The following is a 56,511-nucleotide window of genomic DNA, read 5'->3' on the forward strand; positions in this document are numbered from 1 at the left end:
CGTGGCGGCGACGTCGCCGCGCCAGTCGCCCGTCGCCCCCGTGGCCTCGCCGCGGACCGCGATGGAGGCGACCGAGATGCCGAGTTCGAGGCCGATCAGGTGATAGGGCTTGTAGGTCGCGGCGAACCGGCCGCTCGCATCGGTCTTGAGGCCGTACTGCGCGAAGCAGTCGCGCACGTAGGCGCTCGGCGCCTCGAACACCGCGTAGACGCCCCAGCGCAGGTCCCGGAAGACCGGCCGCCCGTCCCGCTCCACCGACGAGACCACCTCGACGGTGCCGCGCTCGGTGAGGAGGCCGCCATCCGCCGCGGGCTTCAGGACGCTCGGCAGGTCGTCGACGCCGCAGGGCGGGAAGGCGAGGCCGTCGCGCGGCGGGGTGAGCCCGCAGGCATTGGCCACGGCGGCCATCTCCAGCGCCGACTTGGTGCCGTCGAGGAAGGAGTTGAACATCTGCGGGTTGAAGTCGTCGCCGGCGACCTGGCTCTCGCTGAAGCCGTAATGGCCCCAGACCGTGTCGGGCGTGGAAGCGTGGTAGGCCGGGAGGTACTTGGTGCCCTTGCCGGCGCAGATCACCTCCAGCCCGATGGTGCGGGCCCAGTCGACCAGCTCGGCGATGAGCGCCGGCTGGTCGCCCGAGGCCATGGAGTAGATCACCCCGGCCTCCGCCGCCCGGCGCGCCAGCAGCGGCCCGGCCAGCACGTCGGCCTCGACGTTGACCATGACGATGTGCTTGCCGTGCGCGAAGGCCTTCAGCGCGTGGCGGATGCCGGCGGCCGGGCTGCCGGTGGCGTCGATGACGATGTCCACGAACGGGCTCGCGATCATCGCGTCGGCATCCTCGGTCACGAGGGTCGTGCCGCCGCGCGCGGCCTCCTCCAGCCCCCGCGCGGCGAACCGGGAATCGTCCCAGCCGACCCGGCGCAGCGATTCGCGCGCCCGATCGGGCGACAGATCGGCCACCGCGACGAGGTGGATGCCGGGCGTGCGCGGCGCCTGCGACAGGTACATCGAGCCGAACTTGCCGGCGCCGATCAGGCCGACCCGGACGGGCCGGCCCGCGTCGGCGCGCCGCTGCAGCTTGACGGAAAGGGACATGGGGCGTTCTCTCCCTGGGTGGCGCGCGGTCGGGATCGGGCCCCGCCGCGCTCGCCGCGTCGTTGGGCGGGGACCTAGCGCGGTTCCCGATGCCGATGAGGCCTGCAGCATGAAAAGGCGGCGGGTCTGTTCGGGCGACGCCCCGCCCCTCTCCCGTGCGGGAGCGGGGCGGGGCGAGGGATCGGGTCTCTCCGCCTCGGGCCGCCTCGGGCCGCCTCAGGCCACCACGGCCCGGCTCTCCGCCTCAACGTCGAGGAGCCAGCGCCGGAAGGCTTGGATCTTCTCCAGGGCCCCGTCGCGGTCGCGGTAGCAGATGAAGTGGAGGTCGCGGGTCAGGCTCGCGGTCCGATCGCCGCCGAGGCGCACCAGCTGCCCGGCGGCCAGCTCGTCCCGGGCGAACCGCAGGGTCTCCAGCGCCACGCCGAGCCCCTGGACGGCCGCCGAGATCACCAGCGAGCCCCGGTCGAAGGCCGCGCCCGCCGCCCCGCCCGGGACCGGCAGGCCGTTATGGGCGAACCAGTCCGGCCAGCGGACGGGGCTGAACGACGAGTCGAGCCGCGCGAACGGCCCGATCGTTCCGGCCGCGTCCGGCTGCGCGGCCCGGGCGACCTCCGGCGTGCACAGGGCTGCGATCTCCTCCGGGCCGAGGGACTCGACGGTCAGGCCGGGCCCGCCCGGCGGCCGGCCGTAGGCGATCAGGATGTCGATCGCCTCGTCCCGCCCGAGATCCACCGGGTCGGCGCTGGTGGAGAGGCGGATGGCGATGCCGGGATGCGCCTCCACGAAGGCGGGGAGCCGCGGCCCGAGCCACTTCGCCGCGAAGCTCGGCGTGCAGTGCACGGCCAGCGACGTGGGCGACGGCGGGCCGAGATCGGCGCAGACAGCCTCGATATCGTCGAAGGCGCTCGAGAGCCCCGCCAGCAGGCGCTGGCCGTCGGCGGTGAGGAGCGCCTGGCGGTTCGCCCTGCGGAACAGGGCGCGCCCGAACCAGCGCTCCAGCGCCCGGATCTGGTGGCTGACCGCCGAGGGCGTGAGGTGGAGCTCCGCGCTGGCGCGGGCGAAGCTGCCCAGGCGCGCGGCCGCCTCGAAGGCCCGCAGGGCGGAGAAGCTCGGGATCCGGCGCATGCGCAATCCGTGAATTGATTTCATGGAAAGCGTGAAAAATCGTCGTTTGTCAACGCGCGGATCCGGCAGGATAGTGCCGGCCGCGGTACGACGGGCGGCCCGGTCCGTACCCCGAGGAGAGGACACGCCATGCTCGACGATCACGCCCACGACGCGGCCGTCGCCCTCGACCTGCCGAACGACGATGCCGGCCGCAGGCGGACCTCGATCTACCAGCCCGAGCAGGCCGGCCTGATCTTCCCGGAGATCCCGGACTTCGCCAGCCACGCCGAGGCGCGGGACTACCGCAAGAAGCACCTCGTGGCCGCCTGCCGCGCCTTCGCGATGCACGGCTTCGACTACGGCTTCGCCGGCCACCTGACGATCCGCGACCCGGAGCGTCCGGAGCTGTACTGGACCAACCCGATGTGCGTGCACTTCTCGCAGGTGCGGATGTCGAACCTGATCCTGGCCGACCACACGGGCCGGGTGGTCGAGGGGCGCCACGCCATCAACCGCGCGGGCTTCGTCCTCCACGCCGCCGTGCACGAGGCGTATCCGGAGGTCATGGCGATGTGCCACGCGCACACGACCTACGGCACCGCGTGGTGCGCCACCGGCCGGCCGCTGGACATGATCAGTCAGGACGCAGCGGCCTTCTACAACAGCCACGCGGTGATCGGCGCCTCGGCGGGCGCCGTGGCGGTGGAGAAGGAGAGCGGCCTGTCGGTCGCCCAGCAGATCGGCCGCAACCGCGGCGTGCTGCACCAGAACCACGGCCTGCTGACGTGCTCGCAGCACAGCATCGACGACGCCGCCTTCTGGTTCATCGCCCTGGAACGGGCCTGCCAGCAGCAGCTCCTGGTCGAGGCCTCCGGCATCAAGCCGCAGCTCCTCTCGGAGAAGACCGCCCGCTACAGCCGCGAGCACGTCGGCAGCGACTATATCGGCTGGCTACACTTCCAGACGCTGTACAACCAGATCGCCGAGACCCAGCCCGACATGTTCGCCTGAGACCAGGGTCGCCCGGCCGCTACGGGCCGGAGCGGTCCGCCGGCCCCCGCCGCCCCTCGTAGCGGGCGCGCGGCCGGATCAGCGTCTCCTGGCGGCCCTGCTCCATGGCGTGCGCGGCCCAGCCGAGGCTCCGGCCGAGCAGGAAGATCGTGAACGGCGCGCTTCGCGGCAGGCTCGCCGTCCGGACGAGCGCCGTCAGCGCGAAGTCGATGTTCGGCCGCGCCCCCGTCGCCTCCTCGGCGCAGTCCCGGACGGCGTCCAGCAGGGTGTCGGCGGGCAGGACCGCGCCCAGGGCCGCGGCGCGGACGTCGCCGTCCGGGTAGAGCGGGTGGCCGAAGCCCGGCAGCGCGCCGCTCCGATCCAGGCAGGCGCGCACGGCCGCCCTCGGGCCCGTCNGACGTCGGCGGCCCGGTACTGGCTGTGGCGCCCGTCCGGCGCCCGCCGCGCCTCGATCAGCCCGCGGCTGACATAAGCGTAGAGCGTCTGGGCCCGGATCCCGAGGGTGTCGAGGGCTTCGGCGCGGTCCAGCCAGTCCGTCATGTTGATCGGATGTATCAAGATTGATCGATCCGTCGATGGCCGGCAGCCTGCGCGAAGCAATCGAGGGCCGCGACCATGCGCGAACGACACGCCGACCACGACGCACTGGCATCGATCCTCGCGGAGGCGCTGGCGGCCCTGGCGCTGCCGCCCGAGGTCGGGGACCGGCTGACGGTCACGGGCACCGGGACCCTGCCCGCCTGCTTCCCGGTCACCGCGCTGGCGACGGCGTCGATCGCCGCCGCCGGCCTCGCCGTCTCCGAACTCCTCGGCCTGTCCGGACCCGCGCCCGCCGTCACGGTCGACCGGCACCTGGCCTCGGCGTGGTTCGGCACCTCGGTGCGGCCGCGGGGCTGGACGTTGCCGGCCGCCTGGGACCCGATCGCCGGCGACTACAGGGCGGCGGATGACTGGATCCGGCTGCACACCAACGCACCCCGTCACCGCGCCGCCGCCCTGGCGGTTCTCGGCTGTCCGGGCGAGCGGGAGGCGGTGGCGGCCGCCGTGGCCCGCTTTTCGGCCGAGGAGCTGGAAGGGGCGATCCTGCGCGCCGGCGGCTGCGCCGCGGCGATGCGCGACCCCGACGCGTGGGAGGGCCTGGACCAGGGCCGGGCGGTCCGGGCCGAGCCCCTCGTGGCGCTCGCGGAACGGCCCGTCCGGCTCCCTGCGCCGTGGCGCCCGGACCCGGCCCGTCCCCTCGCGGGGATCCGGGTCCTCGACCTGACCCGCATCCTGGCGGGACCGGTGGCCACGCGCGTCCTGGCCGGCCTCGGGGCCGAGGTCCTGCGGATAGACCCGCCCGGCTGGGACGAGCCGTCCCTGGCGCCCGACGTCACCCTGGGCAAGGTCTGCACGCGGCTCGACCTCCGGCAGGCCGCCGACCGCCGGCATTTCGAGACCCTGCTCGCCGAGGCCGACATCCTCGTGCACGGGTACCGCCCCGACGCCCTGGAGCGGCTCGGCTACGGCGCGGCGCGGCGCGGCGCGCTCAACCCGGACCTAATCGACGTCGCGCTCTGCGCCTACGGCTGGACCGGACCCTGGGCCGGACGGCGCGGCTTCGACAGCCTCGTCCAGATGGCGACGGGCATCGCGGCGGCCGGACAGCGATGGAAACAGGCCGACCGGCCGGTGCCGCTGCCCGTCCAGGCGCTCGACCACGCCACCGGCTACCTGATGGCGGCGGCGTGCGTGCGAGGCCTGATCGCCCGGCAGCGTGACGGGCACGCCGTCACCGCGCGGCTCTCCCTGGCCCGGACCGCGCGCCTGCTCACGGACCATCCCGGCAGCGCGCCGGGGCCCGCCTTCGGCGGATATCGGGACGCGGATTACGCCCCGGAGATCGAGGACACGGCGTGGGGACCTGCCCTCCGCCTGCACGCGCCCGTGCGGATCGCGGGTGCGCCGCTGCGGTGGGATCGCCCGGCCCGCGATCTCGGCGCGACGGAGGCCGCACAAGTCAGACATTTCGGCAGCGCGCGCTGGTCCGGCTCGACGGCCTCTCCGGGAAGCAGAAGTGCTATAAATTGACCAATCGCGGATATGTTTTTGCAGCCTACGCGTGGCGGAACGCTTGACACCGATCTATGTTATCTGGCAATTCGCATTCATGATCTGTAATGCGTTTTGTCGGCGTTTTGAATACTAGGTTTAGAGTATGATTCAATAGTCAGTTATCTTAAAATCGGCACGTATCGACAGAACACCGAAAATAATACCACCGTTTACGTCAAAGCGCACCCGGTTCGCCGAACCCGTCTCGCACTGAGCCAGACGATCCGACACCGAGAAGGATGACGATGAACGAGTCTGCCCCGGGCCACCCCATCCTGCGCGACGTACCGATCGGCATCGCCGCCACCGGGATGCGGCGCGAGACGGACTCGATGGGCGGGATCGACGTGCCGGCGGACCGCTACTGGGGCGCGCAGACCCAGCGCTCGCTCCAGCACTTCTCGATCGGCGACGATCGCATGCCCAAGCGGGTCTACCACGCCTACGGCTACGTCAAGAAGGCCGCCGCCCTGGTCAACGCCGCCGCCGGCCGCCTGGAGGATTGGCGCGCGGGGGCCATCGTCCAGGCCGCCGACGAGACGATCGCGGGCAAGCTCGACGCGCACTATCCGCTCTACGTCTGGCAGACCGGCTCCGGCACCCAGTCCAACATGAACGTCAACGAGGTGCTGTCGAACCGCGCGATCCAGCTCCTCGGCGGTGCGCTCGGCTCCAAGAGCCCGGTCCACCCGAACGACCACGTCAACATGGGCCAGTCGTCGAACGACACCTTCCCGACCGCGATGCACGTCGCCACGGTGCTCGAACTCGACGAGGTCCTGCTCCCCAAGGCGCGGGCGCTGGCCGACGCGATCGACGCCAAGGCCCAGGCCTGGATGGACGTGGTCAAGACCGGCCGGACCCACCTGCAGGACGCGACGCCGCTGACGGTCGGCCAGGAATGGTCGGGCTACGTGGCGCAGATGCGCGACGCGCTGGCCCTCGTCGAGGCGTCGCGCACCGGGCTGTACAAGCTGGCGGCCGGCGGCACCGCGGTCGGCACCGGCCTCAACGCGCCGGAGGGGTTCAGCGCGGAGATCGCCGCCAAGATCGCCGATCTCACCTGCAAGCCGTTCGTCACGGCGCCCAACAAGTTCGCCGCGCAGGGGTCGCTGGACGCCATGGTCGCCGCCATGGCGGCGGTGCGCGGGCTCGCGGTCGCGCTGATGAAGATCGCCAACGACATGCGCTGGCTCGCCTCGGGGCCGCGCTGCGGCCTCGGCGAGCTGCTGCTGCCGGCCAACGAGCCGGGCTCCTCGATCATGCCCGGCAAGGTCAACCCGACCCAGTGCGAGGCCCTGGTGATGGTCTGCATCCAGGTGATCGGCGAGGACAACACGGTCGCCTTCGCGGGTTCGCAGGGCAACTTCGAGCTCAACGCGATGCGCCCGATCATCATCAACAACACGCTGCACGCGATCCGCGTGCTGGGCGACGCCTGCGAGAAGTTCCGGACCTACTCGGTCGCGGGCACGGAGCTCAACCGGACGCGGATCGACGAGACGGTGAACCAGTCGCTGATGCTGGTCACGGCCCTGTCGCCGGTGATCGGCTACGACCTCGCCTCCAAGATCGCCCACCGCGCCAACGACGCGGGCACGACCCTGCGCGAGGCCGCCCTGGCCGAGGGCGTTCCGGCCGAGCGCTTCGACGCGGTGTGCGATCCCAGGACCATGATCGGCCATGGGCTGGCCGGCGCCTGAAACCCGCCGGGACCGTCCGTCCGGACCCCTCAGCTGAGCGAGACACCATGAGCACGAAGGTCGCCGATCTGTTCGTCCGTGCGCTGGCGCAGGCCGGCGTGAAGCGCATCTACGGCGTGGTCGGCGATAGCCTCAACGGCCTGACCGAGGCCCTGCGCCAGGACGGCTCGATCGCCTGGATCCACACGCGCCACGAGGAGAGCGCCGCCTTCGCGGCCGGCGCCGAGGCGCACCTGACCGGCGCGCTCGCGGTCTGCGCCGGATCCTGCGGACCGGGGAACCTGCACCTGATCAACGGCCTGTTCGACGCGCACCGCTCCCGCGTGCCGGTGCTGGCCATCGCGGCCCAGATCCCCTCGGCGGAGATCGGCCGGGGCTACTTCCAGGAGACGCACCCGCAGAACCTGTTCCAGGAATGCAGTCACTACTGCGAGCTGGTCTCCTCGCCGGCCCAGCTGCCCGGCGTGATCGAGACCGCGATGCGCGTCGCCATCGCCGAGCGCGGGGTCGCCGTGGTGGTGATCCCCGGCGATGTCGGCCTCATGGCCATGCCGGGGAACGCGCCCGAGCTCTCGACCGCATTGGTGCCGCCCCCGCCCGTGGTGCGCCCGCGCGACGCCGACCTCGACGCGCTCGCGGGGATGCTCAACGCGGCCGGGCGCGTGACCCTGTTCTGCGGCCGCGGCTGCGCCGGCGCCCACGGGGAGCTGCTGCAGCTCGCCGAGGCGCTGAAGGCGCCGGTCGTCCACGCGCTCGGCGGCAAGGAGCACGTCGAGTGGGACAATCCCTACGACGTCGGCATGACCGGCCTGATCGGTTTCTCGTCGGGCTACCGGGCGATGCTGGACTGCGACACCCTGCTGCTGCTCGGCACCGGCTTCCCCTACCGCCAGTTCTACCCGGATGACGCCAAGGTCGCGCAGGTCGACCTGCGGGCCGAGAGCCTCGGGCGCCACTGCCGGATCGATCTCGGCCTGATCGGCGACGTCGGGGAGACGATCGCGGCGCTGCTGCCGCGGCTGCAGGCGAAGACCGACCGGGCGCATCTCGACGACAGCCTCGCCCATTACCGCAAGGCTCGCGCCGGGCTCGACGCGCTGGCGGTCGGCAAGCCGGGCGGCAAGATCCACCCGCAATACGTCGCCCAGACGCTCAGCGAGGCGGCCTCCGAGGACGCGGTCTTCACCTTCGACGTCGGCACGCCGACGATCTGGGCGGCGCGCTACCTCGCCATGAACGGCAAGCGCAGGCTGATCGGCTCGCTGAACCACGGCTCGATGGCCAACGCACTGCCGCAGGCGATCGGCGCGCAGGCGGCCTATCCCGGGCGGCAGATCATCTCGTTCTCCGGCGACGGCGGCTTCGCCATGCTGATGGGCGACCTGCTGACCCTCAACCAGCACAAGCTGCCGGTGAAGATCGTGGTGCTGAACAACGGCACGCTGGGCTTCGTCGAGATGGAGATGAAGGCCGCGGGCTTCCTCGAGACCGGCGTCGAGCTGGTGAACCCGGACTTCGCCGCCATGGCGAGCGGGGCCGGCATCTTCGCCCGGCGCGTCGAGGATCCGGCCGCGCTGCCGGGCGCGATGGCCGAGATGCTCGCCCATGACGGCCCCGCACTGCTCGACGTCGTCTCGGCCCGACAGGAGCTGTCGATGCCGCCGAAGGTCGGCCTCGAGCAGGTGACGGGCTTCGGGATGTGGCTCGCCCGCGCGGTGATCGACGGGCGCGGCACCGAGATCATCGACCTCGCCAAGACCAACCTCTGGCGCTGAGGCGCCCTTCCGAAGCCGGAGCTCTGCCCGATGATCCGCTGCGTACGCATCTGGACCGGTGACGACGACAATTCCTACTTCGAGGAAGGCGTCATCGACCTGCCCCACGGCGAGCGCGGCGACATCCTCAGCGGGACGACCGACGTGGTCTCGATCTCCTTCCGGGAGACGCAGGCCGGCGGCACCTACGCGTGGCACGCGGCGCCGACCCGGCAGTTCGTCATCACCCTGCGCGGCACCCTCGACTTCCAGACGAGGGCCGGCGCGCACTTCACCATCCGCCCCGGCGACATCCTCATCGCCGAGGACACGGCCGGCTCCGGCCATTCCTGGCGCCTCGTCGACGACGAGCCCTGGTGCAGGGCCTACGTGATCCTCGCCCCCGGCGCCGAGGCCAAGCTCCCCTTCGTCCCGAACAAGACCGCCTGAGGAGGGGCCCGATGGCCGACATGAGCTACGACGACGATCCCGACGTGGTGCTGATCGGCGCCGGGATCATGAGCGCGACCTTCGGCACGATGCTGAAGGAGCTGGAGCCGTCGCTGCAAATCGCGATGTTCGAGACGCTCCACGACTGCGCGCAGGAGAGCTCGCAGGGCTGGAACAACGCCGGCACCGGCCACGCGGCCAATTGCGAGCTGAACTACACGCCCCAGCGGCCCGACGGCAGCGTCGACATCGCCAAGGCCCTGGAGGTCAACACCGAGTTCGACATCTCGCGCCAGCTCTGGGCGCATCTGGTGAAGAAGGGCGCGATCCCGGATCCCCGCGCCTTCATCCATCCCTGCCCACACATGAGCTTCGTCTGGGGGGCCGAGAACGTCGCCTTCCTCAAGGCGCGCTACGCCGCGATGTCGGCCCACCATTGCTACCACGGCATGGAGTACAGCGAGGACCCGGAGGTCATCGCCGGCTGGGCGCCGCTGATCGTCGAGGGCCGCGATCCCGGCGAGCCGATCGCCGCCACCCGGATCGTCACCGGGACGGACGTCGATTACGGCGCCCTGACGCACCTGCTGGTCGGGCAGCTCGCGGCGCAGCCCGGCTTCGCCGTCCACTACAACCGCAAGGTCGTCGCCCTCGACCGGGTCGACGACGGCCGCTGGGCCGTGACCGTCGAGGACACCTACGACGCCACGCGCCAGACCGTCACGGCCAAGTTCGTGTTCATCGGCGCGGGCGGCGGCTCGCTGCCGCTGCTGCAGGCCTCGAAGATCCCGGAGGGGCGCGGCTACGGCGGCTTCCCGGTCTCGGGGATCTGGCTGCGCTGCGACGTCGACGCGGTCAGCGCGCGCCACCACGCCAAGGTCTACGGCAAGGCGGCCTCGGGCTCGCCGCCGATGTCGGTGCCCCACCTCGACACGCGCATCATCGGCGGCAAGCGCTCGCTGCTGTTCGGGCCCTACGCGGGCTTCTCGTCGCGGTTCCTCAAGCACGGGTCGCTCACCGACCTGTTCACCGCGCTGACGCCGCACAACGTCGTGCCGCTGCTCGACGTCGCCAAGGACAACGTCGCGCTCACCGAGTACCTCGTGGGCCAGGTGCTCCAGAGCTCCGACCACCAGTTCGCGACCCTGAAGCGATTCTTTCCCAAGGCGCTGAAGCAGGACTGGACGTCGGCGGTCGCCGGCCAGCGGGTGCAGACGATCAAGCCGACCGGCAAGATGAACCCGCTGGAGGAGGGCTACCTGGAATTCGGCACCGAGCTGGTGGCTGCGGCCGACAACTCGATCTGCGCGCTGCTCGGCGCCTCGCCCGGCGCCTCGACGGCGGCCTTCATCGCGGTCGAGGTCCTCGAGAAGTGCTTCGCCGACCGGTTGACGCCGGACGCCTGGCTGCCCCGCCTCAAGGCCGTGATCCCGACCTACGGCATCGACCTCAAGCGGGACGCCGAGGCCTGCCGCCGCAGCCGGGCCGAGACGGCGCCGGTCCTGAGGATCGACAACATCTGACAGCTTCGCGAGGCGCGGTTCCCCGCGCCCCGCCGGCGGACATCTGAGGGTGCGACGCGCCCGCCCCGGGGCGGCGGACCGGCGGGATTCGGCCGGAGAGAGGAACGATGGACATCTCCGCCCTGATGCTCTCGCGCATCCAGTTCGCCTTCACGGTCTCGTTCCACATCATCTTCCCGGCCTTCACGGTCGGACTGGCGGCCTGGCTCGCCTTCCTCCAGGCGCGGGCGATGATCTCGGGCGAGCCGGTCTACGACCGCCTGTTCGACTTCTGGCTCAAGATCTTCGCGGTCGCCTTCGGGCTCGGCGTCGTCTCGGGCATCGTCATGGCGTTCCAGTTCGGGACCAACTGGAGCGAACTCGCCCGCCGCACCGGCCCGATCCAGGGTCCGCTCCTCGGCTACGAGAGCTTCACGGCCTTCGCGCTGGAAGCCTCGTTCTTCGGCGTACTGATGTTCGGCCGCGCCCGGGTGCCGCGCTGGTTCTACCTGTTCGCCTGCCTGATGGTCTGCCTCGGCACCAGCCTGTCGTCGTTCTGGATCCTCGTGAACAACTCGTGGATGCAGTACCCGACTGGGTTCGCCCTGCGCCCGGACGGCGTGTTCGTGCCGACCGACTGGGGGGCGATCATCTTCAACGGGGTCGTCTGGGTCCGCTTCCCCCACATGGTCCTGGCCGCCTACGTCACCACCAGCTTCTGCGTGGCGGCGACGGGGGCGTGGTCCATGCTGCGGGGCCGGGACCGCGCCGAGGCCCGCGCCATGGTGCGGATGGGGCTCGGCCTCGCCGCGATCCTCGTGCCGCTGCAGCTGTTCTTCGGCCACCTCACCGGCGACTACGTGGTCCGGCACCAGCCCTCGAAGATCGCCGCGATCGAGGGCCACTGGGAGAGCCAGGCGCCGGCCGGCGAGATCCTGTTCGCCTGGCCCGACGAGGCGCAGGAGAAGAACCACTTCGTCATCGCCCTGCCGGCCCCCGCCGGCAGCCTGATCGACGACGGCACCCTCACCGGCAAGGTGATCGGCATCAAGGACATCCCCAAGGCCGACCGGCCGCCGGTGCTGATCCCGTTCTTCGCCTTCCGCATCATGGTCGGCTGCGGGCTGCTGATGCTGGCGCTGGCCTGGGGCGGCATGGCCTTCTACGCCACCGGCCGACTGGAACGGGCGCGCTGGCTGCAATGGGCGATCTTCCTGTCCTTCCCGCTGGGCTTCGTCGCGACGCTGACCGGGTGGTTCACGGCCGAGGTCGGGCGCCAGCCCTGGACGGTCTACGGCCAGCTGCGCACCGCCGACGCGGCGACGCCGTTTTTGACCTCCCCGCAGGTGGCGACCTCGCTCGCCGTGTTCGGCGCGGTCTACGCGCTGATCTTCGCGGCGGGCACCGTCTACATCTACCGCATGCTCAAGGCCGGCATCCTGCCGACCCCGGCCCATGCCGGCAGTGCGGCCAACCCCAAGCGGCCGCTCGCAGTGCCGGGCAACAGTCCCGGCACCCCCAGCAGCAATCCGGCGGAGTGAGCGGCCGTGATCGAATTCTGGGCCGCCGCCCTCGCCCTCACCCTGATGCTCTACGTGCTGCTCGACGGGTTCGACCTCGGCGTCGGCATGCTGTTCGGGATCGCCCCGGACGAGACGGCGCGCCGGCACATGATGCGGGCGATCGCCCCGGTCTGGGACGGCAACGAGACCTGGCTGGTGCTCGCCGCCACGATCCTGTTCGGCGCCTTCCCGACGGTCTACGCGCTGCTGCTCTCGGCCTTCTACCTGCCGCTCCTCCTGATGCTCGCCGCCCTGATCCTGCGCGGCGTCGCCTTCGAGTTCCGCTACAAGTCCCGGCGGCTGCGGCGGGTCTGGGACGCGGGCTTCGTCGGCGGCTCCTACTGTGCGGCCTTCGTGCAGGGCGTGACGGTCGGGGCGCTGGTGCAGGAACTGCCGGTGCGCGACGGGCTCTACGCCGGCGGGGCGTTCACGTGGCTCACGCCGTTCTCGCTGCTCTGCGGGCTCGGCCTGTGCCTCGGCTACGCGCTGCTCGGCGCCGCGTGGCTGTGCGGCAAGACCGAGTCCGACGTGCGCGACCTCGGCTTCCGGCTGCTGCCGCGGCTCCTGTTCGGGGTGCTGGTCTTCCTCGGCGCGGCCTTCGCGTACGCGCTGGCGATGAACCTGCGGGTGCTCCACCGCTGGCTCGAGCGGCCCGAGATGCTGGTCCTGCCCCTCGTGGGGGCCGCGGCCTGCGCGGGCCTCCTCTACGCGGTGCGGCGCCGGAACGACGCCCTGCCCTTCCCGCTGGTGGCGCTGATCTTCGCCGCCGCCTTCGCCACGCTCGCGGCCTCGTTCCTGCCCTACATGGTGCCGTTCAGCGTGACGGTGACCGAGGCGGCGGCGCCGGAGGCGAGCCTGTCCTTCCTGTTCTGGGGCGCCGGGATCGTGGTCCTGCCGATCACCCTGATCTACACCCTGGTGGTCTACCGGGTGTTCAAGGGGAAGGTCGACGTCGCCGAGCACTATGAGTGAGCCCGCGACCGGCCTCCCGGCCCCGCCCCGGCCGCTGAGGCCGCGCCGTGGCCGGTGAGGTCGCGCTCGACGACGACGCGCCGGGGCTCCTCCGGCGCGCCGCCGCGTGGTGGCCGCGCGAGGCCGCCGAGGCCGTGCGCATCGCCCTCACCGCGATCGCGGCGATCTGGCTCGCCATGTGGCTCGAGTTGGCGCTGCCGCACTGGGCCGGCTGGACGGTCATCTCGNCGGACGCCTACCTCAACAGCCCGTTCCACACGGTCCACGAGACCGGCGAGTGGCTGATCCTCGACCTGTCGAAGACCCCGGACGACGCCTACGCGATCGTCCCGGACCTGAAGGCCGGCGGTTACACCCACTACGTGGTGGCGCCCCTGTTCTTCACGAACGGCACGCAGAACGGCATCACCTTCGCCACGCGGGCCCCCGAGGGGTTCCGGGACGACGACATCCTCCGGCGCGCCGCCGCGTGGTGGCCGCGCGAGGCCGCCGAGGCCGTGCGCATCGCCCTCACCGCGATCGCGGCGATCTGGCTCGCCATGTGGCTCGAGTTGGCGCTGCCGCACTGGGCCGGCTGGACGGTCATCTCGGTCACGCTCGCCACCCGCGCGGCCTCCCTGCGCAAGAGCCTGTGGCGGGCCGGCAGCACGCTGGTGGGCGTCACGGTCGCGATGGTGCTGGTGGCCAATTTCGCCCAGGCGACCCTGGCCTTCGACCTCGCGCTGGCCCTCTGGATGGGCCTGCTCACCGCGGCCTCCAGCGTCGAGAGCGGCCAGCGCGCCTACGGCTTCGCCTCGATGGGCTTCACCGTGCCGATCATCGCGCTGGCCGACGTGCAGAACCCGGAGGCCGTGTTCCAGATCGGCGTCGACCGCTGCTCGACGATCCTGCTGGGGATCGGCTGCGCCTACGCGTCGAACGTGTTCGTGGCGCCGGGCGTCCCCGCCGTCAGCCGCGTGCTGGCGGGACGGCTCGAGGCGGCCGCCGAGGCCTGCGACGCCTGGATGGCCGCCCTGCGGCGGGGCGAGCGGCCCGGCCCGATGCCGATCGCCGCCGTCATGACCCTGGGCGAGGAGGTCACCGACACGTTCACCGAGCAGCCCTCCCTCCGCTCCGGCGGCCGCGGCATCCGCAACGCCGCCCCCCGGCTGCGGCGGGTGCTCGCCGCGGGCCTGCTGCGGGCGCTGCTGCCGGACAGGCCGGGCTCGCCCGAAGGCAATCCCGCTCGGATCAGGCGAGGTCCGCCACGATCGCCCGCGCCACCGCGCGGGGGTCGGCGGCGCCGGTGATCGGGCGTCCGACCACCACGTGGTCGATCCCGGCCCGGCGGGAGACGGACGACCGGGAGGGCCGCCGCGTCGGCCGGGCGGTCTGGGCGCGGCTCGCCGCGTCCCGTCCGGCGGGGCCGGAGACGGCGCCGGATCCCTTGCGCGATCTCGCCGACCGGGCGACCCTGCCGCTCCAGGCGGAGCGCATCGGGGCGCTGGCCGCCCTCGTGTCGGATCTCGACCGCGCGGGCTGGCCGAACCTCGATCCGGGAGGGCGGGCGTGATCGGCGTGGTCGGGTTGCGGGCGGTCGACGTGCTGGGGCTCTACATCGAGCCCGCGGTGATCTGCCTGCTCGCCGCCCTGGTGATCACCTGGGGCCTGCGCTGGATCCTGGACCGGATCGGCATCAACCACCTCGTCTGGAACCGCGCCCTGTTCGACTTCAGCCTCCTGACCGCCGTGACGGCGCTGCTGATCCTGTCCCTGCGCGTCCAGGGCCCGTGAGATGGCCCCGAACCCGCGACCGTCGCTGCGCGACTGGCAGCCGCCGCCCGCCTACAACGTCGCCGCCACCCTGCTGGCGCTGGCGGCGGCCGTGGGCCTCGCCTATCTCGCCTTCCTCTACTACGCCTACACGCCCTGGACCCGGGACGGGCGCGTGCGCGTCTACACCGTGCAGGTGGCCCCCGAGGTCTCCGGGACGGTGGTGGCGGTCCGGGTCCGCGACAACCAGTTCGTCCGCAAGGGCGACGTGCTGTTCACGATCGACCCCGGCACGTTCAGGAACGCCGTGACCCAAGCCGAGGGCGCCCTCGCCAGCGCCCGGGCGCGAGCCGGGTACCTCGCGGGGATCGCGCAGCGCACCGCCGATCTCGACGACCTCGCCACCACGCCGCAGCAGAAGCAGACGACCAGCGGTCAGGCGCAGGCCGCCCAGGCCGACGTGGTCCAGGCGGAGGGCGCGCTGGCGCAGGCGCGGCTCAACCTGGAGCGCACGACCCTGCGGGCGACCGTGAACGGCTGGGTCACCAACCTGCTGTTGCAGGAAGGCGGGTTCGCCGCCACGGGGCAGCCGGCGCTGACGCTGGTCAACGGCGACAGCTTCTGGATCGAGGGCTATTTCGAGGAGACGCAGCTCCCGCGCATCGGCGCGGGCGACGCCGCGCGCGTGTCGCTGATGGCGTGGCCGGACCGTCCGATCCGAGGGCGCGTCACCGGCCTCGGCCGCGGGATCAGCGTCGCCGACGCCGCCCCGGGCGTCCAGGGGCTGCCGACGGTCAACCCGATCTTCACCTGGGTCCGGCTGGCGCAGCGGGTGCCGATCCGGATCGACCTCGACGACGTGCCCTGCCCGATCGTGCTGGCGGCCGGGATGTGGGGTGCCGGCCGGTCACGAAAAGGGACGATCCGGCGAGCCGGAATCATCCCCGGCACCGCGCGAAAACCTTGCGCCCACCTTCGCGCCTGGGTCGTAGACGGCCCGAACGGGAACGGTTGCTTAACCTGAATCCGTCTTCATTGGCGCATCAAGTTGCGTCAGGCAAACGGGTGCGTCGACGCCTGCCGGGCGCGCTCCGGCTGGCCGAGCCCGACATGGGCCACGGCGAGCGCCCGCAGGGCGACGGCCAAGCGCCGGTTCTGCGCCAGCGCCCGCNGCCAGCGCTGCGTCGGGACGCCGGTCGTCGAGTCGCGGCGCTGACCGATCGCGCCGTGCCGGCCGGGAGAACCGGGGCGGCTCGCCGCGTTAGACCGGCAGGCGCGCCGACGCGCGGCGGCCGCGATCGCGACGAGGATCCGATGGACTACAGGCAGTTCGGACGCTCAGGCCTCACCGTACCGGTGCTCAGCTTCGGCACCGGCACCTTCGGCGGCACGAACGAATTCTTCCAGCGCTGGGGGCAGACGGACGTCGCCGAGGCGACCCGCATGGTCGATCTCTGCCTCGAGTCCGGCGTCAACTTCTTCGACACGGCCGACATCTACTCGGGCGGCGCCTCGGAGGAGATCCTGGGGCAGGCCCTCAAGGGCAAGCGCGACCGGGCGCTGATCTCCACCAAGGCGACCTTCCGGTTCAACGACGAGCTGAACCAGGTCGGCTCCTCGCGCTACCACCTGGTCCGCGCCTGCGAGGCCAGTCTGAGGCGGCTCGGCACCGACCATATCGACGTCTACTTCATGCACGGCTTCGACGCGCTCACCCCCGTGGACGAGACGCTGCGGGCGCTGGACGACCTCACCCGCGCGGGCAAGATCGGCTATATCGGCGCGTCTAACTTCTCGGGCTGGCAGCTCATGAAGGCGCTCGCGACCTCCGAGCGCCACGGGCTCGCCCGCTACGTCGCCTACCAGGGCTACTACTCCCTGATCGGCCGCCACTACGAGTGGGAGCTGATGCCGCTCGGCCTCGACCAGGGCGTCGGTCTGATGGTCTGGAGCCCGCTGGGCTGGGGCCGCCTCACTGGCAAGATCCGCCGCGGACAGGCCAACCAGAGCGGCCGCATCGCCGCCGGCGGTGCCGAGGGCGGGCCGCCGGTCTCCGACGACTACCTGTTCGGCGTGGTCGACGCCCTCGATGCCGTGGCGGCCGAGACGGGCAAGACGGTGGCGCAGGTCGCGCTCAACTGGCTGCTGACCCGACCGACCGTGTGCAACATCGTGGTCGGCGCCCGCAACGAGGAGCAGCTGAAGCAGAATCTCGGCGCCCTCGGCTGGACACTGACGGCCGAGCAGGTCGCCCGCCTCGACGCGGCGAGCCAGGAGACGCCGATCTACCCGTACTGGCACCAGCGCGGCTTCGACGAGCGCAACCCCAAGCCGACCCCCTGGTAGGCCGTCGCCCCGGCCGGGACGATCGGGCGATTTTTCGGAAACGATGCGTTTCGATCGTTTCTGTTCCAACCCGGTCGCTCCCGGTCCAGGATGCCTGCGGACGGGGGACCGCCCCCCCGCGCGAAGGAGCAAGGCGATGAGCTGGCACAGTGCCGAGGACCCGATCCCGGGCGACCATTTCAGCTGCGACGCGATCCAGACCCTGATCGTGCCCCGCTCGCGCGATCTCGGCTCCTTCGCGGTGCGCCGGGCGCTGCCCTCCACCGAGTGCCGGATGGTCGGGCCGTTCATCTTCTTCGACCAGATGGGCCCCTCGGAGTTCCTGCTCGGGCAGGGCATGGACGTGCGGCCGCACCCGCATATCGGCCTCTCCACCGTCACCTACCTGTTCGACGGCGAGATCATGCACCGCGACAGCCTCGGCACGGAGATGCCGATCCGGCCGGGCGAGCTGAACTGGATGACCGCCGGCCGCGGCATCACCCACTCGGAGCGCACCGCCCCGACGCTGCGTCAGACCGGCTCCCGCCTGTTCGGCATCCAGAGCTGGGTCGCGCTGACGGACCGGGACGAGGAGAACGCCCCCGCCTTCGAGCACTACGACGCCGCCGCGCTGCCGGTCCTCACCGGCGAGGGGAAGACCGTCCGGCTGATCGCCGGCGAGGCCTTCGGGGCGCGCTCGCCGGTCCGGACATCGAGCCCGATGGTCTACGCCGACGTGGCGCTCGAGGCCGGCGCCGTGCTGCCCCTCGATCCGACCTACGACGAGCGGGCGCTCTACACGGTCGCGGGCGCCATCGAGATCGCCGGCGACGGGTTCGGCCCCGGCCAGCTGCTGGTGTTCCGGCCCGGCGACCGCATCAGCGTGCGCGCCACGGAATCGGCCCGGTTCATGGTGCTGGGCGGCGAGCCGATGGACGGCCCACGCCACCTGTGGTGGAACTTCGTCTCGTCCCGGCCCGAGCGGATCGCGCAGGCCAAGGAGGATTGGCGGCAGGGCCGGTTCGACACCGTGCCGAACGACGCCGAGTTCATCCCGCTGCCGGAAGACCCGCAGCCCGTCCGCTATCCCTGAGGCGTCGCGCGGGTATCGCCGCGGCAACGCAACCCTAGCGCGAACATTAAGGAGTTGTTAACCATTTTCCGTCGGTGTGAGGCGGACGCCGATGCCTCACCGGAGGCTTGCGCTGCACCCTGTCGGCAGGACGCGTGATGGAACAGACGAAGCACTCCAAGGCCGAGGCGCTGGACCAGATCGATGTCGTCGCGCGCGACGCCCGCGAGCCGACGACCCGGATCCGCACCGGCAACCTCGTCCTGCTCGCCGCGGACGAGCGCGTCTCGGCGCAGGGGCGCAACCAGGCCCCGTCGCCGGTCGAGCGGTGGCCCGACCTGCTGGAGCGGGTGCAGGGCGCGGCGCGCTACATCCGGGACGTCGAGGACCGGGCGCAGGAGCAGGAGACGCATGTCCAGGAGCTGCTGCGGCAGGTGCGCGCCGACATGGACGCGGCCCGCGCCCAGGTGCTGGCGGCCGAGCGGGAAACCCACGAGGTCCACGCGCAGGCGATCAAGCTGATCCAGGCCGCCGAGGACCGGGCCGCGGCCGCCGAGGAGCGGGCCGCGGCGGCGGAGCAGATGCTCCAGCGCATCGCCGAGACGATCGACGCGGAGTTCGTGATGCAGCCGGGCGGCCAGGCGCCCGGACAGGCGGACAGCACCCAGGACGCCCGCAACCGGGCCTGCGCGACGCGGGCGGCCTCGTGACCGGCGCGGGTCAGGCGGAGTCGCCACGGCGATGAACGCGGCGTTCTGGGCCCAGCTCGACGCCCGCATCGCTCGCGCGCGCGGAGAACCCGCGGAGCCCGCCTCGGCACGCGCCGGCGACCTCCGGACGACCGATGCGCCGCCCACGGCGGAGGCTCGCGAAGCGCTTCGCGAACCCGACCCGGATCGCCCGGCGCGGCCGGTGGCGGACTGGAGCCAGATCCTCGACACACTGTCGGCCGCGAGCGCCGCGGCCCAGGCGCAGGATCAGCGCCTGCGCCAGCAATCGACCACCTGCGAGACGCTGGCCGCGGATCTGGAGGCCGCCCAGCGGGAGATCCAGGCCCTGCGGGCGCTCCTGGAGGAGACGCGGGCGCAGGCGGCGCGGCAGGTCCACGATCGCGAGACCGAGGCCGACCGCCGCGTCCGGGACGCTGAGGCGCGCGCCGAGGCCGCGACCCTGCGGGCGTCGGCGGCCGAGGACTGGCTGAAGCGGATCGAGCAGGCCAGCCGGGACCACGGCACGCGGCCGCCTGAGGCCGGGACCGCCAGCCGCGCGGAGGCCGGTCGGATCAGGCGGCGCGCTCGCTCGGCACGCCGAGGCCGATCGAGCGCGCCAGCACCGACCGCCGCTCGGCGTATTCCTTGGCGACCATCGGGTAGTCCGCCGGGAGGCAGTAGCGCTCGCGATAGCTCTGCGGGTGCAGGCCGTGGGCGGTGAGGTGGCGCTTGAGCGTCTTGTAGCGGCGCCCGTCGATGAAGCTCACGATGCCGTCGGGCCGGATCGAGTTGCGGATCTGCGCAGCGGTGGGCCGGTCGCGCGGCGCGTCCAGATCCGCCGCCTCGATCGACGCCGTCCCGCGGCCGGCCAGCGCGGTGAGCGCGTCGTGACACTGCGCGATCAGGGACGGGAGATCGGCGGTGGAAACCCGATTGTTCGATACGTAGGCAGCGACGAGCCCCGCCGTCAGCACGATATTGGTTTGAGGGCTGACAAGGGTCGAATCGGACACGTTTTAGGCTCCCGGAAAGGTCAAGAACCTTCATAAGTCGGCCCGCGCCGTTGCGCTTGCCTGAGAGCGTGCTACCGTTTTCCCAAGCGCGCGCGGCGAAGTATGAATACAAGAAGTTGTGATGAGGACTTTGTTCTCGACGGCGGATTTCAAGCCGAAAGACAGTTTCCGCCTCTGGCGAGAAACGATCTTCGAGCGGATCGTGCCGGTCGAACTCACGCCTGCCGGGGCGCGCAGTTTCACCGGCACCCTGGAGGCCGCCGAGGTCGGGCCGCTGCTGATCACGCGCGTGACGCAGAGCGCCGTCACCACCGTCGCGACCCCGGACACGATACGCCGGCACGGCAAGCACGAGACCCTCAACGTCGCGATCACGCTCAGGGGCCGCGTGTACAGCGCGCAGGACGACCGCACCGCGATTCAGAATCCCGGCGACATCGTCGTGATGGACCGGCGGCCGGCGACGATGGCCTCCGAGGTCGACACGCAGACGCTGTTCGTCGAGGTGCCGCGCGAATCCCTGGAGCGCGCCCTCGGCTCGACGCGCCGGTTCACGTCCCTCACGATCGGTGCGGATCAGGTCGGCACGTCGATGGTCACGACCTTCTTCCAGGAGCTGGTCCGCAATGCCGGGCGGCTGACCCCCGACATGTCGAACCGCATGGCGTCGGTCGGCGTCGATCTCATCGTCGCGAGCATCGCGGAGCGCCTCGCGCACGAGCCCCCCAAGAACATCCAGGGGGTCGTGATCTTCCAGCGCGCCCTGGCCCATATCGAGGCCCATCTCGGCGACCTGAACCTGGATCCCGCCCGACTCGCGGCGGCCGTCGGCGTGTCGCTGCGCCACCTCCAGGCCCTGTTCCGCGAGCAGGATCGCAACATCGCGGACTGGATCTGGCGGCGGCGCCTGGAAATCGCCGCGCAGCGCCTCGGCGATCCCGGCTTCGCCCATCTGGCCGTCGGTGAGCTGGCCTATAGCTGCGGATTCTGCACCCAGAGCCATTTCAGCCGACGTTTCAAGGACAGCTACGGGATCTCGCCGAGCGAGTACCGGTGGCGCAATCGGGGCGTGCCCGACCTCGTCGGCTGACGACCCGCTACTGCAGGACGGCACCCGCGGTGTTCGCGCGGATCCATCCCGGAGCGAGGATGTCGCCGCCCTCGGTGATGATCCAGGGATTGGCATCCTCGGCGTCGATCGCCGCGACCGCGGCGGCGAGGGCCGCCCGCAGCGTGGGGAAGCTGTGTGACACGGCCACCCGGGCGGGCGCGTAGCCCGGCCAGAGGGTCAGCTCGGCGGGTCGGTCGAGATCGGTCGGGAGCATGGGTCGTGCGGGGCTGGAGGGGCACGCCGCCTGGGCCGCGGGCGTGCGGGGAAGCGGATGGAGGACGGGCGCGCGGTCAGGCGGCTCTCGGCTTGGGCCGGGGCACGCGCACCTCGACCATCTGCCCGGTCGTCGGATTCAGGATCAGCATGTCAGCACGTCTCCGGTGAAACTGCCCGTAGAACGCCCGCCGATCGCGCCCGGATCGGGGCGGTCGGCGCAATTGTCCGGTTTGGGTAAACCAACCGTTCACCGTGGCGGCACGCCGTTCATCCGCCCCATCTCGGCGTCAGAATACAACCGAGCGTCGTGAAGGCGGAGGGCCGCGCGCGTACCGTTTTAGGCGTAGGATCCGGCGGAGCGGTGCCGATCAGGTGCCGGGGGCGGGCCCCGCACCGATCCGACGGGCGTCAACGAGACGGCCGTCCCGCGGGCAGACAAAAGCCCGCCACGGTGGGACCGGGCGGGCGGAGTGGCGGCATAGGGTCGGGAGGTTCGCCGTGACGGCGAATTGCCATCCCGCCCATGACGGCCACGTGACGGCCGCGTGACCGTCGCGCGACGCTCGGTCGATCGGTCAGACCCGTTCCGGCTCCGCCAGCAGGATGGCCGCGCGGATGGCGGCTCGGCGCAGCCCGGCATCGGCCCAGGGCTGATCGATCAGCGTCCGGGCGAAGGGATGCGAGGCCACCGCCGCCGCGGGATCGATGCGGAAGCCGTCGCCGAACGCCACCGAGCCGGGCGTTGGATCGGCCAGATAGGCGTCGACGACGGCCGAGACGTCGTCATCGACGATATCCAGGGTCGTGAACAGGTCGAGAGTCATCGGGCGCTTCGCCATGGCGGCGATATAGCCGCGCCACCGCGACAGGATCACGACTCCCGCACCGTCTCCGCGCCGCGATCAGTACGCGGCCGGCACGACCATCGCGGCGGGGACCGGGCCGCGCACGTAGTCGGCGTGCCGCAGGCGCTCGGGCAGATGGACCGGCGGGTGCGCCACGCTGCCGTAGGGGATCTGGCCGAGCAGGTGGCTGATGCAGTTCAGCCGGGCCCGCCGCTTGTCCACGGCCTCGACCACCCACCAGGGCGCCTCGGGGATATGCGTCCGGGCCAGCATGTCCTCCTTCGCCCGGGTGTAGTCCTCCCAGCGTCGACGCGACTCGACATCCATGGGCGACAGCTTCCACTGCTTCAGCGGATCGTGGATCCGCATCTGGAAGCGGAATTCCTGCTCGGCATCGGTGATCGAGAACCAGTATTTGACCAGGACGATGCCGGAGCGCACGAGCATGCGCTCGAACTCGGGGACCGACCGGAAGAACTCCTCGACCTCCGCCTCGGTGCAGAAGCCCATGACCCGCTCGACGCCGGCGCGGTTGTACCAGGAGCGGTCGAACAGCACGATCTCGCCGCCGGCGGGCAGATGGGAGACGTAGCGCTGGAAATACCATTGCGTCCGCTCGCGCTCGCTCGGGGCGGGCAAGGCGGCCACGCGGCAGACGCGGGGATTGAGGCGCTGGGTGATCCGCTTGATCACGCCGCCCTTGCCGGCCGAGTCGCGGCCCTCGAACAGCACGACGACGCGCAGCTTCCGATCCTGCACCCAGTCCTGGAGGCGGACCAGCTCGTGCTGCAGCCGGAGCAGTTCGCGGAAGTAGACGCTGCGATCGAGCCGATCGGGCGGCGCGCCGCCGAACTCGGCCGCGCACCGGTCGAGGCGCTCCTCCTCGAGCCCGAGTTCCAGCTCCTCGTCGTAGCTGTCGGCGAGGTCGCGCCGGATCGCCTCCAGGGTGTGATCCAGGGTGGCATCCAGGGCAGAGCTGTCGTCGGGCCGCATCGCCGGTTCTCCTGCGCGTCGCGGGGCCGAGCTAGAGCAGTGTTCCGTGACACGCCTGAGAAAGCGCCGCGCCGTCGGCGGCCGATCCCATGTCGCGCCCGTGATCGTTCCGGCATACGGTCTCGCCACCGATCGGGGCGACCGGAGATGCGTCATGGCTGGAGAAGCGACGAGGGCCACGCCGCAGCGTCGGCGGGACGACCCGGACCCGGCGCGCGCCGAGGGCGAGAAGGTCGGCGCGCGCATCGACGCCGCCTTCGAGAAGCTCGCCGGGAAGCTGCGCGCCCGCGCCGACAAGGCCCAGGCCAAGCTCGACGCCGCGACGAAGGCCGACAGGCGCGCGGTGCTGATGCGCCGCTACGAACTCTACGCGGACGCGGCGGCCTATCTCGAGGAGCGGTTCGTCGATCGCGGGGAGCGATCCGCGTGATCTCCATCGACCCGGCCGGGCGCGGCGGCGCCCGACGCAGCTGACGGCGAGGATCCCATGTTCGACGCGACCAAGATGCTCGCCGACGCCCTCGGCGAGCACCTGGCCCTGACCTACCAGCGGACCTTCGGCAGCCGGGAGCCGCGCTACGCCGAGATCATCGAGGCCGCGGCGCGCCTGACGATCGAGCGGATCGTCGGGAGCGACGCCCTCTACCACGACGGCGACCACACGGCTCTCGTCACCCTGGTCGCCCAGGACATCCTCCGCGGCCGCTTCCTGCAGCAGGGCATCACGCCGGAGGACTGGCTGCACATGATCCTGGCCGCCCTCTACCACGATATCGGCTACGTGCGCGGCGTCTGCGCCGGAGACCGATTGCAGGCCTTCGTCATCGACGCGCAGGGCACGACCGTCAGCCTGCCCCGGGGCGCCTCCGACGCGGCCCTGGCGCCCTACCACGTCGAGCGCTCGAAACTGGCGGTGCAGGAGCGCTTCGGCACGCACGATCTCGTCGACGCGTCCCGGGTCATCCGGGCGATCGAGCTGACCCGCTTCCCGGTCCCGGAAGACGATTCCCATCGCGAGACCGGGACCGAGGCCGGGCTGCTGCGGGCGGCCGACCTGATCGGTCAGCTCGGCGACCCGCTCTACCCGCGCAAACTGAACGCCCTGTTCCACGAATTCGCCGAGATCGGCGTCAACGCCGAGCTCGGCTACGACAGCCCGGCCGACCTCGCGGAGCGCTACCCGTCGTTCTTCTGGGGCAAGATCGAGCCGGTGATCGGGGACGCGATCCGCTTCCTCGACCTCACGGTCGAGGGACGGGGCTGGGTCGCGAACCTCTACGCCCACGTCTTCGCCATCGAGCACGACCGCCGGCGCATGGGCCCGCATCCCGGGCCGGGTCCGCTCTGACGCCGCGCCGGGCGGCGCGGCGGTCTCGGGCGGCCGCGACGAGCCTGGTCACGGCCCGGACCAGCTCCGCCGCCACGAACGGCCTCTCCAGGGTGGGCCGACCGGACTCGGCCGAGGTGCCGCCGACCCGCAGGTCGACGGCGCGGGCACGCGCGGCGGGACGATCAGCTCACCGGCGGCGGCGGGGCGTCGGACGGGAAGAAGCGGTTGGCCGGCCGCGCGAGGCCGAGATGGTCGCGCAGCGTCGTCCCCGCGTAGCCCCGGCGGAACAGCCCGCGCCGCTGCAGTTCCGGCACCAGCCGGTCGACGACGTCGTCGAGCCCTTCGGGCACGAACGGGAACATCACGTTGAAGCCGTCGCAGGCGCGCGTCTCCAGCCACTCCTCCATCCGGTCGGCCACCTGGGCGGGCGTGCCGACCATCTGCAGGCCGCCGTAGCCGCCGACCTTGCGGGCGAGTTCCCGCACGGTCGCGCCGGTGCGCCGGGCGTAGTCGACGATCTGGGCCTGCCCGCTCTTGCTGGCGTTGCTCTCCGGGAGCTCCGGCAGCGGCCCGTCGAGGTCGAAGCCCGTCGCGTCGACGCCGAGGCGCACCGACAGGTTGGCGAGCCCGCTGTCGGGATGGACGAGGTCGTCGAGGCGCGCCTTCTTGGCCTGCGCCTCGCCCTCCGTCTCGCCCAGGACGACGAAGCAGCCGGGCAGGATCTTGAGCTGGTCCGGATCGCGCCCCGCCGCCGGCATCCGGCCCTTCACGTCGGCGTAGAAGGCCCGCGCCGCCTCCAGGGTCGAGCCCGCGCCGAACACCATCTCGGCGGTCTCGGCGGCGATCTGCTTGCCGGCCTCGGAGGCGCCGGCCTGGACGATCACCGGCCAGCCCTGCACCGGCCGGGCGACGTTGAGCGGGCCCTTCACCGTCAGGAAACCGCCGCGGTGGTCGAGGACGTGCATCTTCGCCGGGTCGAAGAACAGCCCGCTCGCCGGATCCATCGTGAAGGCGTCGTCGGCGAAGGAATCCCACAGGCCGGTCACCACGTCGAAGAACTCGCGGGCGCGGGCGTAGCGGGTGGCGTGCTCCAGATGCGCGTCCCGGCCGAAGTTCAGGGCCTCGTCCGGGTTGCCGGAGGTGACGAGGTTCCAGCCCGCCCGTCCCTTCGAGATGTGGTCGAGCGAGGCGAACTTGCGGGCGACGTGGTAGGGCTCGTTGTAGGTGGTCGACGCGGTGGCGATCAGGCCGATCCGCTCGGTGAGCACGGCGAGCGCCGGTAGCAGGGTCAGCGGATCGAACGACGTCACGGTGGCCGAGCGGCGGAGCGCCGCCGCCGGCATGTTCATCACCGCCAGATGGTCGGCCATGAAGAACGCGTCGAACTTCGCGGCCTCCAGCCGCCGGGCGAAGTGCGCCAGGTGCGCGAAGTTGAAGTTCGCGTCCGGGTAGCCGCCCGGATAGCACCACCACGCGGTGTGGATGCCGACCGGGCGCATGAAGGCGCCGAGATGCAGCTGGCGGTCCCGGCTCATGGCTGTCGTCCCCGGTCTCTCACGGATGCTTGTGGATCGGGTCGACCCAGTACACCGTCTCGGGCGCCTCGGCCGCCTCGACGTCGGGCAGGTTGACCACCACAGCCTCGTTGTCGGAGCGCACCAGCACGCAGTGCAGGGGCTCGTCGGTCGAGGCGTTGATCTCCTGGTGCGGCACGAAGGGCGGCACGAAGATGAAGTCGCCAGGCCCGGCCTCGGCGACGTACTCGAGTTTGTCGCCCCAGCGCATCCGGGCGCGGCCCGAGACCACGTAGATCACGCTCTCCAGTTCGCCGTGGTGGTGGACGCCGGTCTTGGCGTCGGGCTGGATCGCCACCGTGCCGGCCCAGATCTTCTGGGCGCCGACCCGGGCGGCGTTGATCGCCGCCTGCCGGTACATGCCTGGCGTCTGCGCGGTGTTGGCGTCGAGCCGGTCGCCGGGGATCACCCGCACGCCGTCGTGCTTCCAGCGCTCGGGCGCCCCGTGATCATGGGCGTGATCCTGCGCATGGCCGTGATCGTGGTCGTGATCGTCGCCGTGGTCGTGCATGTCGGGTCCTCCAGCGCCATCATCGCACGGCGGCGGCGGTTTGCGAGACGCTCGTGTCGAGGATCGCCGCGGGGCGCGGGCCTGCCGAATGAGGCCGGCGCGGACGCAGAGAGATCGATGTCGCGCGGCTCGTCGGCGATGATGGACGCGTCGATCGGCGCGGCCCGGTGGGCGGCGCGACCGAATCAGCGCAGCCGCAGGGTCCGGCCGTACTGGCGCGCCCTCCAGCGGATTGAAGCCGCGGATCAGGAAGGTCCGGGCGGCGAGGTCGCGATAGTCGCGCTGGGCGTCGGCGACCTGCTCGGGGGTGCCGACCGGGGCGGTGAAGTTGCCCGTCGCCCCGGTCTCGGCCGCCATCCGCGGCGCGCCCCTGCCGGCCCTCGACCGGGTGAGCCGCGACGTGGAACTCGGCGCCTGCGCCGCTTCAGCCCCGGGCGGCCGACGGGGCCGCCCCGACGGCCGCTGCCCGCGGCCGGTGCCGGCCGATCCAGAAGACCAGGGCGCAGCCGATGCCGGTGAGCGCGCAGAGCGGGAGCAGGGCCACGGGGAAGCTGCCGGTCTGCTCGCGGAGCACGCCGATGAGCGAGGTGATCGCCCCGGTGCCGAGATGCGCCAGGGTGTTGATCGCCGCAATGCCGGCGGCCGTCTGGGCCGGCGGCAGCGTCTCGGTGGCCAGGGCGAAGAACGGTCCCTTGATCGCGTAGTTGCCGAGCAGGACCAGCGAGAGCAGGATCAGCGTCATCCAGAGCGAGCCCGTCAGCAGCGTCAGGGCGAAGCTCACCGAGGTCAGCGCCAGCGGCAGCGCCGTGCTCCAGATCCGCTCGCCGCTGCGGTCCGCCCGCAGGCCCCAGACGATCATGAACACTGAGGCGATGCCGAACGGGATCATGTTCAGCAGGCCGGTCTGCAGGTTGCTGAGGCCGAACCCCTTGAGGATCTGCGGCATCCACAGCGACAGCGTGTTGCTGGTGGCCGAGCTGCCGGCGTAGATCACGGCGAGGAGCCAGACCTGCCGGCTCGCGAGCACCGCCCAGACCGCCGCGAGGCCGTGGGCGTGGTGCCCGGCGCCCGCCTCGGCGGCGCGCCGCTCGGTCTCCAGCCGGTCCGTCAGCCAGCCGCGCTCCGCCGGGCTCAGGAAGGTCGCCTCGGCCGGCCGGCTCGGCAGCAGCGCGAGGGCGGCGACGCCGAGCAGGACGGCCGGGACCGCCTCCATGATCAGCAGCCACTGCCAGCCGCGCAGGGACGCGACGCCGTCGAGGGTGAGGAGCGCCGCCGAGAGCGGGGAGCCGAAGAAGCTGGAGAGCGGGATCGCGACCATGAACATCGCCACGATCCGCGCCCGGTAGGCCTTGGGGAACCAGTAGGTCAGGTACAGGATCACGCCGGGGAAGAACCCGGCCTCGGCCGCGCCGAGCAGGAAGCGGGCGGTGGCGAAGCTGACCGGACCGGTGACGAAGGCCGAGCCGATGCCGACGAGCCCCCAGGTGATCATGATCCGCGCGATCCAGATCCGCGCGCCGACGCGCTCCATGGCGAGGTTGCTCGGCACCTCGAACAGGACGTAGGCCACGAAGAACAGGCCGCCGCCCAGGCCGAAGGCCGCGGCGGAGAGGCCGAGATCGTGGTTCATGGTCAGCGCCGCGAAGCCGACATTCACCCGGTCGACGTAGGCGATGAAGTAGCAGAGCACGAGGAAGGGGATCAGGCGCAGGCCGACCTTCCGCATCGTTCGGCTCTCGAAGGCGGCCGCGTCCGCCGCGTGTGGCGTGGTCGGTGTTGCCATGGTCCTGTCCTCGCTGGAATTCGGGCGGGCCCGCCTCGGCCTAGCGGTCGAAGCGGAAGAGTTCGGCGGGCGTCTCGGCCAGGACGATCCGGCGCTCGGCCGGGTCCGGCACCCAGGCGTCGAGGTCGCGCCGGGCCTCGGCGGGGCTGGCCTTGGTCTCGAACTGCGTGTGCGGCCAGTCGCTGCCCCAGAGCAGGCGCCGCGCCCCGAAGGCGCCGCGCAGGCGCTCGGCCGCCTGCAGCGCCGTNGTCGCTGCCCCAGAGCAGGCGCCTTCGGGGCCGTCTGCCGGCCGGCCTCGCCGCTGCCGATGCGGTAGGCGCCCGAGAGCTTGACCCAGACGCGGCCGCCGCGGCCGAAGCCGAGCAGGTCGGCGAAGCCCGGATCGGCGATGCCGAGGGCGGGGTCGATCCGGCCGAAATGGTCGACCACCACGGGGACGCCCGCCTCGACCAGCGGCGGCAGCAGCCGCGCGAGGCGCCGCGCCTCGGCCTGGACCTCGATCTGCCAGCCGAGATCCGCGACGCGCGCGAGGTGGGCGCGCCAGACCGGGCCGGCGAAATCCGGGTCCGGCCGGCCGATCAGGTTGAGGCGCAGGCCGACGACGCCCTGGCCGGCGAGGTCGCGCAGGGTGGCGGTCTCGGCCTCCGGGGCCAGCACGGCGATGCCGCGCAGCCGCTCCGGCGCGGAGCGCAGGGCGGAGACCATGTAGCCGTTGTCGGTGCCGAGGAAGCTCGGCTGGATCAGCACGCCGCGGGCCATGCCGTTCCGGTCCAGCATGGCGCGGTAATCGGCGATGCTCGCGTCGTAGTCGGGGGCGTAGCGCCGGTCGCCTGTGAGGGTGAGCGACCGGGTGAAGACGTGGGCGTGGGTGTCCACCGCCGCGACGCCGTCGTCGGCGGCGCCGGTCCCGGCCGCGCGGCCGCGGACGGGAAATGCGAGCGTGACGCCGCCCGCGAGCAGGGAGCGGCAGAACAGGCGCCGGTTCATCGGATCATCTCGCGGTCTGAGGGATCAGCGCGCCGCCGGACTGCCGATCCGGCAGGAGCGCGACGGCGAGGAGGACGAGCCCGTAGGCGCCGAGGGCCGACAGGCCGATCGCCGGGCCGAGGCCGCAGATCTCGCTGAGCAGGCCGACGCCGAGGGGCAGCAGGCCGGAGGCGAGGCGGCCGGCATTGTAGCAGAAGCCCATCCCGGTCCCGCGCAGGCCGTCCGGGAAGAGTTCGCTGAACAGCGCCGCGAGGCTCGCGGGGATGCCGGCCGTGCAGAAGCCGAGGGGCGCTCCGAGGAGCAGCAGGCCCGCGCCGCCGACCGGCAGCAGCAGGTAGAGGCCGACCAGGACCATGCAGCCGGCGGCGTAGAGCGCCACCGTCCGGCGGCACCCGAGCCGGTCCACGAGCCCGCCGGCGACGAGGCAGCCCAGGCCGAAGGCCGCGATGATGACGGCGAGGTAGAGCCCGGTGCCGAGGACCGAGGCGCCGCGCTCGGCGCTCAGGTAGGTGGGCAGCCACGTGAACAGGGCGTGGAAGCCCCCGTGGGCGCCCAGGCCGAGCAGCGTCCCGATCACCGTGATCCGGCGCAGGCCGGGCGCGAAGATCGCGAGGCTTCCGGCCGGCGCCGGAGCCGGCCCTGCCACAGGTCGGGCCGGCTCGGGGACGGAGCGGCGGAGGTAGAGCAGGAGGAGCGCCGGCGCGAGGCCGCAGGCGAACAGGACCCGCCAGGCGGCCTCCCGATCCAGCACCGAGAAGGCCGCCGTGGACAGGAGCACGGCCGCGCCCCAGCCGAGCGCCCAGCCGCCCTGGACGGCGCCCAGTGCCTTGCCGCGGTGCTCGGGTCGGATCGCCTCCGCCATCAGCACGGCGCCGGCCGCCCACTCGGCGCCGAAGCCGATCCCCTGCAGCGCTTTCAAGGTCAGGAGCTGGGCGAAGCTCTGCGCGAAGGCCGCCAGGAAGGTCGCGACCGCGAACCACAGCACCGTGATCTGGAGGGCCGGGACGCGGCCGATCCGGTCCGCCGCGAGGCCACCGAGCCAGCCGCCGAGCGCCGCCGCGACGAGCGTGACCGCGCCGATCAGGCCGGCCTCCGAGCGGCTGAGCCCGAAGGTCGCCAGCAGCGCGGGTATGGCGAGGCTGAACATCTGCACGTCCAGGGCGTCGAGCGACCACCCGCCCAGACAGGCCCAGAAGGTGCGACGCTCGGCCGGACCGACTTCTCGGTACCAGCGGAACACGGGCTTTCCTCCGCCCTCCGAAGAGGACTAGTCATTTATATGAATAGATGAGCACGCGCGGGTCGACGCGTCAAGGCGCCGGGCTTTCAGCGGAGGTCGACGTGGTACCGGAAGTCCCTGGCGGCGCCGCGCGTCACGCGCCACTCGATCGGGCGGGCATCGAACCCGAAGGCGAGGCGCTCGATGACGACGACCGGATCCCCGTCGGCGATCGCGAGGCGCTCGGCGTCGGTCGCGTCGGCGATACCGACGGTCAGGGTCTCCTCGGCGCGGGCGACGATCTCCCCGCACAGCCGCTCGTAGGCGGGGTAGAGGAGATCGCCGATCTCCGTCAGCGGGGCTTCGAGGATCGGTGCGAACCGCGCGGCCGGCAGCCAGATCGCCTCGGACAGGATCGGGCGCCCCTGCAGGTGGCGCGTCCGGATCAGGCGGATCGCCTCGCCGCGCGCGTCCAGACCGAGGGCCTCCCGGACGGTCGCGGGCGCCGTACGGGCCTCGCGCGACAGGATCCGCCCCTCCGGCACCGCCTGGGTGCCGTCCGGCCCGAGATGCCGGAAGAACCGGAACAGCGACCGGTCGAAGCGCGGACGCCGCACGAAGGTGCCGCGACCCTGCTGCCGCTCGACGAGGCCGTCGGCGACGAGGACGTCGATCGCCTTGCGCACGGTGCCGATGGCGACGCGGTGGGTCGCCGCCAGTTCCGCCTCCGTGGGGATCGGCTCGCCCGAGCGCCAGACGTTGCGGGCGATCTGGAAGGCGATCTCGTCCCGCAGGCGCTGGTAGAGCGGCAAACGGAGATCGGGCTGCGGCGCGGTCACGACGGTCATGTGTATGACTGTATGACCAATGCCGGTGCGCGCCAACGGGTCGCGGCGCGGCGTCGGCGCGCTGCGCGCGTCCGGTCCACAGCGTCGCAGGACCGGACCCATTCGCGGGGCCACGGGTTTCCGCCGGGATTTCCCGGAACCACGGTCCAGCGAGGCGCGGATGGTCGAACAGCATACGGCACAGGAGAGCCGTCAGGGCCGGCGCGGCAGGCCGGTGCTGGTCGTGCTCCTCGTCAGCGTGGGGCTGATGATCGCCGCCCTGGCCGGCCTGATGATCTGGCAGGGGGAGACCGCGCCGCCCGATTACGCCAGCCAGAGCCAAGCCGCCGCCCGCAAGGTCGTCACCGGCTCGGAGAGCGGGTCGGTCGGCACCCCGCCGGCCGGCACACGAGCCGCGCCCTGACCGGCGGCGATCGTCGCGATCGGCCGCCCTCGGAAGCCGAGACATCGGTCATGACGGCCGGCCACGGCCCCCAAGAGGACGGGCAATGCCCGGGCACGCCGCGGCGTCGACCTCGAGTCGATGCCCGCCCTCGGCGACGGCGGCGACAGGGCGGATCGCGACAACGTCATCGCGATCTCTGCGCGGCTCTCCACCGCGACCCGGGCAGGACTTCGACGCCCCGAGCTTGATCCGGCCGGAGACCGCCTCATTTCGTCACGAGTCTCGAGCGCGACGGGAATCGCCTGAGGGTTCGGACCACCTGCACCGCCCACCGCCGTCGACGTCCGAGCCCCGCACGCCCGGCCGTCGCGCACAATCAAGGGGGACCACCCGATGAGCGAGACGATCGACAAGACGGACACGACGTCGTTTCACATGGAAGGCAAGTGCCCGTTCGGCGGCGACCGGATCGGTGGCGCCCACGGCAACCGGCCGACGCTGGAGAACTGGTATCCCCATCGCCTGCGGGTGGAGGTGCTCCACCAGAACGGGCTCGCGGCCGATCCGCTCGGCCCGGATTTCGACTACGCGGCCGAGTTCGCCAAGATCGACTTCGCGGCGCTCAAGCGCGACATCAAGCAGTTCCTGACCTCGTCGGTGGAGTGGTGGCCGTCCGACTACGGCAATTACGGCCCGCAGATGATCCGCATGGCCTGGCACTCGGCCGGCACCTACCGGATCGCCGACGGGCGCGGCGGCGCCGGCACCGGCATGCAGCGCTTCGCCCCGATCTCGAGCTGGTGGGACAACGGCAATACGGACAAGTCGCGGCGCCTCCTGCAGCCGATCAAGCACAAGTACGGCAATGCCCTGTCGTGGGCCGACCTGATGGTCCTGACCGGCAACTGCGCCCTCGAGATCATGGGCCTGCCGACCTACGGCTTCGCAGCCGGCCGCCTCGACGCCTGGGAGGCGGACAACGCCACCTACTGGGGCCCGGAGGTGGTCGAGATGGGTTCGGTCTCGAGCTTCGACGACATGGTGAATCGCGACAAGCGCTGGCGCGGCAGGAACGGCGACGCCGATTACGACCTGGAGAACCCGCTGGCCGCCTCGCACCAGGCGCTGATCTACGTGAACCCGGAGGGACCCTACGCGAGCGGCGATCCCCTGGCCTCCGCCCGCGACATCCGGATCACCTTCACTCGCATGGCGATGAACGACGAGGAGACCGTGGCGCTGATCGCGGGTGGCCACGCCTTCGGCAAGAGCCACGGCATGGTGCCGGCCAAGGAGATCGGGCCGCCGCCCGAGATGGCGCCGATGGAGGCGATGGGGCTGGGCTGGCACAACCCGAAGGGCGCGGGCTCCGGCAAGGACACGATGACTAACGGCATCGAGGGCAGCTGGACGCCCGATCCGACGAAGTGGGACAACGCCTACCTGGAGAACCTCTTCAAGTTCGAGTGGGAGCAGACGAAGAGTCCGGCGGGAGCCCTCCAGTGGACGCCGAAGGATCCCGACGCGCCGAAGACGCCGGACGCCCACGTCGCGGGCCAGATGCACCCGCTGATGATGATGACGTCCGACATCGCCCTGAAGGTCGACCCGGACTACCGCAAGGTCTGCGAGAAGTTCCTCAACGACTTCGACGCCTTCACCCAGGCCTTCTCCAAGGCGTGGTACAAGCTCACCCACCGCGACATGGGTCCGAAGCACCGCTACCTCGGCCCGGAGGTCGTGATCGAGGACGGGCTCCTGTGGCAGGACCCGCTGCCCGAGCGGGACTACGACCTCGTCGGCGAGGCCGAGATCGCCGCGCTGAAGCAGGCGATCTCCAGCACGGGTCTGTCGGTCTCGGATCTGGCCTTCACGGCCTTCTCGGCGGCCTCGACCTACCGCGACAGCGACAAGCGCGGCGGGGCCAACGGTGGCCGCCTCGCCCTCGCGCCGCAGAAGGACTGGGCGGTCAACCGGCGGGCCGCGCCCGTGGTCGAGGCCCTGCGCGGCGTGATGGCGACCTTCAACGGCGGCCGCAGCGACGGGAAGAAGATCTCGCTGGCGGACCTGATCGTGCTCGGCGGCTGCGTCGCCGTGGAGAAGGCGGCCCGCGACGCCGGGGTCGAGACGCCGGTCCCGTTCACGCCGGGCCGGGTGGACACGACGCAGGCGCTCACGGACCTCGAGATGTTCGAGTGGCTGAAGCCGGTGGTGGACGGGTTCCGCAACTACGTCGACGACGGCTTCGGGCAGATGACGCGCAGCGTCTCGCCGGAGGAGATGTTCCTCGACAAGGCGAACCTGCTGACGCTGACGGCCCCGGAATGGACCGTCCTGACCGGCGGCCTGCGCGCGCTCAACGCCAACCACGACGGGTCGAGCCGGGGCGTCCTGACCGACCGGGTCGGGGTGCTGACGACCGACTTCTTCCGCACCCTGACCGACGTCGATCTGGTCTGGGAGAAGGCGGATTCGGACGGGATGACCTTCGCGCTCAAGGACCGCGCGAGCGGGCAGACGAAGTTCGAGGCGACCCGCAGCGACCTCGTCTTCGGCTCGAACGCGCAGCTCCGGTCCATCGCCGACGCCTACGCAGGCAGCGACGGCCAGCGGCGCTTCGTGGCGGACTTCGTCAAGGCCTGGGACAAGGTCATGATGCTCGACCGCTTCGACGTGAAGGGTCACCGGCGCTACGGGCCGATGGCCGCCTGAGCCCCAAATCGAGACCGCCCGCGCCGGAGGCGCGGGCGGTCTCTCAGGGGACCCGCCGTGTCACGGCCTGAGGCTGTGCGTCGTCAGCGCGGCCCAGTAGGCGGCGCCGACCGGCAGGGCCTCGTCGTTGAAGTCGTAGCCCGGATTGTGGAGCGGCAGGCTCTTGCGCGTCCCGTCGGTCCCGATCCACGCATAGGCGCCGGGGCAGGCCTCGAGCATGTAGGCGAAATCCTCCGACGCCATCGAGGGGCCGACCTCGCCGCGGCGTGCGGTGATGTCCGGGACGGCCCCGGCCGCTTCCAGGGCGGTGCCGACGGCGTCGGCGGTGTTGACGGTGGCGGGGTATCCGAACCGGTAGTCCACCTCCGCACGGGCGCCGTGCGTGCCAGCCGTCCCGCCGGCGATGGCCTCGACGAGGCCCGCGACGCGCTTGCGCACGGTCTCGTCCAGGCACCGGACGGTCCCGCGGATGACGGCGCGGTCGGGGATGACGTTGTAGGCATCGCCGCCGTGGATTTGCGTCACGCTGAGCACGACCGGGTCCGTGGGGGCGATCCGGCGGCTCACGATGGTCTGCAGGGCCAGAACGATCTCGGAGACGACCACCAGCGTGTCGGTGCCGCGCTCCGGCATGGCCGCGTGGGTGCCGAACCCGACGACCGTGATCTCGAACGTGTCGAGGGAGGCCATGATGGCACCGACCCGGGTCGCGAAGGTCCCGAGCGGCAGGCCCGGCCAGTTGTGCAGGCCGTAGACTGAGTCGCACGGGAACGACCGAAACAGGCCGTCCTCGACCATGGCGCGCCCGCCGCCCTCGAGCTCCTCCGCCGGCTGGAAGATGAAATGCACCGTTCCCGAGAGGTCGGTGCGCGACGCGAGGTGCCGCGCCGCGCCGAGCAACATGGCCACGTGGCCGTCATGGCCGCAGGCATGCATCACGCCGGGCGTCCGGGACGCGTGCGCGGCGCCGGTCGCCTCCTGGATCGGCAGGGCATCCATGTCGGCGCGCAGGCCGAGGGTCGGGCCGTCGCCCCGGCTCAGGGTCCCGACCACGCCGGTGCGCCCGAGCCCGGTCTTCACCGACAGGCCGCAGGCGGCCAGCTCCCGGGCGACGAGATCCGCCGTGCGGATCTCTTGGAAGGCCAGCTCGGGATGGGCGTGCAGGTCGCGCCGCCACGCGACCATCCGCTCCACGGTCTCCGCCTCGATACGCATGCGATCTCTCCCCAATGCCGGAGGCCGCCGCAGCGCCTCGATCCCCCGCCCGGACCCTACGCCGATCGGCGCGGCGGTTCATCCCATCGGCGGATGCATGAAGAACTGGGCGATGAGAACCGCGCCGAGGAACGTCCCGGCATTGGCCATGAACGAGACCACGACGATCCGCCAGCCGAGGCGACGGAAGGCGGGCACGTCCTTGGCGACCGAGAGCCCCGCGAAGGTCAGGATCGGCGTGGCCAGCGCCAGGAAGTTGAGCTTGCCGGTCAGGGCGGCGATCTCGGCGGCGTAGGGCGTGCCGGGATAGGTCAGCGCCATGCCGATGATCGAGACCCATAGGACGGCGGGCAGGCGCCGGCCGAGGAGCAAGTACAGGCCCCAGCCGGCGAGCACGGTGCCGATGATGATCGCCATCCCGGCGACGACCTGCGCGTCGGGGACGACGCCGTACGTCAGCCAGTTGCCGATCAGCCCGTAGGCGCCGATCAGGATCCAGGCGAGCACGGTCTCGCCGAGGCTGATCCGCACCTCCTGATGGGCCGGCGCGGCCGCCTGAGGGTCGGCTTCGGCCGGGCGGGCGGCGTCCACCCGGTTGCGGCCGAGGATCGGCTCCAGCTTGCCGTAGGCCCAGATCGTGAAGGGCAGCGACAGGAACAGGGTGAAGTACGTGCCGATCGTCGTGGTGACGAGGTTGCTGGCCGCCGCGAAGGTCGCGACGTCCTTGGCGACCTCGGGAGTCTGCTGGGCCGCGATCGCCCCCGAGGCGGCGGCCATCATGCTGCCGGAGCCGACGCCGGCGCCCATCGCCAGGGCCAGCGGGTTGAAGATCTTGAGGCTGGCGATCAGCCCGGCCAGCAGGGCGATGAACACCGCGCCGAACACCGTGCCGGTCAGGTACTCGGCCAGCACGCCGCGCCCCTCCGGCGAATCCATGCCGTAGCGCTCGCCGATGATGGCGAGGCTCGGCTCGCGGCCGACCGAGAAGGTCGCGCCGATCGCCTCGCGCTTGATGCCGAGCAGGAGCGCGACCGGCAGGCCGAACACCATCGTGCCGAAGAAGTGGCCGAATTCCTGGAAGGCCAGGGCCCAGCCGGAGGCGAGGATCTTCGGCAGCGACCCGCCCACGAGCAGGCCGAGCTTGGCGATGAAGATCAGGAGCGCCGGCTGCAGGTAGGCGCCGGCCGCGTTCTGCAGGGCGGTCGACAGCCGCAGCGGCGCGGGCAGGCGCGGGCTCATCAGCCCCAGCGCGCCGCCCAGCAGCAGGGCCCAGAGCAGCGGGAGCAGCACGATCTTGCCGGCGCCCACCGGGATGCTGACGTTGCCGATCGCCTCCGCGACGATGACGATGACGAGGGCGAGCAGGAACAGCGTCAGCTTGCCCCCGCCCGAGACGGGCGGCGCGACCGCCCGCGTATTCGTCGCAAACAGTTCCCCCGCCATCATCGTCCTCCTTGGGCCCCCTCGGGGCTGCCCGTTGCTCCGCCTGCCGGTCTTGATCGCCGGCTTGGCGGTAGATCCTCTCGGTCGTTGCGCCCGTGGCGTCGGGCTCAGCCCACGTAGCCGAAGGTCACGGCCGGCGCGGCGGCGGTCTCGACCCAGACGCTCTTGGTCTGCGTGTAGGCCATCAGCGCCTCGCGGCCCGAGGAGCGGCCGAAGCCCGAGCGGCCGAAGCCGCCGAACGGCGAGGCCACGTTGATGGTCTTGTAGCCGTTGACCCAGACGGTGCCGGCCCGCAGGGCCGCCGCGACGCGGTGGCCGCGCCCGCCGTCGCCGGTCCAGACCGCGCCGGCGAGGCCGTAGGGCGTGCCGTTGGCCAGCGCGACCGCCTCGTCCTCGCCGTCGAACGGCAGGACCGTCAGGACCGGGCCGAACACCTCCTCCCGGGCGATCGCCGCGTCCGGCGCGACGCCGTCCACGATGGTCGGGCCGTAGTAGAAGCCGCCCGTGTCACGCAAGGCGGCGGGGCAGGCCCCGCCCGCCGCGATGGTCGCGCCGGCCCCCGCGGCGGCCTCGACCATGGCGGCGATCTTGTCCCGCTGGCGCCGGTTGTTGATCGGGCCGATCTGCGTCTCCGGGTCGGTCGGCGCGCCGACCGGGATGCGCGCGGCGGCGCGCGACAGGCGCTCGACGAAGGACGCGTGGATCGTGCGGTGCACGAGCAGCCGGGAGCCGGCCACGCAGCTCTGGCCGGCGCCGCCGAAGATCGCGGCCTGCGCGCCGATCAGCGCCCGGTCGAGGTCAGCGTCGGCGAACACAATGTTGGCCGACTTGCCGCCGAGCTCCAGCACGCTCGGCACGATGGCGCGGGCCGCGGCGGCGGCGATCTGCGCGCCCGCCTCGGCCGAGCCGACGAACACGACGAGCCGCGTTTCGGGATGGGCCACCGCGGCGGCGCCGGTGGTCGGGCCGGCCCCCGCCAGCACCGAGACGAGGCCGCGGGGCATCCCCTCGGCCCGGTCGCAGATCAGGCCCAGCGCCAGCGAGGTCAGCGGCGTCAGCTCGGAGGGCTTCAGCACCACGGCGTTGCCGGCGCAGATCGCCGGCGCGATCTGCCAGCCCGCGGTGAAGATCGGGGCGTTCCAGGGGGTGATCTGCACCACGGTGCCGAAGGGCTCGTGGCGGGTGTAGTTCAGGTGCGAGGTCGGGACCGGGATGACGTCGCCGTGCAGCTTGTCGCACCAGCCGGCGTAGTACTCGAACATCTCGGCGACCTTGGCGACCTCGCCGCGGGTGTCGCGGATCGGCTTGCCGGCCGAGATGGTCTCCAACTCGGCCAGAGCCGCGGCGTGCTGCCGGACCAGGGCGGCCACGGACCACATCGCCCGGCCGCGGGCGGCCGCGCTCATCCCCCACCACGCGCGCTGGGCGTCGCTTGCCGCCGCCATGGCGGCCTCGACGACCGACGGGCCGGCATCGGCGAAGGTCGCGAGCACGCCGCCATCGGCGGGGTTGTTGAGATCGAGGGCAGCGCCCGTCCCTTCGAGGATCTCGCCGGCCACGACGCTGCCGATGCGGCCGCCCGGCAGCAGGTCGGACAGGAGGGCGGCGACCCGGTCGGCGGCGGGCGAGTGGGGCGTGCCGGACATCAGTGGGCTCCCTTGGGATCGCGGTAATCGGCCATGCGGGTGAAGTCGGCCGTGTCGGGGATGGCGGGTTTCGTCGCCTGCCAGATGCGCTTGACCTCGGCGGAGAGCGGCAGGTCGATCCCGCATTCGGCGGCGAGTTCGAGGGCGAGGCGCACGTCCTTGCGCATCAGGCCCGCCGAGAAGCCGCTGTCGAAGGTGCCGGACTGGACCCAGCGCGGGACCATGACCTCGCTGATCGCGCTACGGCCGGTGGCGGTGTTGACGACCTTGACGGCCTCCTCGGCCGAGAGGCCCGCCGCCTCGGACAGGCGCAGGGCCTCGCCGGTGGTCACGAGATGGGCCGCGACCAGCAGGTTGTTGACGAGCTTGACGATGTTGCCGGCGCCTGACGGCCCGACATGCGGCGCGCGGCCCGACATGGCCTCCAGGACCGGCCGGGCCAGTTCGTAATCCGCCGCGGCCCCGCCGATCATCATGGTCAGGGTGCCCTCGGCGGCGCCGGACGGGCCGCCGCTCACGGGGGCGTCGAGGAGGGCGTGACCGGCCGCGGCGAGGCGCTCGGCGAGGCGGCGGGTCGTGCCGGGATCCGAGGTCGAGGTGTCGATCACCACGACCTTTCGGTCGGTCCGGGACAGGAGACCGCCCTCCGCGGTGACCACCGCTTCCACGTCCCGCGCCAGCGGCAGCGAGAAGACCAGGGCGTCGGCCCGGCCGAGCACGTCGTTCAGGGCGTCGAGGACGGTGACGCCGGCCGCCTCGGCGGCGGGGCGCCGGCCCGCGTCGATATCGTAGCCCAGGACCGCGAAGCCCTTGCGGGCCAGGGTCGCGGCCATGCCCAGACCCATGTTGCCGAGCCCGACGACCCCTACCGTTGCGATGGTCATGCCAATCCGTCCTCACCGTGCAGGAGGATGATCTCGGCAAACGAGCGTTGCCACAATCATGGATTTCTGCACATTCCGTGCGGAAATCCAGAACGGTAGGGTCAGGCTGGTGGCGGCCGGAACGCCACCATGTGGTCGGCCAGCCAGCCGAGCAGCCGCGCCGCGCCCTCGGGCAATCGCCGCCCCGCGCGGATGACGAGGTGGGCGCTCGCCTCCGACAGGATGCTGTCGCGCAGCGGCACAGCGTCGAGGAGGTCGGCACGCAGCTCGGCCGCGACCACGAAGCGGGGCAGGAAGGCGACGCCCATCGCGGCCATGACGAAGCGGCGATGCAGCTCGAAGGACGCCGTCTCCAGCCGCGGCACCAGCCGGAAGCCGCCATCCGCCTCGACGCGGCCGATCAGCTGGCGCACCCCGTGGTCTGGCGGCAGGAGGGCGGCGGGCTCGGTGGCGAAGCTGCGCAGCGGAACCGGCGCCGCCCCGTCGGCGAGGGGATGGCCCTTCGGCAGGATGGCGAGCAGCGGCTGCCGGGCGGTGACGATTCCGCGGACATCCGGATGCGCGGGCGGGTTGTAGACGAGGCCGATATCCGCGTCCCCCCGGGCGATGGCCGCGAGGATCCCGTCGGTGGTGCCGATCTCGACCTGATAGGCGATGCCTGGATGGTCCTGCGCGAACCCGGCCAGCGCGTTGTCGAGGAGGTCGATCAGGAAGCCGGCGCCGCAGCGCAGGCTGATCGTGCCCCGCTGCACCCCGCGCAGGCGCTTCAGCTGGTCCTCCAGCAACGCCGCCTCGTCGGCCTGCCGCTGCGCGTGCGCGGCGACGAGACGACCGGCCTCGGTGGGGACCACGCCCCGGGGCAGGCGCTCGAGCAGGGTCTCGCCGACCTGCGCCTCCAGCTCGATGATCTGCCGGCTCACCGCCGAGGCCGCGACGTTCAGGACTTCGGCGGCCGCCCGGACCGAGCCCGCGCGCACGACGGCCAGCAGGTAGCGCAGCGCGCGGTCGTTCACGGCGGCGGGTCCNCGGCGGCCGCGCCGCGCCGGTCGATCGCGACGGCGCCCCGCGCCACGACCAGCACAGGCTCCTGGCGCTCCACGATCACCTGCGGCACGCCGACGGCCGCGAAGGCGATCAGGTCGGCCCGCCCGCCGGGCCCCACCGTACCCGGTCCGAGGCCCAGCACCCGCGCCGGGACGGCTGTGATCGGCGCCAGCAACGCCGCGAGGTCCGCGTCGGCGCGCAGGTCGAACCGGTAGGCGGCGAGCTGGGCGCGGGCGATCATGCTGGTGACCGTGGCGGGGTTCCAGCAGTCGCGGACGTTGTCGGTGCCGAGGCAGACCGGGACGCCGAGCGCGCGCAGCCGCGGGATCGGCGGGCATCGGGCCCCGCCCGGCACGCTGCTGAGGATCGCGACGCCGGCCCGGTTCAGGGCTTCCGCGATCCGGCCGAGCTCCCGGTCGTCGGCCTCCGCCAGCGCGAAGGCGTGGCTGATCGTGACCTGCCCGCCGAGCCCGGCCGCCATTGTCCGGGCCGCGATCGCCGCGATCGTGGCGAGTCCGGCCGCGCCGCCGTCGTGGAGATGGATGTCGATGCCCCTGCCGTGCCGCTCGGCCAGGGCGAAGACGACGTCCAGGTGACCGTCGCGGTCGCCGTCGATGCCGACGGGGTCGAGGCCGCCGACGAGGTCCGCGCCCATCCGCAGGGCCGCGTCCAGGTCGTCTGCGACCGGCGGGCAGCCCAGGATCCCGCTCTGCGGGAAGGCGACGATCTGGATCTGCAGGCGATCGGACCAGCGCGCCCGCAGGTCGAGGATCTGGGCGAGGTGGTCGAGCCGCGTGACGTCGTCGATATCGACATGGGTCCGAAGGCTCGTCGTGCCGCCACGGAGCAGGCGTTCGAGGAGCGCCTCGGCGCCCTGCTCGGCGAGCGGGATCCGCGTGGTTCGGCGGAACGCCTTCTCATCGTCGATGATCGCGCGGACCGACCTTGCCGCCGCGTGTGGGCGCCAGGGCAAGCCGAGCAGGCACTTGTCGAGATGGACGTGCCCGTCGGTCAGGCCCGGCAGCACCAGGGCGCCGCCGAGATCGATCGTGCGGCCAGCCGGCGGCAGCGGCCCGCCGGGCTCCCGCAGCGCCGCGACGCATGCGCCCCGGATGTCGATCGTCGCCCGGCTTCCGTCGGCGAGTGCGGCGTCGTGGAGGCGCAGGTCGCAGGGGGCGCCCGCGCGCGGTTCGGTGCTCGGCGTCATGCCGGGTTCCCCTCAGAGCGGCCGGCCCGCCGCCACGACCGTCCGAATGGCGAAGCTCGATTGCAGCCGGGCGACCCCCGGCAGGCGCGACAGGACATCCTTGTGCAACCGCTCGTAATCGGCCGCGTCGATCACCTTGAGCTTCACGAGGTAATCGGCCGTCCCGGTCATCAGATAGCAATCCTGCACCTCGGGACAGCGCCGCACGGCCGCCTCGAACCGGTTGAGATAGTCCTCGGTCTGGCGGTCCAGGGTGAACTGCGTAAGGACCACGAGCCCGGGCCCGTCGACCGCGCCGCCGATCAGCGCCGTGTAGCCCCGGATGACGCCGGATTCCTCCAGCAGCCGCACGCGGCGATGGCAGGCCGAGGCCGACAGGCCGACCGCCGCGGCGAGATCCGCGTTGCTGATCCGGCCGTCGCCGCGCAGGGCCTGGATGATGCGGCGGTCGATCGCGTCCACACCCGACTCGCAGGAACTTCGAACTGGCCGCAGAAACTTGCACGGCCACGCTTCAAACTCAAATCTCTTCGACAGGATGCACGCTCGTTCGACGATCCTTCGTGTAGCTTTCGGGCATCGCATCCGCGCGTCGTCCCGAGGGTCGCCATGAGCATGATCGATCGCGCGTTCCGGCCCGATGCGGGTCCGGCCGGGACAGCCTCCGCGCTCCTCACCATTGATCTTGCGGCCATCGCGGAGAACTACCGCCGCCTCGCCGTCCAAGCCGGGACCGCGAACTGCGCGGCCGTCGTCAAGGCCGATGCCTACGGGCTCGGGGCCGACCGTGTGGCGCCGGTCCTGGCCGCCGCCGGCTGCCGACACTTCTTTGTCGCCCAGGTCGGCGAGGGCGTGGCTCTCCGGTCTATCCTCGGCCCCGGCGCGGTGATCGCCGTGCTCAACGGCGCCCCCCCGGGCAGCGAGGCGACCTGCGCGGACCACGACCTCGTGCCCGTCCTCAACGATCTTTCCCAGCGCGACGGCTGGCAGTCTCTCGCCCGGCGCCTCGGACGGCGCCTGCCGGCGATCCTCCAGGTCGATACCGGCATGGCCCGCTTCGGCTTCGCGCCGGAGGAGGTCGGCGCGCTGCTCGACGACCCAGACGCGCTTGAGGGCCTCGACCTGCGGCTGGTGATGAGCCACCTCGCCTGCGCCGGCGAGCCGGACAGCCCGGTCAACGCCGCGCAGCTATCGGTCTTCCAGGCCGTCCGGCGGCGTCTGCCCGCGGTGCCGGCGAGCCTCGCGGCCTCGTCCGGGATCTTCCTCGGTCCGGACTTCCACTTCGACCTCGTGCGCCCCGGTGCCGCGCTCTACGGGATCGCCCCGCAGGACGGCGCGGCGAACCCGATGCGGCCGGTGATCGGCCTGCGGGCCCGGGTGATGCAGACGCGCAGCGTCCCGGCGGGGACGCCGGTCGGCTACGGCCACGCGGCCACAGTCACTAGGGACAGCCGCCTCGCCACGGTCGCGATCGGCTACGCGGACGGGTTCTTCCGCAGCAATGCGGGCGGCGCGGCGTGGTTCGGCGGCGCCCGGCTGCCCGTGGTCGGGCGCGTCTCGATGGACAGCCTCGTCCTCGACGTCACCGACGTGGCGCCCGGCACCCTCGGGCCGGGAGCGCTCGTCGACATCGTCGGGCCGGAGCGCGACGTCGACGCCGTCGCCGCGGCGGCCGGCACGATCGGTTACGAGGTCCTGACCAGCCTCGGCCACCGCTTCCACCGCATCTATCTCGGAGCCTGAGGCCCGCCATGCACGTCCACATCCTCGGCGGCGGCGTCGTCGGCGTCACCTCGGCCTACTACCTCGCCCGGGCCGGCCATCAGGTCACCGTGCTGGAGCGCCAGCCCGGCTCCGGCCTGGAGACCAGCTTCGCCAATGCCGGGCAGGTCTCGCCCGGCTACTCGGCCCCCTGGGCGGCCCCCGGGATCCCCGTGAAGGCGCTCAAGTGGCTGATGATGCGGCACCGCCCCCTGGTGCTGTGGCCGCGGCTGGAGCCGCGCCTCTACGCGTGGCTGACGCGCATGCTCGCGAACTGCACCGAGGAGGCCTACCAGCGGAACAAGGGCCGCATGGTCCGGCTCGCCGAGTACAGCCGCGACGCGTTGCGTGACCTGCGCACCGAGACCGGCATCGCCTACGACCACCGGGAGAAGGGCACGCTGCAGCTCTTCCGGACGCAGAAGCAGCTCGACCATGTCGGCGACGACACCCGCGTCCTCGACGCCTACGGCGTGCCCTACACGGTGCTGGATCCGGCCGGCTGCATCGCGGCCGAGCCGGCCCTCGCCGCCGTGCGCGACGTGTTCGTCGGCGGCCTGCGCCTGCCGGGCGATGAGACCGGCGACGCGCACCTGTTCACCCAGCGCCTCGCCGCGATCTGCGAGGGCCTCGGCGTCACCTTCCGCTACCGGACCGCGATCGCGCGCCTGCACCACGCCGGCGACCGGGTGACGGCCGTCGAGACCGCCGACGGTGACCTCCTGCGGGCGGATGCCTACGTGGCGGCGCTGGGCAGCTACACACCGGCCCTGCTGCGCCCCCTCGGTATCGCGCTGCCGGTCTACCCGGTGAAGGGCTACTCCCTGACGCTGCCGATCACCGACGCGGCGGCCGCGCCGGTCTCGACGGTGATGGACGAGACCTACAAGGTCGCGATCACCCGGCTCGGCGACCGGATCCGGGTCGGCGGCACCGCCGAACTCGCCGGGTTCAGCAGCGCCCTGCGCGCGCCGCGCCGCGAGACCCTCGCGCGCTCTGTGCAGGACCTGTTCCCGGCCGGTGGCGATCTCGACCGGGCCTCGTTCTGGACCGGCCTGCGGCCGATGACGCCGGACGGCACCCCGATCGTGGGGGGCACGCGGGTCGGGAATCTGTTCACCAACACCGGCCACGGCACACTCGGCTGGACCATGGCCTGCGGCTCGGGCCGCCTGCTCGCCGACCTCGTGTCGGGCCGGGCTCCCGAGATTGCGAGCGACGACCTGGCGCTCGACCGCTACGCCGCGTGAGCCGGCCGGGGCCGCCCGCTCGCGAGCCGGGTGCACACGGAACCGGTGGCGCGCTGCGCAGCGTGTGCCGTAGTGCACCAGCACAAGGCTGCCACGCACAGCGCAGAGCGCGACCGGACTCCGCTCCGAGAAAGACCCCGCGAGTCGTAGCGACATCTCGCCGGGTCTCCGGGCAATCATTCATTATTCAGCACGATACGACCACCGGTTGATTACATGACGTTCACGAAGTGCGGAATCGCATGATCGTCGGATGACTTCCGACAGGCCTGGCAACCCTTCGCAGCGTGTCGAGTTGAGGATCTGAACGAACCATCCGAGTGCGCAGATGAGTTTCATCGTCGTACAGGGCCAGGAAGATCACGAGCAGGCGGACGCCGTTCTGCGGGGCGTCGCCGACGGGCTGGCCCGGTTGTTCCGCGTGCCCGATCATCCGCCCGGTGTTCAGGACCTGCTGGATGCCGGACCGCAGGAACAGGGCGCCGACGCTGAGCAGATCACCCATCGCGGCGCGGCGGAAGCAAGAAGCTCCCCCGAGCCCAGTCGGTGAAGACGGGTACCGGCCGGACGCGGCGCGCAGCGGCCCAGCCATCCAGCCGCACACGGGGGCGCCGGGCGAGATCCGAGGCGCTGGCCGTGCAACGCGACCAGTCCTGAGCCCGGCGCGCGCCGCAGCCTCAGCGCGCCGCGGACAGGCCGAAGCGCCGGATCTCGAGGTGCATCTGCTCGAGCGGCAGGACCTTGGCGGCCGCGCCGCGGTCGATCGCCTCCTTGGGCATGCCGAACACCACGCAGCTCGCCTCGTCCTGCGCGACGGTCTGGGCCCCGACCCGGCGCATCTCCAGCAGACCATTGGCGCCGTCGTCGCCCATGCCGGTCATGAGGATGCCGAGGGCGTTCGCGCCGGCCGCCCGGGCGGCCGACCGGAACAGGACGTCGACCGACGGCCGGTGGCGCGCGACGAGGGGCCCGTCCTTCACCGACACCGCGTAGCTGGCTCCGCGGCGCTCGACCATGAGGTGCCGCCCGCCCGGAGCGATCAGGGCGCGGCCGCGCAGCACGAGGTCGCCGTCCTCCGCCTCCTTGACGGCGATCGCGCAGAGCCCGTTCAGGCGCTTGGCGAACGCCGCCGTGAAGTGCTCCGGCATGTGCTGCACGATGACGAGGCCGGGGGACTCGGCGGGCAGCACCTCGAGCACGTCGCGCAGGGCCTCCGTCCCGCCCGTCGACGCGCCGATGCAGACGATCCGGTCGGTCTCGGCCACCACGCGCCCCGGGACCGGCGGCGGCAGGACGGCGTCGGCCGAGAGCTTCGCCTCGACCATCTGCCGGCGCGGTCGGCTCCCGCGCAGCTTGGCCCGCGCGGCCGCCCGGACCGCGTCGCAGACCCGCACGGTGGATTCGAGCAGGAACTGGCGCGTGTCGACCCGCGGCTTCGGCAGCACGTCGACCGCCCCCGCCTCCAGGACCTCGAACAGCATCCGGGAGCCCGCCTCGGTCAGGGTCGAGCAGACGATCACCGGGAGCGGCTTCTGCGCCATGATCTTCCGCAGGAAGGTCAGGCCGTCCATGCGGGGCATCTCGAGATCGAGGATGATGACGTCCGGGATCTCCTCCTGGATCCGGCGGGCGGCGATGAACGGATCGGCGGCCGTTCCCAGGATCTCGATGTCGGGCGCCGTCTCGAGGATGCCGCACAGGGTCTGGCGGACGGAGGCCGAGTCGTCGACGACGAGGACGCGGATCGGTCGGGACGCGCTCACCGGCTGGACTCCCTCAGCTTGCTGAAGACGGTGGAGGAGACCTGCTCGAGGCCCGCCACGCCGACGCCCGCCATGGACTCGGAATGGCCGACGATCAGGTAGCCGCCGGGGCGCAGATGCGCGGCTAGGCGCGCGACCACGGCCTTCTGGGTCGGCTTGTCGAAGTAGATCAGCACGTTGCGGCAGAAGACGAGGTCGACGTCCCGGTCGATCGGGTAGACCTCGTCCATCAGGTTGAGCCGCTGGAAACGCACCCGGGCGCGCAGCTCCGGCACGATCCGCCCCTCGTGCCGGGCCCGGTCGCGCGCGACCATCACGTAGCGCCGCCGCAGGTCCGGCGGCACGGCGGCCAGCATCTCCTCCGGGTAGATCGCCGTGCGGGCACGGTCGAGCACCTCCGAGGAGATGTCGGTCCCGAGGATCGCGTATCGGAACCGATCGGCGGCCATGTCCTGCAGGACCATCGCCAGGGTGTAGGCCTCGGCCCCCGTCGAGGCCGCCGCGCTCCAGACCTTGAGCAGCGGCCGGTCGCCGCGCGCCGCCAGCCGCGGCACGATCGTCGCGCGCAGCAGGTCGAAATGCGCGGGCTCGCGGAAGAAGTCGGTCTTGTTCGTCGTCACGCAGTCGACGAGGTGCGGGAACTCGTCCGCGAGATGGCCGGCCTCGAACAGGTGGCGGCCGTAGGCCTCCAGGGTCGGAAGATCGAGGGCGCGCATGCGCTTGCGCAGCCGCCCCTCGACCATGGTGCGCTTGGCCGGCGGGAGCTGGATGCCGACGTGCTGCTGGATCAGGTCGGCGACGGAGCGGAAATGCCGGTCGCTGAGCGGCCCCGGATCGGTCTCCATGGTGCGGGATCCCTCAGGCGGCCCGGGGTGCGGCGTCGAGGGCCGGGGCGTCGCCGTCCATCAGCGCGGCGAGGTCGAACACSACCACGAACGCCTCGCCGCGGCGGCCGATCCCCGCGATGTAGCGCGCGTTCCAGCGCCCGCCGACCTCGGGCGCGGCCTCCATCTCGGCCCGGTCGAGCTCGGTCACCTCGATGACCCGGTCGGCCACGAGGCCCACCCGCAGCGCCCGGCCCGGCAGCGGGAGGTGGAGCAGGATGATCCGGGTCGCCGGCGTGCGCGCGACCGGCGGCAGGCCGAGCTTGGTCCGCAGGTCGACCACCGGGTAGCTCTGCCCGCGCACGTCGATCATCCCCAGCAGGAAGGCCGGCGCCTGCGGCAGCGCCGCCGGCACCCGRTAGTCGAGGATCTCGTGGACGTGCTCGACGTCGATCCCGAAGGTCTCGGAACCGAGGCCGAGGGTCAGGTACTGCCACACACTGGACATGCGGGATCTCCGGATGGATTGCGGCGGCCCGGCCCGGCCCGGCCCGGCCCGGCCCGGCCCGGCTGCGGTCTTGCGCCCGCTTCGGGCTCGGCGAGCGGATCGCCGCCGAGGCCGCGCCCGCCGGGGCCGCGCCCATCCGCGCCGCCGTCGTCCGCAGCCGCGTCACCGCCTGGTCGACGCCCGCCAGGGGAGCACCGGCCAGGGGGYCACCGGCCAGGGACGCGCCCGGCGCCTCGGTGATGCGGAAGTAGGCGATCGTCGCCTGCAGCTTCTCGGCCTGGGTGGCCAGCTCCTCGGAGGTGGCCGAGACCTGCTCGGAGGCGCTGGCGTTCTGCTGGGTCACCTTGTCGAGCTGCTGGATCGCCTGGTTGATCTGGCCCGAGCCGACATCCTGCTCGCGGCAGGCGGCGGTGATCTCCTCGACCAGGCCGGCGGTCTTCTTGATGTCGGGCACGAGCCGTCCGAGCATGTCGCCGGCCTGCTGGGCGGCCTTGACGGTGTCGGCCGAGAGCGTGCCGATCTCGGCCGCGGCCGCCTGGCTGCGCTCGGCCAGCTTGCGCACCTCGCTGGCCACCACCGCGAAGCCGCGCCCGTGCTCGCCCGCCCGGGCCGCCTCGACGGCGGCGTTCAGCGCCAGGAGATCGGTCTGGCGGGCGATCTCCTGCACGATGGTGATCTTCTGGGCGATGGTCTGCATGGCCTCGACCGCCCGGCCGACCGCCACGCCGCTGGCCTCCGCGTCCTGGGCCGACTGCCGGGCGATCGTCTCGGTCTGGCTCGCGTTCTCGGCGTTCTGCTTCACGTTGGCCGCCATCTCCTCCATCGACGCCGACGCCTCCTCGGTCGAGGCCGCCTGCTCGGTCGAGCCCTGCGACAGCTGCTCCGCCGACGCCGACAGCTCCTGTGACCCCGCAGACACGTTGCTCGCGGCNGCCAGGAGATCGGTCTGGCGGGCGATCTCCTGCACGATGGTGATCTTCTGGGCGATGGTCTGCATGGCCTCGACCGCCCGGCCGACCGCCACGCCGCTGGCCTCCGCGTCCTGGGCCGACTGCCGGGCGATCGTCTCGGTCTGGCTCGCGTTCTCGGCGTTCTGCTTCACGTTGGCCGCCATCTCCTCCATCGACGCCGACGCCTCCTCGGTCGAGGCCGCCTGCTCGGTCGAGCCCTGCGACAGCTGCTCCGCCGACGCCGACAGCTCCTGTGACCCCGCAGACACGTTGCTCGCGGCGTTGACCACCTGGCCGACCACCTCGCGCAGCTTCACGTTCATCGCCTGGATCGCCTGCAGGAGGTCGGACACCTCGTCGCGACCGGTCACGGCCACGTCCCGGGTCAGGTCGCCGGCGGCCACGCTCTGGGCGGCGGAGACCGCCTTCGACAGGCCGCGGGAGATCGTGATCGCGATCCAGAGCGCCATGGCGAGGCCGAGCACGACGGCACCGGCCACGACGGCGATCATGATCGTGCGGGTCGACTCGAAGGCCGCCTGGGTGCTCTGCACGAAGCCCTGCGCCACGTTCTCCTCGTAGGTGCGCAGCTTGACCACGTCCTCGAGCACCGCCTTGCGGGCATCGGTGAACGGGCCGACGTAAGACTGGAGCGCCTTGGCGTCCGTGTTCGCCAGTCCGAGGGCGAAGACCTTGTCGGCCGAGGGCGTCCAGGCCTTCACGGCGGCGTTGAGGGCGTTGACGGCATCGACCAGCCCGGTTCCGCGCGACGTCTCGATGAACTTGGCGAGATCGCGCTCCAGCGTGGCCTTGGTCTCCTTGAACTCGCCGGCGATCTTCGCGAGCAGCGCGTCGTCGGTGATCACGATCTCGCGGTAGATCTCGCCGCGCAGACGGACCATCTTCAGTTCGATCGCGCCGATCTGGGCCCGGTCCTCGATCGAGAGGTCGGGCCGCGCCTTGATGTCGTCGATCCTGGCCATCACCGCCGTGAAGGCGCTCAGCTGCTCGCCGGTTGCGATCGCATTGGCGGTGTTGTTACCGTTCTGGATGGCGAACTCCATGCCCTTGGTGACGGCTTCGCTGAGCTTCGACCAGTCGTCACGCAGGAGCTGGACACGGGCACGCTCGTCGACCGGGACGAGGTCCTGATAGTCCTTGAACAGGGCCTGGAACTTGGCGTCGTGCGCCCGGAAATCGGCGAACAGCTTCTCGCGGGCCGCGTTGGTCGGCTCCAGCATCGACCGCGCGAACATCCGAGCGGCATCGAAGGACATCGACTCGAAGCGCAGGACGCGCTGGACCTGGGTGAACGGACGGGCCGCGAAGGCCTGCATCCGCTCGTTGGAACCGCTCAGGCTCGATACGGCGAGGTAGCCGGCACCGCCCAGTAGCAGCAGGATCAACCCGAAGGCGATCCCGAGCTTGGCCTTGATTGTGAAACGCATCGTACTCTCCCTACACGCGCACGGGATTTCGAAAGGACTGCAACAGGGTCTCGACAGGACCGCGACGGGACTTCAGTTGAGGATCTGCTCGAGTTCTGGGACGATGATGAAGTCGTCGCCGGCCTTGACGATGGCGCGGATGTACTCGGGCCGCCACGTCGTCCCGACCGGCGGCACCGCCTCGCAGTCGGCCGGATCGACCTCGGTGACCGCGAACACCTTGTCGGCCACCAGCGCGACCACCACCGGATCGCCCGCCACCGCCACCTCCAGGACCAGGAAGCGCGTGTCCGGGCTGTCGGCCGCCGCCGGCATCCCGAACCGCGCGCGGATGTCGGCCAGCGGCACGACGTTGCCGCGCACGTTCACGATCCGGTCGACGTGCGGCCGCGCCCCCGCCACCCGGGTCGCCGGGATCGGGTCGATGATCTCGCGCACCATCCCGGCCTCCAGCGCGAAGCTCTCCGTGCCGATCCGGAACATCACCACCTGCCGGCGTAGGTCTTCAGGCCGACCTTCGAGAACAGGCCGGGCTGGCCCGCCGCGCAGGCCCGGTAGAGCTGGGAGATCACGCCCTGGGGCAGGTTGTAGCCGCGGATGAGGTTGTCCTGGGCGGCCTTGGCGACCTTCGGCATGCGGCCGAAATTGGCCGCGATGACCCGCTGGTCACGCCGCTGGTCATCACGCCACCTCCTGGTACGCGCGCAGGCTCTCGCGCGCGGTCTCGCGCGCCCGCTCGGCGCCGCCGCCGCCCACGAGCCGGCCGACATCGACGATCAGCGCGGCCGTGCCGTCGCCCAGGATCGTCGCCCCCGAGAACGTCGCCACGTCCGCGTGCAGCTTCGACAGCGACTTGATCACCGTCTGGTGGTTGCCGATGATCTGGTCCGCCACCAGYCCGACCCGCGCCTCGCCCGCCGACACCACGATCACCTTCTGGTGCTCCTCCGGCTCGCCCGACGCCCCGAACAGCGCGCGCAGCCGCAGGAACGGCACCAGCGCCCCGCGGATGTTCAGGAAGTCCCGCCCGCGCCCGTCCCGCTCGCCCGCCGGCAGCGCGACGCACTCCTCCACCGCCGCCAGCGGGATCACGTAGCGGCCCGCCCCCACCCGGATCAGAAGCCCCTCGATGATCGCCAGCGTCAGCGGCAGGCGCAGCGCCACGCAGGTCCCGCCCCCCGGCCCGGTGGTGATGTCGATCGTGCCGCGCAGGCTCTCGATCGTCTTCTTGACCACGTCCATGCCGACCCCGCGCCCCGACAGCGCCGAGATCGTCGCCGCGGTCGAGAAGCCCGGCGCGAACAGGAACTGGTAGATCTGCTGGTCGGTGAGCACCGCGCCCGGCGCGCACAGGCCCCGCTCCTCGGCCTTGGCGCGGATGCGCGCCGCGTCGAGCCCGGCGCCGTCGTCGCGCACGCTCACCAGCACCTGGGCGCCGGCATGCTCGGCCGTCAGGGTGATCCGCCCGGTGGCGGGCTTGCCGGCGGCCGCGCGGCGCTCGGGCGCCTCGACGCCGTGGTCGATGGCGTTGCGGATCAGGTGGACGAGCGGGTCGGCCAGGCGCTCGATCACGGTCTTGTCGAGCTCGGTCTCCTCGCCGCCGGTGACGAACTCGACCGGCTTGCCGAGGTCGCGCGAGAGGTCGTGGACGAGGCGGCGGAAGCGGCCGAACAGGGCGCCGATGGCGACCATGCGGATGCTCATGGTGGTGTCGCGCAGGCGCGCCGAGAGGCGCTCGATCTCCTCCGCGACGGTCTTGAGGCCGGGATCGGCGTGCAGGCCGGCGAGCTGNGGCCGCATCGCCCGGCGCCGCGCCGCGTTCCGCGCTGTCGGCGGAGAGCCGGCCGAGTTCCGCGCCGGCCGCGCGCAGCAGGCCCTCGACGTTCTGGATGCGCTGCTTGGCCCGGTCCTGGAACTGCATCGCCACGATCGCCGCCGACACGTCCTGCGTGATCGCCTGCGTGGTCTCGGCGGTCTGCTGCAGGATGCCCGCGACCTGCGCGTTCTGCTCGACCAGCGCCCGCATCACCATGCGGACGCGCGTCTCGGCCGTCCGGCTCTCCTCGGACATGTCGATCGCCGCGATGTCGCCCAGCAGGGCGTGGCTGCCGCGCAGGCCGGCCGCCATGGTGCCGATCTGCTGCTTGATCACGTCCGACAGGGCGTTGATGGTCGTGGCGAGGCCGCGCACCTCGTCGGCGACCACCGCGAAGGCCGCGCCGCTGGCGCCGGCCCGGGCCGCCTCGATCTTGGCGTTCAGGGCGAGAAGGTTGGTCTGGCGGTTGATCCGCTCGATCTGCGCGACGCTGCCCTCGACCGACGACAGGCCCTCGAGCACCCCCGCCAGCCCCTGCGCGAGGGTCGACCCGCGGGACGACATCAGCGTGATCCGCTCGATCAGCGCGGTGAGAGTCTCGCCGAGGCCGGCGGCGACGTCGCCGAGCTGCAGGGTCTTGTCGTCGATCCGGACGGTCTGAACCGAGGCGACGAGCCCCCGGACGATCTCCGACTGCTCGCAGGTCGCGGCGGCGATGTTCTGGAACCGGTTGGACAGGCCGTGGACGTTGGCCTCCACGTCGGTTGAGACGATCCCGAGCTCGGCGACGAGGGCGTCGAGCAGCGTCCGCTGCTGCGCCGAGAGGCCGAGCCAGGCCTGGAGCAGATCGGCCGCATGCGCCGGCTCGGGCGGCATCGCGACCGGCGGCGCGGCTTCGGGCGCGCCGGCCGACGCGGCCACCTCCGCGAGCGGGGCCGCCGGCATCGCGGCGCCGGGCGCCGGGCCCGATCCGCGCCGGTCATCGGGCCGGCGGAACCGGGCCGGGACCTGCCTGAGAATGTCGTGGGCGACTTGGAAGGACATCGGCGGGCGGATCTCTCGGCGTCGTCCGATGCGCGCGGGTCAAGCGGCAATCCGACGGTCGGTGCCCGCCCAAGGCTAGGGATCGCCGTTAAAGAAAGCGTTATCGCTCGGCCGATGGCTGCAACGGCCGACGCAGATCGAAGTATTAGCTAAGAATGACTGTTCAATGCCGACCCGACCATCGCCCGATGCTGGGCCCGCGGCCGCGTCAGCCGCCCTCGATTGTCAGAACCTTCAGGAAGAATTTACCCGCCGCGGTGTTGACTCGAACGCGGCGGCGCGCCGCCCCGCAAGTCTGTCGTCGAGGGTACGAACCCGCATGTCCGAGGCCCCTGTCGTCACGCTCGGTTCCGACTGCACCATCCGGACCGTCCGGTCGCTGCACGACACGCTGACGGCGGCGCTCGCCGGCGCGGGGCGCCTGACCCTCGACTGCGCGGCGGTCGAGCGCGCGGACGTCACCTTCGTCCAGATCGTGCTCGCGGCCGACACGACGGCGCGGCGCCGAGCCTCCGGGATCGCGCTGGTCAACGTCCCCCCGGCGGTGGAGAGCGCGTTCCAGCGCGCCGCGATCGCACTCCCCAGCGCGCCGCTCCTCTAGGCGCGCCCCAGCCGCAAGAACGGAATACCTGTCATGGCCACTGTCCTCGCCGTCGACGACTCACCCAGCATCCGGCAGATGATCAAGGTCGTGCTCGGCCCGGCCGGCCACACGGTGATCGAGGCCGGTGACGGCGCGGAGGGCTTGGCGAAAGCCAGGAGCGAGACCGTCAACCTCGTCATCACCGATCTCAACATGCCGGTGATGAACGGGCTGGAGATGATCAAGCAGTTGCGGACACTGCCGAGCTGCACCGGCGTGCCGATCCTCTTCCTGAGCACGGAATCCGACGAGGGGATCAAGCAGCAGGCGAAGGCGGCCGGGGCGACCGGCTGGATCACCAAGCCGTTCAAGCCCGAGCAGCTGCTCGCCGTCGTGGGCAAACTCGTCCGCGCCTGAGGCCGCGCCTGAGGCCGCGCGGCCGGGACACGCCGGCCCGCCGGCCCCGGCCGCGGGCCTGCGGAACGCGGTGCAATCGGCTATGGACCGTGGATCGACCGGCCGGGACGCTTCCGGCCGCGGGGTCATCCAGTTCGCGGGCCTTCCATGCTGAATACCGGTTCGAACGCGCCGACCGAGGATGGCAAGAGCCTGGAACGGGCGCTCGGGCACCAGGTCCGCGCCCTGCGCCGCGAGCGGGAACTCTCGGTCGCCGATCTCAGCGCGGCGGCCGGCATCTCGCCCGGCATGGTCTCGAAGATCGAGAACGGGCAGATCTCACCGTCGCTCGCCACGGTCAACGCGGTGGCGAAGGCGCTCAACGTGCCGATCACCACCCTCTTCGCCGCCTTCGAGGAGAGCCGCGACTGCTCCTACGTGAAGAAGGGCACCGGAGTCGTCATCGAGCGGCGCGGCACCAAGGTCGGGCACATCTACGAACTGCTCGGCGCCGGCATCCGCGGCGAGACCGTGCTCGAGCCCTACCTCATCACCCTGGAAGAGGATGCCGAGGTCTATACCGGCTTCCGCCACGCGGGCGTCGAGTTCATCTACATGCTGAGCGGCGAGGTGAGCTACCGCCATGCCGGGCAGGATTACCACCTCAAGCCGGGCGACGCGCTCCTGTTCGACGCCGAGGCGCTGCACGGGCCGCAGGCGCTGATCAAGCGGCCGATGACCTACCTGTCGATCATCGCCTATCCCCGGCAGTGAACGCGGCGCGCCCGTCTGCCCGGCCCCGTCGCAGACGGTGCTGAATTTCTCAGCAGGAAATTTTAGTGATCCTCAGTTGACGAATCCGGGACGCCGTGCGAGCCGTATGCCGGCAGGCGGCACGGAGTTCGCAGCGTCATGTGCGGGATCGTCGGACTATTCCTGAAGACTCCGAGCCTGGAACCGCAGCTCGGCGCGCTGCTCTCCGCGATGCTGGAGACGATGACCGATCGCGGCCCCGACAGCGCCGGCTTCGCCGTCTACGGCGACACCGCCGCGGGGGTGAAGCTCACCTTGCGCGGGGCGGATGCGCGGGCGCTGGCGACCGTCGTGACCCGGCTCGAGGCCGAGACCGGCCAGGACTGCGCGGCGCGCGCGCGGAACACCCACACGGTGCTCACCGTGGACGCGGCGGCGGCGGACACTGTCCGCGCCTGGCTCGCCGACCACGCGCCGGAGATCGACGTCGTCTCCGCGGGCCGGCGGATGGAGATCTACAAGGAGGTCGGCCTGCCCGCCGCGGTGGCGGACCGCTTCGACCTCGCCGGCATGGCGGGCAGCCACGGCATCGGCCACACCCGCATGGCGACCGAGAGCGCCGTGACCACCAACGGGGCCCACCCGTTCTCGACGGGGCTCGACGAGTGCCTCGTCCATAACGGCTCCCTGTCGAACCACAACGACCTGCGCCGGCGTCTGCGCCGGGAGGGCGTGCGCTTCGCCACCAGCAACGACACCGAGGTCGCCGCCGGCTACCTGAGCTGGCGGATGCGCGCCGGCGCCTCCCTCGAAGAGGCCCTTCAGGCGAGCCTGACCGATCTCGACGGGTTCTTCACCTTCGTGGTCGGCACCCGGACGGGCTTCGCGGTCCTGCGCGACCCGATCGCCTGCAAGCCCGCCGTCATGGCCGAGACGGACGCCTACGTGGCCTTCGGCTCCGAGTACCGCGCCCTCGTGGGTCTGCCCGGCATCGAGACCGCCCGGGTCTTCGAGCCGGAACCCGCCAAGGTCTACGCCTGGGAGCGCCACTGATGCCGACCGTCGACCTGCGCACCGAGCCGCTGCGCGCCCTGAACCGCGCCCTCCACGCCCTCAGGCCGGACACGAACGAGACCCGCTGGACGGTCGTGAACCCGGACGGCCGGCACGCCATCGCGGCGGGCCTCGACGCCCCGGTCCACGTCGAGATCGAGGGCAATGCCGGCTACTACTGCGCCGGCATGAACAAGCAGGCCACCGTCGTGATCGGCGGCAATGCCGGGGTCGGCGTGGCCGAGAACATGATGTCGGGCGTCGTCCACGTGCGCGGCGACGCC

53 protein-coding genes and 4 pseudogenes (2 of these 57 only partly in view) are annotated in these 56,511 nt (G+C 71.9%); 28 read left to right on the forward strand and 29 right to left on the reverse strand.

The features are described 5' to 3' along the window. Positions 1–1,095 carry the 5' portion of an NAD(P)H-dependent oxidoreductase gene (locus MMR14E_RS20020; RefSeq protein ID WP_331316712.1) on the reverse strand. Its footprint begins 267 nt before the window's first position, so the window shows 1,095 of its 1,362 coding nt (coding positions 1–1,095); the start codon lies at positions 1,093–1,095; its stop codon lies off the left edge, out of view. Positions 1,096–1,311: 216 nt separating this feature from the next. Continuing rightward, positions 1,312–2,220: a LysR substrate-binding domain-containing protein gene (locus MMR14E_RS20025; RefSeq protein ID WP_331316714.1), complete on the reverse strand. Its 909-nt coding sequence runs from the start codon at positions 2,218–2,220 to the stop codon at positions 1,312–1,314. A 129-nt stretch (positions 2,221–2,349) separates the two neighbouring features. On the opposite strand from MMR14E_RS20025, the gene MMR14E_RS20030 reads away from it, so the two are divergent. After that, positions 2,350–3,213, forward strand: a complete 864-nt coding sequence (locus MMR14E_RS20030) for a class II aldolase/adducin family protein (RefSeq protein WP_331316715.1) — start codon at positions 2,350–2,352, stop codon at positions 3,211–3,213. Positions 3,214–3,232: 19 nt separating this feature from the next. On the opposite strand, the gene MMR14E_RS20035 is transcribed toward MMR14E_RS20030, so the two are convergent. After that, a complete protein-coding gene (locus tag MMR14E_RS20035; RefSeq protein ID WP_331316716.1) occupies positions 3,233–3,589 on the reverse strand; it encodes a citrate/2-methylcitrate synthase in 357 nt (118 codons plus the stop codon). 239 nt (positions 3,590–3,828) lie between these two features. On the opposite strand from MMR14E_RS20035, the gene MMR14E_RS20040 reads away from it, so the two are divergent. From MMR14E_RS20040 to MMR14E_RS20105, 14 genes are all read left to right on the forward strand, one after another. Further along, entirely contained in the window at positions 3,829–5,283 is a 1,455-nt protein-coding gene (locus tag MMR14E_RS20040) for a CoA transferase (RefSeq protein ID WP_331316718.1), read from the forward strand. A gap of 269 nt (positions 5,284–5,552) precedes the next feature. Further along, positions 5,553–7,010 carry a class II fumarate hydratase gene (gene fumC / locus MMR14E_RS20045; protein ID WP_419539374.1) on the forward strand — a complete coding sequence of 486 codons (1,458 nt, stop codon included), beginning with the start codon at positions 5,553–5,555 and terminating at the stop codon, positions 7,008–7,010. A 47-nt stretch (positions 7,011–7,057) separates the two neighbouring features. Further along, complete coding sequence (gene poxB / locus MMR14E_RS20050) at positions 7,058–8,785, forward strand: ubiquinone-dependent pyruvate dehydrogenase (RefSeq protein ID WP_331316722.1); 1,728 nt, start codon at positions 7,058–7,060, stop codon at positions 8,783–8,785. A 30-nt stretch (positions 8,786–8,815) separates the two neighbouring features. Beyond that, a complete protein-coding gene (locus tag MMR14E_RS20055; protein WP_331316724.1) occupies positions 8,816–9,214 on the forward strand; it encodes a hypothetical protein in 399 nt (132 codons plus the stop codon). 11 nt (positions 9,215–9,225) lie between these two features. Further along, positions 9,226–10,737 carry a malate dehydrogenase (quinone) gene (gene mqo, locus MMR14E_RS20060; protein ID WP_331316726.1) on the forward strand — a complete coding sequence of 504 codons (1,512 nt, stop codon included), beginning with the start codon at positions 9,226–9,228 and terminating at the stop codon, positions 10,735–10,737. Between the two features lie 107 nt (positions 10,738–10,844). After that, positions 10,845–12,257, forward strand: coding sequence for a cytochrome ubiquinol oxidase subunit I (locus tag MMR14E_RS20065; RefSeq protein WP_331316728.1), 1,413 nt, complete (start codon positions 10,845–10,847; stop codon positions 12,255–12,257). 6 nt (positions 12,258–12,263) lie between these two features. Further along, on the forward strand, positions 12,264–13,250 hold the full coding sequence (gene cydB / locus MMR14E_RS20070; protein ID WP_331316730.1) for a cytochrome d ubiquinol oxidase subunit II: 987 nt from the start codon (positions 12,264–12,266) through the stop codon (positions 13,248–13,250). A gap of 47 nt (positions 13,251–13,297) precedes the next feature. Beyond that, on the forward strand, positions 13,298–14,539 hold the full coding sequence (locus MMR14E_RS20075; RefSeq protein ID WP_331316731.1) for an FUSC family protein: 1,242 nt from the start codon (positions 13,298–13,300) through the stop codon (positions 14,537–14,539). Beyond that, on the forward strand, positions 14,536–14,802 hold the full coding sequence (locus MMR14E_RS20080) for a hypothetical protein (RefSeq protein WP_331316732.1): 267 nt from the start codon (positions 14,536–14,538) through the stop codon (positions 14,800–14,802). Before MMR14E_RS20075 ends, MMR14E_RS20080 begins: the two co-directional genes overlap by 4 nt. Further along, positions 14,799–15,023 carry a DUF1656 domain-containing protein gene (locus MMR14E_RS20085; protein WP_331316733.1) on the forward strand — a complete coding sequence of 75 codons (225 nt, stop codon included), beginning with the start codon at positions 14,799–14,801 and terminating at the stop codon, positions 15,021–15,023. Before MMR14E_RS20080 ends, MMR14E_RS20085 begins: the two co-directional genes overlap by 4 nt. 1 nt (position 15,024) lies before the next feature. Then, positions 15,025–16,026: an HlyD family secretion protein gene (locus tag MMR14E_RS20090; RefSeq protein ID WP_331316734.1), complete on the forward strand. Its 1,002-nt coding sequence runs from the start codon at positions 15,025–15,027 to the stop codon at positions 16,024–16,026. Positions 16,027–16,316: 290 nt separating this feature from the next. Continuing rightward, the gene (locus MMR14E_RS20095; RefSeq protein ID WP_331316736.1) at positions 16,317–17,348 is read left to right on the forward strand and encodes an aldo/keto reductase; all 1,032 of its coding nucleotides are present in this window, start codon (positions 16,317–16,319) and stop codon (positions 17,346–17,348) included. 136 nt (positions 17,349–17,484) lie between these two features. Further along, positions 17,485–18,423: a pirin family protein gene (locus MMR14E_RS20100; RefSeq protein WP_331316738.1), complete on the forward strand. Its 939-nt coding sequence runs from the start codon at positions 17,485–17,487 to the stop codon at positions 18,421–18,423. A gap of 137 nt (positions 18,424–18,560) precedes the next feature. Then, the gene (locus MMR14E_RS20105; protein WP_331316739.1) at positions 18,561–19,112 is read left to right on the forward strand and encodes a hypothetical protein; all 552 of its coding nucleotides are present in this window, start codon (positions 18,561–18,563) and stop codon (positions 19,110–19,112) included. A gap of 572 nt (positions 19,113–19,684) precedes the next feature. On the opposite strand, the gene MMR14E_RS20110 is transcribed toward MMR14E_RS20105, so the two are convergent. After that, positions 19,685–20,125 carry a MucR family transcriptional regulator gene (locus MMR14E_RS20110; RefSeq protein WP_331316741.1) on the reverse strand — a complete coding sequence of 147 codons (441 nt, stop codon included), beginning with the start codon at positions 20,123–20,125 and terminating at the stop codon, positions 19,685–19,687. A 121-nt stretch (positions 20,126–20,246) separates the two neighbouring features. On the opposite strand from MMR14E_RS20110, the gene MMR14E_RS20115 reads away from it, so the two are divergent. Continuing rightward, positions 20,247–21,215, forward strand: a complete 969-nt coding sequence (locus MMR14E_RS20115; protein WP_331316743.1) for a helix-turn-helix domain-containing protein — start codon at positions 20,247–20,249, stop codon at positions 21,213–21,215. 7 nt (positions 21,216–21,222) lie between these two features. Here the strand turns inward: MMR14E_RS20115 and MMR14E_RS20120 are convergent, their stop codons facing one another. The 3 genes from MMR14E_RS20120 to ppk2 all read right to left on the reverse strand — a co-directional run bounded on the left by MMR14E_RS20120 (position 21,223) and on the right by ppk2 (position 23,290). Next, positions 21,223–21,450 (reverse strand): hypothetical protein, encoded by a 228-nt coding sequence (locus MMR14E_RS20120; RefSeq protein ID WP_020091033.1) that lies wholly within the window; start codon positions 21,448–21,450, stop codon positions 21,223–21,225. Between the two features lie 577 nt (positions 21,451–22,027). Then, entirely contained in the window at positions 22,028–22,327 is a 300-nt protein-coding gene (locus MMR14E_RS20125; RefSeq protein ID WP_331316745.1) for a hypothetical protein, read from the reverse strand. Positions 22,328–22,354: 27 nt separating this feature from the next. Further along, entirely contained in the window at positions 22,355–23,290 is a 936-nt protein-coding gene (ppk2, locus tag MMR14E_RS20130; protein ID WP_331316746.1) for a polyphosphate kinase 2, read from the reverse strand. A gap of 154 nt (positions 23,291–23,444) precedes the next feature. Here ppk2 and MMR14E_RS20135 point away from each other — a divergent pair, with 154 nt between their 5' ends. Together MMR14E_RS20135 and MMR14E_RS20140 are read left to right on the forward strand one after the other, a co-directional pair. Next, complete coding sequence (locus MMR14E_RS20135; RefSeq protein ID WP_331316747.1) at positions 23,445–23,720, forward strand: hypothetical protein; 276 nt, start codon at positions 23,445–23,447, stop codon at positions 23,718–23,720. 57 nt (positions 23,721–23,777) lie between these two features. Further along, a complete protein-coding gene (locus tag MMR14E_RS20140) occupies positions 23,778–24,638 on the forward strand; it encodes a hypothetical protein (protein WP_020091038.1) in 861 nt (286 codons plus the stop codon). A gap of 164 nt (positions 24,639–24,802) precedes the next feature. Here the strand turns inward: MMR14E_RS20140 and MMR14E_RS20145 are convergent, their stop codons facing one another. The 7 genes and pseudogenes from MMR14E_RS20145 to MMR14E_RS20175 form a co-directional block, all read right to left on the reverse strand. After that, entirely contained in the window at positions 24,803–26,155 is a 1,353-nt protein-coding gene (locus MMR14E_RS20145; RefSeq protein ID WP_331316748.1) for an LLM class flavin-dependent oxidoreductase, read from the reverse strand. 19 nt (positions 26,156–26,174) lie between these two features. Continuing rightward, on the reverse strand, positions 26,175–26,705 hold the full coding sequence (locus MMR14E_RS20150; RefSeq protein ID WP_331316750.1) for a cupin domain-containing protein: 531 nt from the start codon (positions 26,703–26,705) through the stop codon (positions 26,175–26,177). 424 nt (positions 26,706–27,129) lie between these two features. After that, on the reverse strand, positions 27,130–28,488 hold the full coding sequence (locus tag MMR14E_RS20155) for an MFS transporter (protein ID WP_331316867.1): 1,359 nt from the start codon (positions 28,486–28,488) through the stop codon (positions 27,130–27,132). 40 nt (positions 28,489–28,528) lie between these two features. Continuing rightward, complete coding sequence (locus tag MMR14E_RS20160) at positions 28,529–28,825, reverse strand: amidohydrolase family protein (protein WP_331316868.1); 297 nt, start codon at positions 28,823–28,825, stop codon at positions 28,529–28,531. Next, positions 28,825–29,475: pseudogene (locus tag MMR14E_RS20165) on the reverse strand (amidohydrolase family protein); the annotation flags it as partial. The pseudogene MMR14E_RS20165 and the gene MMR14E_RS20160, both read right to left, overlap by 1 nt. Positions 29,476–29,479: 4 nt before the next feature. Then, positions 29,480–30,715, reverse strand: coding sequence for an MFS transporter (locus tag MMR14E_RS20170; protein ID WP_331316752.1), 1,236 nt, complete (start codon positions 30,713–30,715; stop codon positions 29,480–29,482). Positions 30,716–30,801: 86 nt separating this feature from the next. Further along, the gene (locus MMR14E_RS20175) at positions 30,802–31,542 is read right to left on the reverse strand and encodes a GntR family transcriptional regulator (protein WP_331316754.1); all 741 of its coding nucleotides are present in this window, start codon (positions 31,540–31,542) and stop codon (positions 30,802–30,804) included. A gap of 160 nt (positions 31,543–31,702) precedes the next feature. Here MMR14E_RS20175 and MMR14E_RS20180 point away from each other — a divergent pair, with 160 nt between their 5' ends. Beyond that, a complete protein-coding gene (locus tag MMR14E_RS20180) occupies positions 31,703–31,945 on the forward strand; it encodes a hypothetical protein (protein WP_331316755.1) in 243 nt (80 codons plus the stop codon). 375 nt (positions 31,946–32,320) lie between these two features. Next, positions 32,321–34,639 (forward strand): catalase/peroxidase HPI, encoded by a 2,319-nt coding sequence (gene katG / locus MMR14E_RS20185; RefSeq protein WP_331316756.1) that lies wholly within the window; start codon positions 32,321–32,323, stop codon positions 34,637–34,639. A gap of 60 nt (positions 34,640–34,699) precedes the next feature. Here katG and MMR14E_RS20190 read toward each other — a convergent pair whose 3' ends face one another. The 7 genes from MMR14E_RS20190 to MMR14E_RS20220 all read right to left on the reverse strand — a co-directional run bounded on the left by MMR14E_RS20190 (position 34,700) and on the right by MMR14E_RS20220 (position 42,540). Next, positions 34,700–35,854, reverse strand: coding sequence for a M20 aminoacylase family protein (locus MMR14E_RS20190; protein ID WP_331316757.1), 1,155 nt, complete (start codon positions 35,852–35,854; stop codon positions 34,700–34,702). Positions 35,855–35,932: 78 nt separating this feature from the next. Further along, the gene (locus MMR14E_RS20195; RefSeq protein ID WP_331316758.1) at positions 35,933–37,297 is read right to left on the reverse strand and encodes a DUF3100 domain-containing protein; all 1,365 of its coding nucleotides are present in this window, start codon (positions 37,295–37,297) and stop codon (positions 35,933–35,935) included. A gap of 107 nt (positions 37,298–37,404) precedes the next feature. Beyond that, complete coding sequence (locus MMR14E_RS20200; RefSeq protein WP_331316759.1) at positions 37,405–38,943, reverse strand: aldehyde dehydrogenase family protein; 1,539 nt, start codon at positions 38,941–38,943, stop codon at positions 37,405–37,407. Continuing rightward, on the reverse strand, positions 38,943–39,827 hold the full coding sequence (locus tag MMR14E_RS20205; protein ID WP_331316760.1) for an NAD(P)-dependent oxidoreductase: 885 nt from the start codon (positions 39,825–39,827) through the stop codon (positions 38,943–38,945). Before MMR14E_RS20205 ends, MMR14E_RS20200 begins: the two co-directional genes overlap by 1 nt. A 101-nt stretch (positions 39,828–39,928) precedes the next feature. Then, positions 39,929–40,840: a LysR family transcriptional regulator gene (locus MMR14E_RS20210; RefSeq protein ID WP_331316761.1), complete on the reverse strand. Its 912-nt coding sequence runs from the start codon at positions 40,838–40,840 to the stop codon at positions 39,929–39,931. After that, positions 40,837–42,078 carry an amidohydrolase gene (locus tag MMR14E_RS20215; RefSeq protein WP_331316762.1) on the reverse strand — a complete coding sequence of 414 codons (1,242 nt, stop codon included), beginning with the start codon at positions 42,076–42,078 and terminating at the stop codon, positions 40,837–40,839. The genes MMR14E_RS20210 and MMR14E_RS20215 overlap by 4 nt, the downstream gene beginning before the upstream one ends. A gap of 12 nt (positions 42,079–42,090) precedes the next feature. Further along, positions 42,091–42,540, reverse strand: a complete 450-nt coding sequence (locus MMR14E_RS20220) for an Lrp/AsnC family transcriptional regulator (protein ID WP_192710968.1) — start codon at positions 42,538–42,540, stop codon at positions 42,091–42,093. Positions 42,541–42,693: 153 nt separating this feature from the next. On the opposite strand from MMR14E_RS20220, the gene alr reads away from it, so the two are divergent. The 3 genes from alr to MMR14E_RS20235 all read left to right on the forward strand — a co-directional run bounded on the left by alr (position 42,694) and on the right by MMR14E_RS20235 (position 45,639). Next, entirely contained in the window at positions 42,694–43,821 is a 1,128-nt protein-coding gene (alr, locus tag MMR14E_RS20225; protein ID WP_419539379.1) for an alanine racemase, read from the forward strand. Positions 43,822–43,829: 8 nt separating this feature from the next. Beyond that, complete coding sequence (locus MMR14E_RS20230) at positions 43,830–45,089, forward strand: D-amino acid dehydrogenase (RefSeq protein ID WP_331316764.1); 1,260 nt, start codon at positions 43,830–43,832, stop codon at positions 45,087–45,089. 328 nt (positions 45,090–45,417) lie between these two features. Continuing rightward, entirely contained in the window at positions 45,418–45,639 is a 222-nt protein-coding gene (locus MMR14E_RS20235) for a hypothetical protein (protein ID WP_331316765.1), read from the forward strand. A 127-nt stretch (positions 45,640–45,766) separates the two neighbouring features. Here the strand turns inward: MMR14E_RS20235 and MMR14E_RS20240 are convergent, their stop codons facing one another. The 8 genes and pseudogenes from MMR14E_RS20240 to MMR14E_RS20275 form a co-directional block, all read right to left on the reverse strand. Continuing rightward, complete coding sequence (locus MMR14E_RS20240) at positions 45,767–46,852, reverse strand: chemotaxis response regulator protein-glutamate methylesterase (RefSeq protein ID WP_331316766.1); 1,086 nt, start codon at positions 46,850–46,852, stop codon at positions 45,767–45,769. Next, positions 46,849–47,697: a CheR family methyltransferase gene (locus MMR14E_RS20245; RefSeq protein WP_331316768.1), complete on the reverse strand. Its 849-nt coding sequence runs from the start codon at positions 47,695–47,697 to the stop codon at positions 46,849–46,851. The genes MMR14E_RS20240 and MMR14E_RS20245 overlap by 4 nt, the downstream gene beginning before the upstream one ends. 13 nt (positions 47,698–47,710) lie before the next feature. Next, positions 47,711–48,184 (reverse strand): chemotaxis protein CheW, encoded by a 474-nt coding sequence (locus tag MMR14E_RS20250; RefSeq protein WP_331316869.1) that lies wholly within the window; start codon positions 48,182–48,184, stop codon positions 47,711–47,713. Positions 48,185–48,230: 46 nt separating this feature from the next. Beyond that, positions 48,231–50,582, reverse strand: a pseudogene (locus MMR14E_RS20255) (methyl-accepting chemotaxis protein); the annotation flags it as partial. Positions 50,583–50,654: 72 nt separating this feature from the next. Next, on the reverse strand, positions 50,655–51,065 hold the full coding sequence (locus MMR14E_RS20260) for a chemotaxis protein CheW (RefSeq protein ID WP_331316871.1): 411 nt from the start codon (positions 51,063–51,065) through the stop codon (positions 50,655–50,657). Beyond that, positions 51,065–51,217 carry a hypothetical protein gene (locus MMR14E_RS20265; protein WP_331316876.1) on the reverse strand — a complete coding sequence of 51 codons (153 nt, stop codon included), beginning with the start codon at positions 51,215–51,217 and terminating at the stop codon, positions 51,065–51,067. Before MMR14E_RS20265 ends, MMR14E_RS20260 begins: the two co-directional genes overlap by 1 nt. Positions 51,218–51,263: 46 nt before the next feature. After that, positions 51,264–52,388: pseudogene (locus MMR14E_RS20270) on the reverse strand (chemotaxis protein CheA); the annotation flags it as partial. 193 nt (positions 52,389–52,581) lie between these two features. After that, positions 52,582–53,442, reverse strand: a pseudogene (locus MMR14E_RS20275) (methyl-accepting chemotaxis protein); the annotation flags it as partial. Positions 53,443–53,761: 319 nt separating this feature from the next. Here MMR14E_RS20275 and MMR14E_RS20280 point away from each other — a divergent pair. The 5 genes from MMR14E_RS20280 to MMR14E_RS20300 all read left to right on the forward strand — a co-directional run. Further along, complete coding sequence (locus tag MMR14E_RS20280; RefSeq protein WP_331316770.1) at positions 53,762–54,043, forward strand: STAS domain-containing protein; 282 nt, start codon at positions 53,762–53,764, stop codon at positions 54,041–54,043. A gap of 33 nt (positions 54,044–54,076) precedes the next feature. Beyond that, positions 54,077–54,442 carry a response regulator gene (locus MMR14E_RS20285; RefSeq protein ID WP_149309184.1) on the forward strand — a complete coding sequence of 122 codons (366 nt, stop codon included), beginning with the start codon at positions 54,077–54,079 and terminating at the stop codon, positions 54,440–54,442. 147 nt (positions 54,443–54,589) lie between these two features. Next, a complete protein-coding gene (locus MMR14E_RS20290; protein WP_331316772.1) occupies positions 54,590–55,195 on the forward strand; it encodes an XRE family transcriptional regulator in 606 nt (201 codons plus the stop codon). 138 nt (positions 55,196–55,333) lie between these two features. Next, the gene (locus tag MMR14E_RS20295) at positions 55,334–56,227 is read left to right on the forward strand and encodes a glutamine amidotransferase family protein (protein WP_331316776.1); all 894 of its coding nucleotides are present in this window, start codon (positions 55,334–55,336) and stop codon (positions 56,225–56,227) included. Further along, on the forward strand, positions 56,227–56,511 hold the start of the coding sequence (locus tag MMR14E_RS20300) for a protein glxC (RefSeq protein ID WP_331316777.1). The gene runs 405 nt beyond the window's last position; 285 of the gene's 690 nt are visible here — the first part of the coding sequence; it begins with the start codon at positions 56,227–56,229; its stop codon lies off the right edge, out of view. Before MMR14E_RS20295 ends, MMR14E_RS20300 begins: the two co-directional genes overlap by 1 nt.

It is taken from the genome of Methylobacterium mesophilicum, from assembly GCF_036441335.1.
Classification (GTDB): Bacteria; Pseudomonadota; Alphaproteobacteria; order Rhizobiales; family Beijerinckiaceae; genus Methylobacterium; species Methylobacterium mesophilicum_B.

Bases quoted from the DNA above. Each gene is read 5' to 3' on its own strand.
- MMR14E_RS20025 (WP_331316714.1), bottom strand. From the start codon at position 2,220: ATGCGCCGGATCCCGAGCTTCTCCGCCCTGCGGGCCTTCGAGGCGGCC.
- MMR14E_RS20030 (WP_331316715.1), top strand. From the start codon at position 2,350: ATGCTCGACGATCACGCCCACGACGCGGCCGTCGCCCTCGACCTGCCG.
- MMR14E_RS20040 (WP_331316718.1), top strand. From the start codon at position 3,829: ATGCGCGAACGACACGCCGACCACGACGCACTGGCATCGATCCTCGCG.
- fumC (WP_419539374.1), top strand. From the start codon at position 5,553: ATGAACGAGTCTGCCCCGGGCCACCCCATCCTGCGCGACGTACCGATC.
- poxB (WP_331316722.1), top strand. From the start codon at position 7,058: ATGAGCACGAAGGTCGCCGATCTGTTCGTCCGTGCGCTGGCGCAGGCC.
- MMR14E_RS20055 (WP_331316724.1), top strand. From the start codon at position 8,816: ATGATCCGCTGCGTACGCATCTGGACCGGTGACGACGACAATTCCTAC.
- mqo (WP_331316726.1), top strand. From the start codon at position 9,226: ATGGCCGACATGAGCTACGACGACGATCCCGACGTGGTGCTGATCGGC.
- MMR14E_RS20065 (WP_331316728.1), top strand. From the start codon at position 10,845: ATGGACATCTCCGCCCTGATGCTCTCGCGCATCCAGTTCGCCTTCACG.
- MMR14E_RS20090 (WP_331316734.1), top strand. From the start codon at position 15,025: ATGGCCCCGAACCCGCGACCGTCGCTGCGCGACTGGCAGCCGCCGCCC.
- MMR14E_RS20095 (WP_331316736.1), top strand. From the start codon at position 16,317: ATGGACTACAGGCAGTTCGGACGCTCAGGCCTCACCGTACCGGTGCTC.
- MMR14E_RS20100 (WP_331316738.1), top strand. From the start codon at position 17,485: ATGAGCTGGCACAGTGCCGAGGACCCGATCCCGGGCGACCATTTCAGC.
- MMR14E_RS20105 (WP_331316739.1), top strand. From the start codon at position 18,561: ATGGAACAGACGAAGCACTCCAAGGCCGAGGCGCTGGACCAGATCGAT.
- MMR14E_RS20115 (WP_331316743.1), top strand. From the start codon at position 20,247: ATGAGGACTTTGTTCTCGACGGCGGATTTCAAGCCGAAAGACAGTTTC.
- MMR14E_RS20120 (WP_020091033.1), bottom strand. From the start codon at position 21,450: ATGCTCCCGACCGATCTCGACCGACCCGCCGAGCTGACCCTCTGGCCG.
- ppk2 (WP_331316746.1), bottom strand. From the start codon at position 23,290: ATGCGGCCCGACGACAGCTCTGCCCTGGATGCCACCCTGGATCACACC.
- MMR14E_RS20135 (WP_331316747.1), top strand. From the start codon at position 23,445: ATGGCTGGAGAAGCGACGAGGGCCACGCCGCAGCGTCGGCGGGACGAC.
- MMR14E_RS20140 (WP_020091038.1), top strand. From the start codon at position 23,778: ATGTTCGACGCGACCAAGATGCTCGCCGACGCCCTCGGCGAGCACCTG.
- MMR14E_RS20145 (WP_331316748.1), bottom strand. From the start codon at position 26,155: ATGAGCCGGGACCGCCAGCTGCATCTCGGCGCCTTCATGCGCCCGGTC.
- MMR14E_RS20150 (WP_331316750.1), bottom strand. From the start codon at position 26,705: ATGCACGACCACGGCGACGATCACGACCACGATCACGGCCATGCGCAG.
- MMR14E_RS20155 (WP_331316867.1), bottom strand. From the start codon at position 28,488: ATGGCAACACCGACCACGCCACACGCGGCGGACGCGGCCGCCTTCGAG.
- MMR14E_RS20175 (WP_331316754.1), bottom strand. From the start codon at position 31,542: ATGACCGTCGTGACCGCGCCGCAGCCCGATCTCCGTTTGCCGCTCTAC.
- MMR14E_RS20180 (WP_331316755.1), top strand. From the start codon at position 31,703: ATGGTCGAACAGCATACGGCACAGGAGAGCCGTCAGGGCCGGCGCGGC.
- katG (WP_331316756.1), top strand. From the start codon at position 32,321: ATGAGCGAGACGATCGACAAGACGGACACGACGTCGTTTCACATGGAA.
- MMR14E_RS20190 (WP_331316757.1), bottom strand. From the start codon at position 35,854: ATGCGTATCGAGGCGGAGACCGTGGAGCGGATGGTCGCGTGGCGGCGC.
- MMR14E_RS20195 (WP_331316758.1), bottom strand. From the start codon at position 37,297: ATGGCGGGGGAACTGTTTGCGACGAATACGCGGGCGGTCGCGCCGCCC.
- MMR14E_RS20200 (WP_331316759.1), bottom strand. From the start codon at position 38,943: ATGTCCGGCACGCCCCACTCGCCCGCCGCCGACCGGGTCGCCGCCCTC.
- MMR14E_RS20205 (WP_331316760.1), bottom strand. From the start codon at position 39,827: ATGACCATCGCAACGGTAGGGGTCGTCGGGCTCGGCAACATGGGTCTG.
- alr (WP_419539379.1), top strand. From the start codon at position 42,694: ATGATCGATCGCGCGTTCCGGCCCGATGCGGGTCCGGCCGGGACAGCC.
- MMR14E_RS20230 (WP_331316764.1), top strand. From the start codon at position 43,830: ATGCACGTCCACATCCTCGGCGGCGGCGTCGTCGGCGTCACCTCGGCC.
- MMR14E_RS20235 (WP_331316765.1), top strand. From the start codon at position 45,418: ATGAGTTTCATCGTCGTACAGGGCCAGGAAGATCACGAGCAGGCGGAC.
- MMR14E_RS20245 (WP_331316768.1), bottom strand. From the start codon at position 47,697: ATGGAGACCGATCCGGGGCCGCTCAGCGACCGGCATTTCCGCTCCGTC.
- MMR14E_RS20260 (WP_331316871.1), bottom strand. From the start codon at position 51,065: ATGTTCCGGATCGGCACGGAGAGCTTCGCGCTGGAGGCCGGGATGGTG.
- MMR14E_RS20265 (WP_331316876.1), bottom strand. From the start codon at position 51,217: ATGCCGAAGGTCGCCAAGGCCGCCCAGGACAACCTCATCCGCGGCTAC.
- MMR14E_RS20280 (WP_331316770.1), top strand. From the start codon at position 53,762: ATGTCCGAGGCCCCTGTCGTCACGCTCGGTTCCGACTGCACCATCCGG.
- MMR14E_RS20285 (WP_149309184.1), top strand. From the start codon at position 54,077: ATGGCCACTGTCCTCGCCGTCGACGACTCACCCAGCATCCGGCAGATG.
- MMR14E_RS20290 (WP_331316772.1), top strand. From the start codon at position 54,590: ATGCTGAATACCGGTTCGAACGCGCCGACCGAGGATGGCAAGAGCCTG.
- MMR14E_RS20295 (WP_331316776.1), top strand. From the start codon at position 55,334: ATGTGCGGGATCGTCGGACTATTCCTGAAGACTCCGAGCCTGGAACCG.